General features: G+C 65.4%; 52 protein-coding genes (1 of these 52 running past the window's edge). 25 read left to right on the forward strand and 27 right to left on the reverse strand.

All coding sequences use genetic code 11. The annotated features are described in order from the left end of the window. Positions 1–481: 481 nt before the first annotated feature. On the forward strand, positions 482–1,033 hold the full coding sequence (locus tag NF876_RS18505; RefSeq protein ID WP_262270132.1) for a hypothetical protein: 552 nt from the start codon (positions 482–484) through the stop codon (positions 1,031–1,033). 469 nt (positions 1,034–1,502) lie between these two features. Here NF876_RS18505 and NF876_RS18510 read toward each other — a convergent pair whose 3' ends face one another. After that, positions 1,503–1,847, reverse strand: coding sequence for a sigma factor (locus NF876_RS18510; protein ID WP_262270133.1), 345 nt, complete (start codon positions 1,845–1,847; stop codon positions 1,503–1,505). Positions 1,848–2,306: 459 nt separating this feature from the next. Between NF876_RS18510 and NF876_RS18515 the strand changes: the two genes are divergently transcribed. The 5 genes from NF876_RS18515 (at position 2,307) to NF876_RS18535 (ending at position 6,492) form a co-directional block, all read left to right on the forward strand. Continuing rightward, positions 2,307–2,924 carry a hypothetical protein gene (locus NF876_RS18515; protein WP_262270134.1) on the forward strand — a complete coding sequence of 206 codons (618 nt, stop codon included), beginning with the start codon at positions 2,307–2,309 and terminating at the stop codon, positions 2,922–2,924. An 89-nt stretch (positions 2,925–3,013) separates the two neighbouring features. Continuing rightward, positions 3,014–3,247 carry a hypothetical protein gene (locus NF876_RS18520; protein WP_262270135.1) on the forward strand — a complete coding sequence of 78 codons (234 nt, stop codon included), beginning with the start codon at positions 3,014–3,016 and terminating at the stop codon, positions 3,245–3,247. Positions 3,248–3,439: 192 nt separating this feature from the next. Continuing rightward, the gene (locus NF876_RS18525; protein WP_262270136.1) at positions 3,440–4,228 is read left to right on the forward strand and encodes an alpha/beta fold hydrolase; all 789 of its coding nucleotides are present in this window, start codon (positions 3,440–3,442) and stop codon (positions 4,226–4,228) included. Between the two features lie 148 nt (positions 4,229–4,376). Beyond that, positions 4,377–5,693 (forward strand): family 1 glycosylhydrolase, encoded by a 1,317-nt coding sequence (locus NF876_RS18530; protein WP_262270137.1) that lies wholly within the window; start codon positions 4,377–4,379, stop codon positions 5,691–5,693. Then, positions 5,683–6,492: an MIP/aquaporin family protein gene (locus NF876_RS18535; protein WP_262270138.1), complete on the forward strand. Its 810-nt coding sequence runs from the start codon at positions 5,683–5,685 to the stop codon at positions 6,490–6,492. The genes NF876_RS18530 and NF876_RS18535 overlap by 11 nt, the downstream gene beginning before the upstream one ends. 404 nt (positions 6,493–6,896) lie before the next feature. Here the strand turns inward: NF876_RS18535 and NF876_RS18540 are convergent, their stop codons facing one another. Next, positions 6,897–7,481 (reverse strand): isochorismatase family protein, encoded by a 585-nt coding sequence (locus NF876_RS18540; protein ID WP_262270139.1) that lies wholly within the window; start codon positions 7,479–7,481, stop codon positions 6,897–6,899. Between the two features lie 90 nt (positions 7,482–7,571). On the opposite strand from NF876_RS18540, the gene NF876_RS18545 reads away from it, so the two are divergent. Further along, a complete protein-coding gene (locus NF876_RS18545) occupies positions 7,572–8,174 on the forward strand; it encodes a TetR/AcrR family transcriptional regulator (protein WP_262270140.1) in 603 nt (200 codons plus the stop codon). A 168-nt stretch (positions 8,175–8,342) separates the two neighbouring features. Here NF876_RS18545 and NF876_RS18550 read toward each other — a convergent pair whose 3' ends face one another. From NF876_RS18550 to NF876_RS18580, 7 genes are all read right to left on the reverse strand, one after another. Next, on the reverse strand, positions 8,343–8,636 hold the full coding sequence (locus tag NF876_RS18550) for a hypothetical protein (RefSeq protein ID WP_262270141.1): 294 nt from the start codon (positions 8,634–8,636) through the stop codon (positions 8,343–8,345). A gap of 416 nt (positions 8,637–9,052) precedes the next feature. Continuing rightward, positions 9,053–9,391 (reverse strand): cupin domain-containing protein, encoded by a 339-nt coding sequence (locus NF876_RS18555; RefSeq protein ID WP_262270142.1) that lies wholly within the window; start codon positions 9,389–9,391, stop codon positions 9,053–9,055. An 18-nt stretch (positions 9,392–9,409) separates the two neighbouring features. Continuing rightward, on the reverse strand, positions 9,410–10,168 hold the full coding sequence (gene kduD / locus NF876_RS18560) for a 2-dehydro-3-deoxy-D-gluconate 5-dehydrogenase KduD (protein WP_262270143.1): 759 nt from the start codon (positions 10,166–10,168) through the stop codon (positions 9,410–9,412). Further along, positions 10,165–11,001: a 5-dehydro-4-deoxy-D-glucuronate isomerase gene (gene kduI / locus NF876_RS18565; protein ID WP_262270144.1), complete on the reverse strand. Its 837-nt coding sequence runs from the start codon at positions 10,999–11,001 to the stop codon at positions 10,165–10,167. The genes kduD and kduI overlap by 4 nt, the downstream gene beginning before the upstream one ends. A 115-nt stretch (positions 11,002–11,116) precedes the next feature. Continuing rightward, on the reverse strand, positions 11,117–12,397 hold the full coding sequence (locus tag NF876_RS18570; RefSeq protein WP_262270145.1) for a TRAP transporter large permease: 1,281 nt from the start codon (positions 12,395–12,397) through the stop codon (positions 11,117–11,119). Positions 12,398–12,401: 4 nt separating this feature from the next. Further along, positions 12,402–12,941: a TRAP transporter small permease gene (locus tag NF876_RS18575; RefSeq protein WP_262270146.1), complete on the reverse strand. Its 540-nt coding sequence runs from the start codon at positions 12,939–12,941 to the stop codon at positions 12,402–12,404. 205 nt (positions 12,942–13,146) lie between these two features. Beyond that, positions 13,147–14,127, reverse strand: coding sequence for a TRAP transporter substrate-binding protein (locus NF876_RS18580; protein WP_262270147.1), 981 nt, complete (start codon positions 14,125–14,127; stop codon positions 13,147–13,149). A gap of 192 nt (positions 14,128–14,319) precedes the next feature. On the opposite strand from NF876_RS18580, the gene NF876_RS18585 reads away from it, so the two are divergent. Further along, complete coding sequence (locus NF876_RS18585; protein ID WP_262270148.1) at positions 14,320–15,000, forward strand: GntR family transcriptional regulator; 681 nt, start codon at positions 14,320–14,322, stop codon at positions 14,998–15,000. A 124-nt stretch (positions 15,001–15,124) separates the two neighbouring features. Next, the gene (locus NF876_RS18590; RefSeq protein WP_262270149.1) at positions 15,125–16,126 is read left to right on the forward strand and encodes a Bug family tripartite tricarboxylate transporter substrate binding protein; all 1,002 of its coding nucleotides are present in this window, start codon (positions 15,125–15,127) and stop codon (positions 16,124–16,126) included. Between the two features lie 44 nt (positions 16,127–16,170). Here NF876_RS18590 and NF876_RS18595 read toward each other — a convergent pair whose 3' ends face one another. Both NF876_RS18595 and NF876_RS18600 read right to left on the reverse strand, forming a co-directional pair. Next, positions 16,171–20,472, reverse strand: coding sequence for a translocation/assembly module TamB domain-containing protein (locus tag NF876_RS18595; RefSeq protein WP_262270150.1), 4,302 nt, complete (start codon positions 20,470–20,472; stop codon positions 16,171–16,173). After that, entirely contained in the window at positions 20,472–22,466 is a 1,995-nt protein-coding gene (locus NF876_RS18600; protein ID WP_262270151.1) for an autotransporter assembly complex protein TamA, read from the reverse strand. Before NF876_RS18600 ends, NF876_RS18595 begins: the two co-directional genes overlap by 1 nt. A 602-nt stretch (positions 22,467–23,068) precedes the next feature. On the opposite strand from NF876_RS18600, the gene coxB (NF876_RS18605) reads away from it, so the two are divergent. From coxB (NF876_RS18605) to NF876_RS18625, 5 genes are read left to right on the forward strand one after another with little or no spacing between them, the layout of a single operon-like run. After that, positions 23,069–23,875: a cytochrome c oxidase subunit II gene (gene coxB, locus NF876_RS18605; RefSeq protein WP_262270152.1), complete on the forward strand. Its 807-nt coding sequence runs from the start codon at positions 23,069–23,071 to the stop codon at positions 23,873–23,875. Positions 23,876–23,935: 60 nt separating this feature from the next. After that, positions 23,936–25,717, forward strand: coding sequence for a cytochrome c oxidase subunit I (gene ctaD, locus NF876_RS18610; protein WP_262270153.1), 1,782 nt, complete (start codon positions 23,936–23,938; stop codon positions 25,715–25,717). Then, entirely contained in the window at positions 25,710–26,408 is a 699-nt protein-coding gene (locus NF876_RS18615) for a cytochrome c oxidase subunit 3 (protein WP_262270154.1), read from the forward strand. Before ctaD ends, NF876_RS18615 begins: the two co-directional genes overlap by 8 nt. A 14-nt stretch (positions 26,409–26,422) precedes the next feature. After that, complete coding sequence (locus NF876_RS18620) at positions 26,423–27,145, forward strand: heme-copper oxidase subunit III family protein (protein WP_262270155.1); 723 nt, start codon at positions 26,423–26,425, stop codon at positions 27,143–27,145. A gap of 9 nt (positions 27,146–27,154) precedes the next feature. After that, positions 27,155–27,490: a cytochrome C oxidase subunit IV family protein gene (locus tag NF876_RS18625; protein WP_262270156.1), complete on the forward strand. Its 336-nt coding sequence runs from the start codon at positions 27,155–27,157 to the stop codon at positions 27,488–27,490. Positions 27,491–27,543: 53 nt separating this feature from the next. Here NF876_RS18625 and NF876_RS18630 read toward each other — a convergent pair whose 3' ends face one another. After that, positions 27,544–28,368 carry a DUF2189 domain-containing protein gene (locus NF876_RS18630; protein ID WP_262270157.1) on the reverse strand — a complete coding sequence of 275 codons (825 nt, stop codon included), beginning with the start codon at positions 28,366–28,368 and terminating at the stop codon, positions 27,544–27,546. Between the two features lie 184 nt (positions 28,369–28,552). After that, complete coding sequence (locus NF876_RS18635) at positions 28,553–29,941, reverse strand: dipeptidase (protein WP_262270158.1); 1,389 nt, start codon at positions 29,939–29,941, stop codon at positions 28,553–28,555. A gap of 36 nt (positions 29,942–29,977) precedes the next feature. On the opposite strand from NF876_RS18635, the gene NF876_RS18640 reads away from it, so the two are divergent. The 6 genes from NF876_RS18640 to NF876_RS18665 all read left to right on the forward strand — a co-directional run bounded on the left by NF876_RS18640 (position 29,978) and on the right by NF876_RS18665 (position 36,272). After that, the gene (locus NF876_RS18640) at positions 29,978–30,133 is read left to right on the forward strand and encodes a hypothetical protein (protein WP_262270159.1); all 156 of its coding nucleotides are present in this window, start codon (positions 29,978–29,980) and stop codon (positions 30,131–30,133) included. Then, positions 30,130–31,299 (forward strand): adenylate/guanylate cyclase domain-containing protein, encoded by a 1,170-nt coding sequence (locus tag NF876_RS18645; RefSeq protein WP_262270160.1) that lies wholly within the window; start codon positions 30,130–30,132, stop codon positions 31,297–31,299. The genes NF876_RS18640 and NF876_RS18645 overlap by 4 nt, the downstream gene beginning before the upstream one ends. A 66-nt stretch (positions 31,300–31,365) precedes the next feature. Next, entirely contained in the window at positions 31,366–32,139 is a 774-nt protein-coding gene (tam, locus tag NF876_RS18650; protein ID WP_262270161.1) for a trans-aconitate 2-methyltransferase, read from the forward strand. A gap of 161 nt (positions 32,140–32,300) precedes the next feature. Next, the gene (locus NF876_RS18655; protein WP_262270162.1) at positions 32,301–32,858 is read left to right on the forward strand and encodes a FecR domain-containing protein; all 558 of its coding nucleotides are present in this window, start codon (positions 32,301–32,303) and stop codon (positions 32,856–32,858) included. A 7-nt stretch (positions 32,859–32,865) separates the two neighbouring features. Beyond that, complete coding sequence (locus NF876_RS18660; RefSeq protein WP_262270163.1) at positions 32,866–34,740, forward strand: CHASE2 domain-containing protein; 1,875 nt, start codon at positions 32,866–32,868, stop codon at positions 34,738–34,740. 257 nt (positions 34,741–34,997) lie between these two features. Further along, a complete protein-coding gene (locus tag NF876_RS18665) occupies positions 34,998–36,272 on the forward strand; it encodes an IS701 family transposase (RefSeq protein WP_262270164.1) in 1,275 nt (424 codons plus the stop codon). A 107-nt stretch (positions 36,273–36,379) separates the two neighbouring features. Here the strand turns inward: NF876_RS18665 and NF876_RS18670 are convergent, their stop codons facing one another. Continuing rightward, on the reverse strand, positions 36,380–38,245 hold the full coding sequence (locus NF876_RS18670; protein WP_262270165.1) for a tetratricopeptide repeat protein: 1,866 nt from the start codon (positions 38,243–38,245) through the stop codon (positions 36,380–36,382). Positions 38,246–38,407: 162 nt separating this feature from the next. Here NF876_RS18670 and NF876_RS18675 point away from each other — a divergent pair, with 162 nt between their 5' ends. Beyond that, entirely contained in the window at positions 38,408–39,478 is a 1,071-nt protein-coding gene (locus NF876_RS18675; RefSeq protein WP_262270166.1) for a GlxA family transcriptional regulator, read from the forward strand. A gap of 51 nt (positions 39,479–39,529) precedes the next feature. Here the strand turns inward: NF876_RS18675 and NF876_RS18680 are convergent, their stop codons facing one another. From NF876_RS18680 to NF876_RS18715, 8 genes are all read right to left on the reverse strand, one after another. Next, entirely contained in the window at positions 39,530–39,742 is a 213-nt protein-coding gene (locus NF876_RS18680; protein ID WP_262270167.1) for a hypothetical protein, read from the reverse strand. Positions 39,743–39,944: 202 nt separating this feature from the next. Next, positions 39,945–41,318: an FGGY-family carbohydrate kinase gene (locus tag NF876_RS18685; RefSeq protein WP_262270168.1), complete on the reverse strand. Its 1,374-nt coding sequence runs from the start codon at positions 41,316–41,318 to the stop codon at positions 39,945–39,947. Positions 41,319–41,322: 4 nt separating this feature from the next. Then, positions 41,323–41,646 carry an L-rhamnose mutarotase gene (rhaM, locus tag NF876_RS18690; protein ID WP_262270169.1) on the reverse strand — a complete coding sequence of 108 codons (324 nt, stop codon included), beginning with the start codon at positions 41,644–41,646 and terminating at the stop codon, positions 41,323–41,325. After that, positions 41,643–42,689 (reverse strand): ABC transporter permease, encoded by a 1,047-nt coding sequence (locus tag NF876_RS18695; RefSeq protein WP_262270170.1) that lies wholly within the window; start codon positions 42,687–42,689, stop codon positions 41,643–41,645. The genes rhaM and NF876_RS18695 overlap by 4 nt, the downstream gene beginning before the upstream one ends. Further along, on the reverse strand, positions 42,686–43,705 hold the full coding sequence (locus NF876_RS18700) for an ABC transporter permease (protein ID WP_262270171.1): 1,020 nt from the start codon (positions 43,703–43,705) through the stop codon (positions 42,686–42,688). Before NF876_RS18700 ends, NF876_RS18695 begins: the two co-directional genes overlap by 4 nt. Positions 43,706–43,730: 25 nt before the next feature. Beyond that, positions 43,731–45,248 (reverse strand): sugar ABC transporter ATP-binding protein, encoded by a 1,518-nt coding sequence (locus tag NF876_RS18705; RefSeq protein WP_262270172.1) that lies wholly within the window; start codon positions 45,246–45,248, stop codon positions 43,731–43,733. A 76-nt stretch (positions 45,249–45,324) separates the two neighbouring features. Continuing rightward, positions 45,325–46,320, reverse strand: a complete 996-nt coding sequence (gene rhaS, locus NF876_RS18710; RefSeq protein WP_262270173.1) for a rhamnose ABC transporter substrate-binding protein — start codon at positions 46,318–46,320, stop codon at positions 45,325–45,327. 36 nt (positions 46,321–46,356) lie between these two features. Beyond that, positions 46,357–47,175, reverse strand: coding sequence for a DeoR/GlpR family DNA-binding transcription regulator (locus NF876_RS18715; protein WP_262270174.1), 819 nt, complete (start codon positions 47,173–47,175; stop codon positions 46,357–46,359). A 244-nt stretch (positions 47,176–47,419) separates the two neighbouring features. Here NF876_RS18715 and NF876_RS18720 point away from each other — a divergent pair, with 244 nt between their 5' ends. Next, positions 47,420–49,525, forward strand: a complete 2,106-nt coding sequence (locus NF876_RS18720) for a bifunctional rhamnulose-1-phosphate aldolase/short-chain dehydrogenase (protein WP_262270175.1) — start codon at positions 47,420–47,422, stop codon at positions 49,523–49,525. A gap of 21 nt (positions 49,526–49,546) precedes the next feature. After that, positions 49,547–50,842, forward strand: a complete 1,296-nt coding sequence (gene rhaI, locus NF876_RS18725; protein WP_262270176.1) for an L-rhamnose catabolism isomerase — start codon at positions 49,547–49,549, stop codon at positions 50,840–50,842. A 119-nt stretch (positions 50,843–50,961) separates the two neighbouring features. Here the strand turns inward: rhaI and NF876_RS18730 are convergent, their stop codons facing one another. Genes NF876_RS18730 through coxB (NF876_RS18745) form a run of 4 tightly spaced genes read right to left on the reverse strand, consistent with a single transcriptional unit; the run spans position 50,962 to position 55,465 of the window. Then, positions 50,962–51,489, reverse strand: coding sequence for a DUF421 domain-containing protein (locus tag NF876_RS18730; protein WP_262270177.1), 528 nt, complete (start codon positions 51,487–51,489; stop codon positions 50,962–50,964). 25 nt (positions 51,490–51,514) lie between these two features. Beyond that, on the reverse strand, positions 51,515–51,871 hold the full coding sequence (locus NF876_RS18735; protein WP_262270178.1) for a hypothetical protein: 357 nt from the start codon (positions 51,869–51,871) through the stop codon (positions 51,515–51,517). Between the two features lies 1 nt (position 51,872). Continuing rightward, positions 51,873–54,440, reverse strand: a complete 2,568-nt coding sequence (locus tag NF876_RS18740) for a cbb3-type cytochrome c oxidase subunit I (protein ID WP_262270179.1) — start codon at positions 54,438–54,440, stop codon at positions 51,873–51,875. Next, on the reverse strand, positions 54,437–55,465 hold the full coding sequence (gene coxB, locus NF876_RS18745; protein WP_262270180.1) for a cytochrome c oxidase subunit II: 1,029 nt from the start codon (positions 55,463–55,465) through the stop codon (positions 54,437–54,439). Before coxB (NF876_RS18745) ends, NF876_RS18740 begins: the two co-directional genes overlap by 4 nt. Positions 55,466–55,510: 45 nt before the next feature. Here coxB (NF876_RS18745) and NF876_RS18750 point away from each other — a divergent pair, with 45 nt between their 5' ends. Both NF876_RS18750 and NF876_RS18755 read left to right on the forward strand, forming a co-directional pair. Then, on the forward strand, positions 55,511–56,494 hold the full coding sequence (locus NF876_RS18750; protein ID WP_262270181.1) for a cytochrome c oxidase assembly protein: 984 nt from the start codon (positions 55,511–55,513) through the stop codon (positions 56,492–56,494). Then, positions 56,491–57,033, forward strand: a complete 543-nt coding sequence (locus tag NF876_RS18755; RefSeq protein WP_262270182.1) for a c-type cytochrome — start codon at positions 56,491–56,493, stop codon at positions 57,031–57,033. Before NF876_RS18750 ends, NF876_RS18755 begins: the two co-directional genes overlap by 4 nt. 423 nt (positions 57,034–57,456) lie before the next feature. Here NF876_RS18755 and NF876_RS18760 read toward each other — a convergent pair whose 3' ends face one another. After that, positions 57,457–57,671: the end of a hypothetical protein gene (locus tag NF876_RS18760; RefSeq protein ID WP_262270183.1), read on the reverse strand. 736 nt of this gene lie beyond the right edge of the window; the window shows 215 of its 951 coding nt (coding positions 737–951); the start codon falls outside the window, past its right edge — the gene reads right to left on this strand; it ends in the stop codon at positions 57,457–57,459.

Consider the following 57,671-nt stretch of genomic DNA (forward strand, 5'->3'; position numbering starts at 1 on the left):
CCAGGCGACGCTCCTCCATCTGCTCCGCCGTCAAATGCGTCGGTCGCCAAACGTTGCCTTCCATCGCGAACCTCCTCACGATGATTGACACTGCCCTATGTTACACCCGGCGCGTGAAGATCAATAGTTGCGGCCGAGGAGAAGCTGCTGCCGACAGACTGATACGAGCATTGAGGGGAGAACGGGCTTCTCGTTCTCCGTGCTATGGCCGAACTCAGCCATTGGTGCTCGATCAGCCTCATAGCCTGAGGAGATTGTGAACCGGACCGCGCGGCTCCTTGGCTCCAGGGCAACCTCGCGGCAGGTGTCATCCTTCAGAGCGGCATCCAGGATTGCCGTGTCAGGCGTGGCCATACGACGTCAGTCGAGGGCGGCGGCAAAGGACGTGGAGGGTCCGGCAACCCCATAGCCCGCTTCCTGTAACTCATCTTGGATGTTGAGTGCGGTCAGAGCTTCGTCCTCCAAAAGGAGAACAAGCGGTTTGCTGCCTGTGAGCCTAGCGCATCGTGCGGAAAAGTGGACCCGGTTTTCCGCTCCGAACGATGCGCCGCTTAAGGATGTGAGCATCGGAATCGATCCCAAAAGTGGGTCCACTTTTGGGATCGATGCTCTAGCGCATCGTGCGGAAAAGTGGACCCGGCTTTTCGTCTCGAAAGGTGCGCCCTTCAAGGGGTTGAGCATCGGAATCGAAAGTGGGTTCACTTTTGGGTCCGATGTTCTAGCCATTATCCACAGGCTCTCTAAAATATGGTTAACGCTTCCTCAACGACCCGTTAACATCTACTGGTGCGGTGATTTGGAGGCGGCAATGGGAAGCAGCGTCGAGGGTGGAAGACGGGTTTCCATGATGTCGGATGAGGAGCTTCTGCGAACCATTGGTGAGGATCTGCGTAGCCTCTACACCGATATCATCCGCCAGCCACTCCCCGCGAAGATCGAAGCTGCTTTGACCCGCATTGATCGTGCACAGCGCTTGGCCGGGAACTTGGGCCGACCGGCAGCACGTTGGGCCAAGGCTCCCCTCACGTTCTAAGCCGTTGCCAAAACAGTGATAGCCGCGACGAGTGAGGCAGCAAGGACGCTGTACTCAGCCCATGTGCGCCATTGTGGTCTGCTGTGAAAATTCACTTCACCGAGCATTTCGCATCTCCGGACGTGCGACTCACTTCAACGATCTTTGTTCTTGTCTTGTTCTCATACAACGCCTTGGTATCCCGGATCAAGTGATCAGGAACATTTTCCATCTCGACACTGCGCTTCAGATTTTTGTGAGGGCCAGAGCATCGGATCCAAAAGTGGACCCACGTTTGGATCCGATTCCGATGCTCATCCCCTTGAGTGACGCACCGTCGACTGCGAAAAACCGGGTCCACTTTTTCGCACGGCGCGCTATTCGTTTGACTGCCGGAGCCGCTTTGGTCCCATCATCAGGACACAGGTCGGCCTCACCCGTGAGGCCCAGAGCGCAAGCCAGCTTTGATCTTGCCCTGGCAACCCGATCTTTAACCGGGCCGACCACCACTTGGCACATTGCCCCAGCTTCCTCGTGGCTCAGACCCTGTGCTGCAACCCATCGCGTCGCCAAGGCTGAGTGAAGGTCCTCGACGTCGCGCTGGCTCTGTTGGTCCGGATGCTTTTTGGGGCGCGCGGCGAGGGCTCCGTCTGGGTCTTACCAGCTCCCGCTTGTATTTGCGGCACTCGGAGCGGAAGAGATTGCGCAGGATCGTGAACAGCCATGCATTGAGGTCCGCGCCGCGCTTGAATGTGTCGGCATTGGCCCAAGGGCGCGGGATGGTGTCCTGAACCAGATCATCCGCACGATCTCGGTCATTCGTGAGAGGTGGCAAAGGTGCGTGGGCTCAGCATGGCGGCGAGGAGTTCGTCCCGCAGCGGTTCCTCAACACTCATACAGGAGCGTCTCCGGCCGTGCCTCGATCCGGTGGACCAGCCTCTCCAAACCTGGAGGAAGGGGCCGTTGGAGCACTTCGGCATACATCTCGCGCAAGGTCGCGCCGATCCGCTCCTGCGCCTCCGACTGTATGTCGGTCCAGAGGCCATCGCCTCGCCATGCATGAGGGATAATGATGAGGTGGCCTTCCGGCCAGTCCTCGGACTCTGCAAGGCTCATGGACATTCCGAACCTGATCCCTCTCCTTCATTGAGGTGGGAAATCAACCAACAATTGGCTCTTCCGTTCCAGCCGACTCCTTGGGATTCGTTAACTTATGCTTATTTTTCGGTTGCAACAAAGTAGTAGGAACGGGAATAGCTTGGCCACGTTGCTTCCTGCATCATAGGAGGTGGACATGCCAAAGCTCGGAATGCTGCTTGTAACCCCCGTAAAGCCTTGCAGCGCTCTGGCGGTGGCTCTGATCCTTCCGGTCATCATCGGCAGCGTCCCCGCGCAAGCTCAAGGTCTCTTCGGCTTCCTGCGAGCCCTGACCCAACCCGCTGCCCCGGCCCCGGCACCGCAGCCCTTCGAGTACCAGTCTGATCCCGCCCTTGAGCAGCCCCGGCGCAAAGCTCGACCGCGTCTGAAGCCTGTTGCTGTCGAGCAGCCAGAGATCAAAAAGCCAGTCGAGCCAAAACCGGTGGGAGAAATTCCCAATCCTGTTCCGATGCTGCTGGCCGACAGCACCTTGCGCGCCGGTGACATGGTGATGTTTCCAGATGGGCTGCGCGTCTTCACCGGTAAACCTGGTGGCTCCCACAATCTCACGGACTTCAAACCCTTAGCCCAGGCAGGCAAGCACCTTTCCCGTGCAACCCGCAAGCTTGTCGCCCATTTGCTTCCAGCAGAAAACATCGCATGGAACACGGATGCGGTCAGGTCTGGCAGCAAGCTCGCGGCCAACACGGATGATGTCACGATCACCGGAAGCGTGAACAGGCCCCCTCATCGCAAGGGATCAGGCTCGCGATAATGCGACCTATCAGCTGATCGACAAACGGTTGCAGCCTGGGTCGAGAGGATGCTCGCAGCATATGTATGCTCATTGCAGGAGTCGTTGCTATGTTGCTCGAACTGGAGAAGGAGCAATTGGGCGTCCTGAGGAGGGCCCTTGAAGCAAGGATGCGTGACATGCAACTGCGGCTGGGGGGCGACCCTGGCGATGAAGGCTTTCGGCGCGAAGCGACACTCACGACGCAGTTGCTTCGACGGGTCGAAGGGCTGGAACGACAGGCTGGCCACCGCGCTTGGAATATTGCGAGAATCGAGTCCGTGCCGGAAGAAGACGAGACCTGAGGATGAGGAGCCCACAGGTTCAGTCGTATCCTCTTATAGGAGGGGGAGAGGCGGAAATCGTCTTCCAGCAGCTCGATGAGCGTCGTAGGATAGTCAATCCTCGGCATTAAATGGGACCCGATCGCCAACCTATCAGACCGCCGCGCAGGCATGGTCTGCTCTGGATCGCTTCGAGCGACTGACGGTGACAATATGAGCGCGCCCATCCTTCATGAGAAAGACCAGGGCACCGGATCGCCGGTCTTGGTGTTTCTGCACTATTTCGCCGGCTCCCTACGGTCCTGGGCTCATGTGGCCGAGGATTTGTCGCGCGCATACAGGTGCCTGGAGATCGATCTTCCCGGCTTCGGCCGCTCGCCGCCGCTGCCTGCTTTCAGTGTGGATGCGGTCGGTGGAATGATCATGCAGCACATCGCAGGCCGCCGTCTTGGCTCCTATGTTATCGTCGGCCATTCCATGGGCGGCAAGCTGGCGCTCGCCTGCGCGGCCGATCCACCTCCGGGTCTCGCCGGCGTGGTCCTTGTGGCTCCTTCACCACCCTCGCCTGAGCCGATGGCCGAAAGCGAGCGTGCGCGACTGCTGGCGACCCATGGCGACCGAGCCTCCGCGGAGCAAACCCTGCGCACGATCACGCGGCGGCCGATCTCTGCGGCCTCGGCCGATATCTGCATAGCGGACAATCTGATGACCTCGGCCGAGGCTTGGCACTGGTGGCTCGCGCAGGGCAGTCGCGAGACCATCACGGCTCAGGCTGAGCGGGTGGCCTGCCCGGTTCTGGTTATGGGCGGGAGCGAGGATCCCGTCATCTCGCCTGCCGTCATCACCGCCGAGGTCATGCCGCGGCTTGCCGGTGCCTCTCGGGTCGAAATTGCAGGCGCCGGGCATCTTCTTCCATTCGAGGCTGCAAAGGAAGTCGCAGACAACATCCGCATTTTCGTCAAAGAACGGTGCCCTGCCGCGACGATGAGAGGCACGTCGTAGGAAAATAGGCCGGCAGACGCTCCGCATCTTTTCTGCGGCTGGTCGGCGCCCTATGCTTCCCTCAAAGGCCAGTTGATTTGTGTAGGCCGGGCCATCAGCCCGACCGCCTTGCTCAAGGGTGCCTGGTGGGCCCCGTTGGAGGCCCGATATGGCAGCGCCCTGGTTTATGTTCGCAACCGGCATCGAGAACAGCTATCCGACGATCAAGAACGGCACCGTCCGTGTCGATGAGATGGACAAATGCGGCCATTACAAGCACTGGCGCAGGGATTTCGAACTCCTTCAGGAACTCGACATCCGCTATCTGCGCTACGGCCCGCCGATCCACCGCGTCTGGTTGAGCCAGGGCCGGTACGATTGGAGCTTCCCGGATCAGACCTTCGGCCTCTTGAAGACGATGGACATCGTTCCGATCGTCGATCTCTGCCACTTCGGGGTTCCGGACTGGATCGGCAACTTCCAGAATCCTGATTTCCCGACGCTGTTCGCGGATTATGCACGCGCCTTTGCGCAGCGCTTTCCCTGGGTGCAACTCTACACGCCCGTGAACGAGATGTTCATCTGCGCGACCTTCTCGGCCGCCTATGGCTGGTGGAACGAGCAGATGAGCAGCGACACGGCCTTCGTGACGGCGCTCAAGCACATCGTGAAGGCGAATATTCTGGCGATGGCGGCCATTCTCGAGATCCGCCCTGACGCGATCTTCATTCAGAGCGAGTCATCGGAATATTTCCATGCCGACGAGCCTGATGCGATCGGCAACGCAGAGATCATGAATGCGCGTCGGTTCCTGTCGTTGGATCTCAATTACGGCCGCCGTGTCGATTCCGAGATGTACCAGTTTCTCCTCGACAACGGCATGGCCCGCGACGAGTACCAGTTCTTCATGACGCATCGCCTGCGGCAGCACTGCATCATGGGCAACGACTACTACGTGACGAACGAACACCGCGTCGCTCCCGACGGACGCACATGGGCTGCGGGCGAGATCTTCGGCTATGCGGAGATCACCCGGCAATATTACGAGCGCTATCGTCTTCCCGTCATGCATACGGAGACGAACCTGGCTCAAGGCGCCAACGGCGACGAAGCCGTGACCTGGCTCAGGAAGGAATGGGCGAATGTCATTCGGGTGCGCAACAGCGGCGTTCCGATCGTCGGATTCACTTGGTACTCGCTGACGGATCAGGTCGACTGGGATACGGCCCTGCGGGAGGAGAACGGCCGGGTGAACGCTCTCGGCCTTTACGATCTGGATCGGAACATCCGGCCGGTCGGCAAAGCCTACCAGCTCCTGATTCAGAGATGGCGTAGAGTTCTGCCGACACAGAGCGTCTGCCTTACCGTTCCGATCATCCAACCGAGCCAGTTTGAGAGCGCGCATGCGGTTTTCCAGCAGGAAGCGGCCCGGAGCCTGAGTCGTGCGGCCCCAGCGTCGCCGACCATGACGGACCATGCCGGCTGAAGGGGCCTTTTCGCCTCTGGCCGGGGACAGGCCTCTGCACGGCCGTCCTCTGCCGCCAGCGCGGCTGCACCCTGCCCTGTACGTGGCAGAGTTCATCGGAACGGCCCTGCTGGTTCTGGTCGGCGTGTCGGTGGTCATTCTCATGTTTGGGCAAGGCAGTCCGGGGGCAAGGATGATCCCGAGCGAAGGCTGGCGCCTGTTTCTGACCGGCGGCTTGTTCGGTTCGGTCGGCGCGCTGATCGCTGTTTCGCCGGTCGGACGCATCAGCGGCGCACATATCAATCCTGCCGTAACGGTCGCGTTCTGGTTGGAGGGCAAGCTGGCGTGGCGCGATGCCGTGTTTTACATCTTGGCTCAGTTCGCCGGCAGCGCTGCCGGAGCTTGGCCTCTTCTGGGCTGGGGTCACATGGGACGAAGCGTGGCGTTTGGTGCGACGCAGCCGGGGACTGACGTTCCCATCTGGGCCGCGACCCTCGGAGAGACAGGAGTGACGTTTCTGCTCATCCTGGCGATTTTCACCATGGCGGCCCATCCTCGTACCCGTCGTTTCACGCCGTTGGCGCTCCCGGTCGTGCTCTCGGTGTTGGTGTGGCTGGAGGCTCCCCTCTCCGGGGCCAGTGCAAACCCGGCGCGGTCATTCGGACCTGCCCTGATCGCCAGAGTCCCGATGGACCCATGGATCTACATCGTTGGGCCCTCGCTTGGGGCGGTCCTATATGCCGGCTTCGTGCGCCTTGAGGCTGTGCGTCTTCCCCGCGTCATGGTCGCGCGATTGTGCCACTTCAACATCGAGGTTTGACAGCGTTCCGGCAGGAACAGACCGCTCCGGGTCATCGTCTGCCTATCCCCTGACTTTCGGGAACGTCCGGTGTTCCTCTCGCGACCAGACTGGTCCCCTTCCGAGAGGCGCCATGAGCTGACCTTCCTGGTTTCTGTTCAATTTCTCGTCGGGTCGTTCATGGAGCACGCGCCAGGGAGGATTTTAGGGGTGTCGATCTGGTCCCCCTTGCAACGCTCTTGGCCCTTGATCTCGGTGGTCCAGGACCCGAAAGCCGTGCGGCGCGTCAGCCACGATCTCAATAGCGTGCATCCGCTCATCCCACCGGCGTGGAAGAACATCTGAGGTCGGTCCCGCGCCAGGAAGCGACCTTCCAATGGTGCTACCGGTGCCCAACCGGCGCTAGGGGCACCAATCCAAAACGTTTACGCGGTTTGTAGGTTCGCCAGCACGGTGTTGAGCGAACGTACGCGTGCCACGCGCGGCAGGATCTTCTCGACCGAGAAGCGGTGCATATCGTCAGCAAGGCTCGAGCAAAGATCTTCGACCACGATGGTGCTGTAGTTGTGCTGCCAGGCATCTCGCGCCGTGGACTCGACCCCGAAGTTCGTCATCACACCTCCGATCAGCACCGTCGCGATGTTCCGCCGTCTCAGTTGCAGGTCGAGTTCGGTGCCATAGAAGGCGCTCCACTGGCGCTTGGTGATTGCCACATCGTAGCCAGCCGTCTCGACCGCATCATCGAATGCGAGCGATGCTGCCGGGATCCCACCTTCAGGCACCCTCAGCTCGACATCGACGGGCGTGCGAACCATGTCCGCATAGCCGTCTGAGAACGCAGCCCGCGTCAGGATGACAGTGCCGCCGGCACGTCTTAACGCCTTCGCAAGTGCAACTGCCCGCTGCACGAGCTCGTGACGGGGGTGCGGCTGGATGGGCATGCCCAGGGTCCAGTTCTGCGGATCGATCAGCAGGAGAGCAGTGGCGCGGGGATCGAGGCCAAGTGCCATCGGGTCAGCCCTTTCAAGGCTTGCGGTTGACGATGAAGATGATGAATATGAGGCATCCTTCACATTATGGATATGAGGACATCCTCACATATGTCAACAGGATCGAGAGCCGATGTGGGGCGCACACCTCGCTTCGCCCGCGGCAAGGCGCGGGCTGCCGCCCTGCGAGCAGCCGCTGGACAGGTGATTGCTGAGCGCGGGTATGAGGCTGCTACGATGACGGAGATCGCTGCGCGGGCCGGTGCCTCGATCGGCTCGCTGTACCAGTATTATCCGACGAAGAAGCTGATCGCAGCCGAGGTTCATGCCGAGTACCTCGACCAACTGGATCAAGCCTTAGTTGGCCTCAGCACGGAAGCTCACACGCCAGCTGCCATGTCAGATGCTCTGTTCGACACACTGACGGGCTTCCTGGCCCGTTACCCAGCGTTTCCAACGCTTGCCGCCAGACGTGACATTGAGACATCGCGCAAGCTCGCTTCACGGACCAGGCTGGAGGAGAGCCTTGAACAGTCGCTTGCATCGACGAGGCCACCGTTGCCGCCAGAGGCGATGCCTGGGCTGGCTGTCATGCTGCTGCAACAAATGAAGGTGGTGGTTGCGCTCGAAGCGAGTGGTCGCGAGGCGGACCGACAGGCAATCGAACATATCCGCAGGGTGCTGCGAAGGTACCTGGAGCATCTTGTGGGCTGAATGACGGATCTTTCCTGAATGATTGTTTGCACCTGGCCCTGTAGGCCCCTCCAGTTCACAGATCAGGTGTGAGACATGAAGACGTCGTCGATGAAGGTCGGCTTCGGGTCACCCGGGAATATTTCCTACATCACAGAAGCGTCGGGTGTTCGCGCCTCGAGCGGACGTTCAGTCTCCTTCCGCGATGTGCCGCTTTAGAACCAAGAATGCGATGATCTGAACATCCGCTATGCCCAGGCTTTCAGACAATCGGCCTCTGAGCCCGCGGTCGTTGAGATCTTGTTCCCGGTTCGATGGCGCCGCAGGATATATGAGGATTGCGACCTGCTCATCAGTGCTCGGACCCCACGCCTTTGCAATGCCGAAGAAGGTCCGCAATCCCGCTCCACCAATCGTGGGCTTGTTCTGAAGCATGTGCAGCGCCAGCATGCACTCTTCGCGCAGCGGGAGCTCTGCTGTCACCTCTGCCTCCGCACCGAGGTTGTTGAAGGCGGAATGACGCCCACGTCTCGATGACCCGCCGGGCGTCTCTGCGCCATGGAATCCATGGGCTGCGGAAAGAGTGTCCGGCTTTTGCTCAACAGCTGCGCCGGAAGCGATGGAAACCCTTCACACTCCGATAGAAACTGGTTGGTTCAAGTGAAGCTAGGCCTTCGCGATGACTGATGTCAGTTTCGCCGCATCTGGTGATTGGTCCACGCCGGGCCGAGGCCTAGAGCATCGGGCGCAAAAGTGGGAACCGGCTTTGCGTGAAGAGATGCTCCAGGGCAAAGGCTTGAAGCATCGGGCGCAAAAGTGGGAACCGGTTTTGCGCGAAAAGATGCTTTAATCCAAAAGCTTGAAGCATTGGGCGTTGGTTTGATGACACGTCCGATGCTTCAGACGAAGTCCTCGCGCATGGGGGTGAAGACGTCGAGAAGCACGCCGGCCTCGATGGAAACCGCCCCGTGGACGGCGTTCGGCGGCACGAGGAAGCTGTCGCCCTGCTTCAGACGTTCGGTCCGGCCCGCGATGGTGACATCGAAGACGCCCGCCTCGACGAGGCTGCACTGGATGTGCGGATGCGCGTGGGGCGTGCCGACGGCCCCGGCCTGGAAGGCCACGCGGACCATCATGACCTCCGCATTGTAGGTGAGGACTTTACGGCGGATGCCCTCGCCTGCGGGCTCCCAGTCGATCGTGCTGTCGAAGGCGAAAGGCTCGTTGATACGGTTCATGGTTCCTCCAGTATGGTGTCAGCGCGCCAGCCAGCCGCCGTCCACCGGCAGGACGATGCCGTGGACATAGTCCGATGCGGGCGATGCCAGGAAGACAGCGGCGCCGGCGAGGTCCGTCGGATCCCCCCACCGTCCGGCCGGGATCCGTCCGAGGATGTCGGCGCTTCGCTTCGGATCGTGGCGGAGTGCCTCGGTGTTGTTGGTGACGAAATAGCCCGGCGCGATGGCGTTCACGTTGATGCCCTTGGCGGCCCACTCGCAGGCAAGAAGCCGCGTGAGGCCGGCCAGGCCGCTCTTGCTCGCCGTATAGGACGGGATGCGGATGCCGCCCTGGAAGGACAGGAGCGACGCGATGTTGATGATCTTGCCGCCGCGCCCGTCCGCCAGCATGGTGCGGGCGGCCGCCTGCGACAGGAAGAACGCGGACTTGAGGTTGACGTTCATCACGTCGTCCCAGTCCTTCTCCGTGAAGTCGATGGCATCGGCCCGGCGGATGATGCCGGCATTGTTGACCAGGATATCGATCCGGCTGCCGAGCGAGGCAGCCTCACCGACGATCTGCTCGATGGGGTCCAGGCTCGACAGGTCCGCCTGGACGGCACGGAAGCCGGCGCCGGTGTCGCGGCACAGGCGCTCGGTCTCGTCCATGGCCGAGCGGCCGACCGCCACGATGGAGGCCCCGGCCTGCGCCAGCGCCACGGCGATCGCCTGCCCCAGCCCGGTATTGGCTCCGGTCACGACCGCCGTCCGGCCGGTCAGATCGAACGAGGCCGTCACCGCAGCGCCTCCATGGGCACCATATCCATATCGGTGAAGTCCTGGTTGTCGCCGCCCATGGCCCAAACAAAGGTGTAGTTGCTGGTGCCGACGCCGGAATGGATCGACCAGCCCGGCGACAGGATCGCCTGCTCGTTGGCCACCACGAGATGCTTCGTCTCGTGGGGCTCGCCCATGAAGTGGAACACGCGCGTGTCGGGCTGCATGTCGAAATAGACGTAGACCTCCGAGCGGCGGTCATGACAATGAGCCGGCATGGTGTTCCACATGCTGCCGGGCTTCAGCTGGGTCATGCCGAGGACGAGCTGGGCCGAGCGGCACACCTCCGGATGGATCATCTGGAAGATCGTCCGGACATTGCCGTTCGCGGCGTCGCCCAGATCGACCCGGCGGGCCCGGTCGAGACCGATCTTCACCGTCTCGAAACGGGAATGGGCCGGCGTGCTGACGAGATAGAACTTCGCCGGCGCGCCCTCGTCGAGGCTCTCGAAGACGACGTCCTTCGTCCCCATGGCGACATAGAGCGCGTCGCGGGGAGCGAGATCGTGCGTCTCGCCGTCGGTATGAACGCGCCCGGCGCCGCCGAGATTGACGATTCCGAGTTCGCGCCGATCCAGGAAGTTGGGCGAGCCGATCTGCTTGTGCGATCCGAGCCGGATCGCTCCGGCGGTGGGCGTCGCGCCGCCGACCACGAGCCGGTCGATATGGCTGTAGGTCAGCGTCACCGCGCCGGGGACGAACAGGGTCTCGATGAGGAAATGTCGGCGCAGCTCGGCCGAGCTGAAGTGGCGTACGGCCTCGGGATGGCATACCTGCCGGACTTCGATGGTCATCATTACCTCTTTGGTGCATTTTCGGCGAAGTGGATCCGGTTCGCCGTTGAACGATGCGGCGAACCAAAGAAGAGAGCTGATGTCACACAAGGGGAACCAGCTCTCGTGCGTGAGATCAGCGGAACAGGGCCGGGAGCCAGAGCGACAGGCCGGGGATGTAGGTGACGAGCAGCAGCACGACGATGCTGGCGCCCAGGAAGGGCCAGATCGTCTTCATGGCCTCGCCGATGGTGATCTTGCCGACCGCGCATCCGACGAAGAGCACCGAGCCGACCGGCGGCGTGTTGAGACCGATGCCGGCGTTAAGGATCAGGATCACGCCGAAATGCACCGGATCGATGCCGAAGGCCTTGATCACCGGCAGGAAGATCGGCGTGCAGATGATGATCATCGGGGCCATGTCCATGAAGGTGCCGAGCACCAGCAGGATCACGTTGATGAGAAGCAGCACCACGATGGGGTTGTCCGACACCGTCTTCATGAGCGCGATGGTCGCCTGCGGCACCTGCAGGAAGGCCATGAGCCAGCCGAAGGCGCTCGCCGTCCCGATGACGAGCAGCACCATGGCGGTGGTGCGCACGGCCCCGAGCGTAGCCTCGACGAAACTCTCCCAGTTCATCTCGCGATAGACGAAGACCGTGACGAGCACGGCATAGACGACCGCGATGCACGAGCTCTCCGTCGCCGTGAAGATCCCTGAGCGGACGCCGCCGAAGATGATGAAGATCAGAAGGATGCCCGGCACGGCGGAAACCAGGAAATAGGCCAGCATCCTGAAGCCCGGGAACGGGTCGGCCGGATAGCCGCGGCGCACGGCCACCACGTAGGCGGTGATCATCAGGGCGGCGGCCAGAAGGAAGCCCGGCACCACGCCGGCCGTGAACAGATCCGCCACCGAGATCGTGCCGCCGGCCGCGATCGAATAGATGATCATGTTGTGCGACGGCGGGATGAGCAGCGCGATGATGGCGGCGTTCACTGTCACGTTGACGCTGTAATCCTTCGCGTAACCGCGCTTCTCCATCTGCGGGATCATGATGCCGCCGATCGCGGAGGCATCCGCGATGGCCGAACCCGAGATGCCGCCGAACATGGTCGAGGCCACCACGTTCACCTGTCCGAGGCCGCCACGCAGATGGCCTACGAAGCCCGCCGCCAGACGGATCAGGCGGTCGGCGATGCCGCCGCGCATCATGAGATCGCCCGCATAGATGAAGAACGGGATCGCCATCATGGCGAAGGCGTTCATGCCGGAATTGAGCTGCTGGAACACCACGACAGGCGGGAGCTGCATGTAGAGCACGGTGGCCAGCGACGCGATGCCGAGGCAGAACGCCACCGGGGTGCCGACGATGAGCAGGAGCGTGAAGACGCCGAAGAGAACCCAGATCTCCATTGACTCAATCCTTCACGGCGACGAGATGGGTTTCGTCCACGCGCACCAGGGGAACTTCTTCCCCGACGAGCAGGAGACGGACGAGCTTTTCCAGGGAAAAGAGCGCGATCAGAACGCCGCCGACCGCAAGCGGCACATAGTCGAACCCTTGCGGAATGGGCAGGCCCGGCATGAGTGCCGACCAGGTCTCGACCGCCAGCAGCGTGCCGTACCAGGCCATGGCGCCGCCGAAGATCATCACGAGCACCTCGGTGACGGCGAGCATGATGGGGCGCAGGCCATGAGGGGCGTAGTGCAACGCGATCTCGAAGCCGAGATGGTTGCCCTCGCGTACGCCTACGGCGGAGCCGAGAAGGATGAACCAGCTCATGAGGAGCAGGGAGGCGGGCTCGGTCCAGCTCGGCGATTCGTTCAGCACGTAGCGGCCGAACACCTGCCAGGCGACGAAGGCGGTCATGAGGATGAGGCCGATCCCGGCAATCCAGAGCGCCGCCCGGTTCACGGCGGCGAGGATGCGGGACAGCGCGGCAAGTTCAGCGCGCATCGGGTGAAGTCTCCATGGAGGCGAAGACGGACCGGCTCGAGCCTCTGACCCAGAAGCGGAGCTGCCCTTCTGGGATGAGACCGATGCTCATTCCTGACGGGCGCATCGTTCTGGGCGGAAAAACGGATCCACTTTTCACTCCCGTGGTCCGCTTTCGTCCGCACGATGCGCCAGCCGGTCCGAGGCGACAGAGGTGCAGGCCGGGTCAGTTCATCGCCTGGATGCGGGAGACGAGCTCCTTCACCTTCGCGTCCTTGGCGTATTTCTCGTAGACGGGCTTCATGGCGTCGATGAAGGGCTGCTTGTCCACGTTGTTGATCTGGCTGCCGCTGGCCCGGATCTTCTTCTCGGCCTCCTTCTCGCGGGCCTCCCACAGTTCGCGCATCTTCACGACGGATTCCTTGGCCGTCTCGCGCACCGCCTTCTGGTCCTCGGGCGACATCTTGTCGAAGCTCTTCTTCGACATCACCAGCACCTCCGGCGACATGGAGTGCTCGGTGAGCGAGTAGAATTTCGCCACCTCGAAGTGACGGAAGGAATCGTAGCTCGGCCAGTTGTTCTCGGCCCCGTCCACAACGCCGGTCTGGAGCGCCGAATAGACCTCTCCCGGAGGCATCGGGGTCGCGTTGGCGCCGAGGGCGTTCACCATGTCGAGGAAGAGGTCCGACTGAATCACCCGCACCTTCATGCCCTTGAGGTCGGCGGGCGTGTTGATGGCGCGCTTGGAATTGTAGAAGGACCGGGCGCCCGAATCGTAGAAGGCCAGCGCCACCAGCCCATGGGGCTCGAAGGCTTTCAGGATCTGGTCGCCGACGGGGCCGTCCATGGTCTTGCGCATATGGTCGACCGACCGGAAGATGAAGGGCAGCGACGGCACCAGCGTCTCGGGGATGAGGTTGTTGAACGGGCCCATGTTGATCCGGTTCAGATCGATCACGCCGAAGCGGGTCTGCTCGATCGTGTCCTTTTCCTGGCCCAGCTGCGCGGAGTGGAACACCTGCACCTTGTACCGGCCGCCGGTCTTCTTCTCGAGCAGGGAGCCGAAATACTTCACGGCTTCGACCGTGGGGTATCCGTCCGGGTGGATGTCGGCCGACCGAAGCGTCGTCTGGGCACCGGCCGCGCCGCTCATGAGGGCCGCCCACACGCCGAGGGCGGTTGCGGCGAGAGTTCTTCTGGTGAACATCATCTTCTCCTTAGGCTTCCTCAGATGCTTTATGGTTTCGGACCGAGCATTCGGACGGCTTGTCCTCCGCCCCGGGCCCATGCGACCCATCGGGACGAGACCAGACGCCGCTTGCCGCGGCTTACCTGGTCGACGATTGTATGGTAGTATGCACTTATATGTTACGCAACCCGCCAAAAGAATGAGAGTGCCGTGAACACGACTTTTCCCGTCGGCCAGGGCTCAGCGGCCCAGCGCATCGAGAGCGAGTTGCGCCGCCTGATCATCGCCCTGGAGCTGCCCCCCGGAAGCCGTCTTTCCGAGCAGGACATCGCGGAGCGCCATGGGGTGTCGCGCCAGCCGGTGCGGGAGGCGCTGATCGGCCTGGCGCGCACCCGGCTGGTGGAGATCCAGCCGCAGCGCGGCACCACGGTCGTCAAGATTTCGGTGCGCAAGATGATGGAGGCCCGGTTCGTCCGGGAGGCGATCGAGACGGCCGTCGTGCGCCGCGCCTGCTCGTCCTTCGACCCGCAGAGCCGGGAGCGGATCGAGAACCTTCTCGAGATGCAGGAGCAGGCGGCCCGGCGGAACGACCACGACGCCTTCCAGCGTTACGACGAGCTGTTCCACATCGCCCTGGCCGAGGGCGCCGGCTGCCCGCTGGCCTGGGAGGCCGTTCAGGACATCAAGGCCCATATGGACCGGGTGTGCCAGCTGACGCTGCCGAGCCCGGAGGCCATGCTGCCCCTGATCGACCAGCACCGCGCCATCGTGACGGCCATCGACGGCCGCGACGAGGATGCCGCCGCCGAGGCCATGCGCCGGCATCTCACCGAGATCCTGCGCGCCCTGCCCCGGGTCGAAGCCGAGAACCCGGAGCTCTTCAGCGCCTGAGCCTCCTCGCCGGCGCCACGGAGGCGCGAAAGCCGTTGCCTCTCCCGGGACCTTGCGCTCTCATGGCGGGTGCCGCACCGGCATGTCCATGCGGCCAACGACATTCGATCTCCAGGGAGCCGCAATGCCATTCCCCTCCAGCCCCACGCGCCGGGTTCTGCTCGGCCTTGCCCTGAGTGCCTCCGCCTGTCTGGCCGCCGGATCCGCGCCCGCCCAGCCGGCCGCCTATCCGTCCCGGCCCGTGCGCCTGATCGTGCCGTTCACGCCAGGCGGCACCACGGACATCTTCGCCCGGATCGTCGGTGAAAAGCTGTCCCAGTCCCTCGGGCAGCAATTCGTCATCGAGAACCGGGGCGGCGCGGGCGGCAATATCGGGACCGATGCGGTCGCCAAGGCCGATCCCGACGGCTACACGCTGGTGATGGGAACCGTCGGCACCCACGCCATCAATCCGAGCCTCTACGCCAAGATGCCCTATGACGCCCTCACGGATTTCGCCCCGGTCGCCTATGTGGCGGGCGTGCCGAACCTGATGGTGGTCAGCCCCAAGACCGTGAAGGCGACGAATGTCCAGGAATTCATCGCCGAGGCCAAGGCGGCGCCACGCAAGCTGACCATGGCGTCCTCGGGCAACGGCACCTCCATCCACCTGTCGGGCGAGCTCTTCAAGCAGATGACCGGGGTCGAGATGCCCCACGTTCCCTATCGCGGCAGCGGCCCGGCGGTGAACGACCTGATCGGCGGCCAGGTGGACGTGATGTTCGACAACCTGCCCTCCTCCATCGAGCAAGTCCGCGGCGGCAACCTGCGGGCGCTGGCGGTCACCTCGTCCAAGCGGTCGCCCGCCATACCGGACAAGCCGACCCTCGCCGAGGCGGGGCTGCCGGGCTTCGAGGCCTCGAGCTGGTTCGCCCTGTTCGCCCCGAAGGGCACGCCGCCCGAGATCACATCGAAGCTGAACCAGGAGGTCCGCAAGGCCCTGGAGACGCCGGAGCTGCAGAAGCGCTTCGCCGATCTCGGCGGCGAGATCCGGCCGATGAGCCCGGACGAGCTCATGGCCTATGTGAGGTCCGAGCACGAGAAATGGGCCAAGGTGGTGAAAACCTCGGGCGCCAAGGTCGACTGATCCTCGCGAACGGGAGGCGCCGGCGGCGCCTCTCCCTCACGGGCTCAATATTCCATCTCGAAGCCCAGCCCGACGGAGCTGCCGCCTTCGGCGTTGACCTCGCCCTGGGCCTTCAGGCGCCGCGTCAGGTCGATGTCGACCGTCACGCCGCTCTCGTTCGGCTGCGCGCCCGCTCTGACGCCGACCCGCACGTTGTCGCTGATGTAGCGCGAGACGCCCACGCCCGGGCCACCGCCCGCCCCGACCGTGATGTCGAGGCTGTCGACCCCGAGCGACCGGCGCAGCTGCTCGAACGCGTCGTTGCCGGACCCGCCGGAGAGCTGCGCGACCGCCTGTGCGAGCTGCAGGGCCTGTCCGGCCGAGAGCCCGCCCGAGGGCCGCTGGAACAGGATGCGCGAGAGCACCTCGTCCTGCGGCAGATCGGGCTCGGAGCTGAAGGTGAATTGGGGGCTCGAGGCCGGTCCCGTGACGCCGATGCGCGCGGTGACGTCGCCGGCCTGCGTCTCGGCCAGGAAATCGAGCGACGGCGTGAGATCGCCGGTGAAGTCCAGCCGCCCGCGGGTGAAATCGAGCCGCTGGCCCAGAAGGTCGAAGCGGCCGCGCCGGAGCTCGAAGGCCCCGATGGCGATGGGATCCTGGGTCGTGCCCTGGAGCCGCAGGTCGCCGCCGAGTTCGGCATTGATGCCGCGTCCGCGCACGAAGATGCGGTTCTGCGCCGTCAGCGTCAGGTCGAGCTCCGCCCGGAACGGCGTGCCGCGCGCGGACGCCGATTGCCGCCGCTTGGCGAGGGCCAGCCGGGCCGCGGCGGTCGGGGTCGGGCGCACGTGCCGGGTGCCGGGCAGCGGTCGCAGGGTGGTGGGCAGCCGATCGGGCACGGAGACGTTCATGGAGATGATGTTGATCCGTCCCGCGGCCCGCGGCCGGCTCAGGAGCGGCCCCGAAAGCGTCAGGTCCAGGTCGGCGCTCGCCTCTACGGTCTCGTTGGAGACGAGCTGGGCCTGGTTGCCGGTGATGCGGATGTCGCCCGGCAGCCCCGCGGCGGGATCCATGGTCACCTGGCCGCGGGCCGCCAGGGATCCGCCGGCCGGCGTCTGGGCCGTGAGGTTCTCGATGGAGAGCACCTTCCCGCGAGCGACGAAGCGCCCGGCGATGCCGTTGAGCTGGATGCCCTGGAGGGCGTCGACGAAGCTGCCGTTGGCCAGCGTGACGCTGCCCTCGATCCGCGGGTTCGAGAGCGCGCCGGCAATCGACAGGTCGAGATTGGCAGCTCCCGTCAGCCGCTGACCGGATGCGGACAGGAAGGAGTTCGCGATGGCGAGATCGGTGCGTCCCGACACCCTCAGCGCAAGCTCCTCGGACGGGCTCAGGGGCACGCTGCCCGAGACCTGCAGGGTTCCGCCTCGGCCGATGGCGATCCTCGCGTCGAGACCGGCGCGCTGGTCGGCGAGCCGCCCCTGTGCGTCGATGGTGAGCGCCGGCAGGCCGGCCCGGCGGGTCTCGGCCGTGGCGAGACCTGACACATTGACCCGGTAGGTTCCGGTCGGACTTGCCACCGTCCCGCCAATGGACGCATTGCCGTTGACCGTGCCGGCGAGGCCGAGATTGGGCACCACGATATCGGCGACCTGAAGCGGCAGGCTGCGGACGTCGACCGTCAGATCCAGCCTGTCCGCCACCGTGCCGTTCACGGTGACCCGGCCCTGATCCGCCGCGATCACCAGGTTGGACAGGGTGACGGCGCCGTTCTGAAGCGTGATGGCGGCCGGCTGCGCCAGGGCCAGGCGCCGGCCGCCGCGACGGGCGCTGAAGCTCGCCAGCTCGATCCGTGTCGCGTCGCCGGGGACGAGACGGCCCTGCGTGTCGAGATCGAACCCTTGGCCCACGGCCGATGCCGTGAACTGCGAGGCCTGCGGCGTGCCGTTCGCCACGAAGCGCACGGTCCGGTAGGTCTGTCCGCCCGCCGTCAGAGCCTCGGCGGACACCGTCCCGTCGATCACCGGACGGCGATAGAGATCCTGGAGGGTGAGCCTGGCATCGAAGTCCCGCACCGATACGTCCGCCACGGCGAAGCGCGCGCCCCGCGCGGTCACTTGAGCGTTCTGACCGCCGTTGCCGACGTTGAGCGAGACCACGGCATCGAGGGCGCCATCGAGCTTGGTCAGCACGAGCGGCGAGAGATCGTCGAAGTTGCTTCCGGACAGCCTGATTTCGCCCTGCGCCAGATTGCCGGCACTCAGGGTGAGATTTCCGTTCAGCGCCACGGAGCCGATGTCGATGTCGAGCCGGTCGAGAAGCCATCCGCCGGCCTGTGGCCTTGTGAGATGCAGGGAGCCCGTCGCGGGCTTTCCGTCCACCTGTCCATCCAGCGTGAGCGCCGCGTCCAGGGCGCCCGTCACATCCTTGGCGTCGAGGCTGACGGCGAGGCTCGGCACGGACCGGTTGAGGGCCCGTATGTCAGTGAAGGTCGCGACCCCTTTCACGTCTGGCCGCTCAAGGGAGCCTGCGAGACGAGCCATGACGTTGGCCCGGCCGGCGGTGATCCGCGGATCCACCTGCTTGAGCTCGTCGATGGTCACGTCCAAACCCAGGTCGGCCGCCGACTGGGTGGCGCGCCCATCGATCCTGGCGTCGAGATGCGCCCCGTCGAGCCGGAGGTTCTCGAAGCCGAAGCCGTTGGGGATGCGCCGCACCGTGCCGGCAGCCGTGACTGTCCGCCCGAGAAGACCGTCGACCGACGGAACGCCAGTCGAAAGCTCCCGTAAACGCGCATCGACGACGGCTGCCATGTCGTAGCGGCGCGGGTTGCCGGACAACTGCGCGGTCAGCGTGGCCGATCCCTGGAGGGGCCGGCCCGCGAGGCCCGAGAAGGAAGACAGGGCCGGAATTCGGGCATCGACCTTGCCGTCGAGAACCGTGCTCCCGACCCGTCCGGAGAATCCGGCCTGGGCCGTGGATGTCTCGATGCGCGCCGTCTCCACATCGGCAACCCCGTCCAGACCGAAGGAACCGCGCGAGGTGACCGAAAGCGTCGGCCCCACCGCGCGGGCGAGCGCCCGGTCGACCGGCCGGATCCCCGCCGCGTTGGCGTCGATGGCGAAGGAGAACCGGTCGGGCGGCGAGACGCCTTCCACCGGGTTCATCGCGATACGGGCGGTCAGCGTGTCGAGCGCGCCTTCCGGCAGGCGGATCTCGGCGGCGTCGAGCGAGCCGTTGATGCGGGGAGCCGTCAACGGCCCCTGCACCGTGCCGTCGAAGTTGAGCCGGGCGATTTCCGCCTCTCCGGCGCGGGTCTTCGTGCCGTCGGTCGGCAGGGCACGGGCGTTGAGGGTCAGATCGAGAACCTGACCGGAGCTGACCGTTCCGGTCATGTCGAACCGGGCGACATTCGACGTGATGCGGACCGGCTGGAACCGCACGCTGCCGTCGTCACCGACCGTGACGTTGCCGACCACCTGGGTGGTGCCGCTGAAGACCGGAGCGGCCGGTGCCGGCAGCAAGCCCTCGATGCGGGCCGCGAGATCCAGGTTCGCGTCGTAAGCCGCGTTTGTCCGTCTGACGGTCGCGGTCCCGGCGGCACCGATCGTCGGCCCGGCGGAGAAATCGAGCCGGGCGGCGAAGTCGCTCAAGGGCCCCTGCCCGGCGAGCTTCAGATCGACGGGTGGCAGTCCCGGCAGATCCATCAGCCGGGCGGCGATACCGCCGGCCGGTTCCTGATGCATGAGATTCAGAGCCAGTCGATTCGTCTGCGGCACGTAGGTGAGATCGATCGACAGGCGACCGGGCGCATCGAGGCGCTGCGCCTCGAAGGTCAGGTCGAGTCCCTCGGAAGGGTTTCCGAGCTGGGCGGAGCCCGCCGCCGAGAGCCTCGCCTGCGTGCCGAGCACCGGCTGGCCGAGGCTGAGTTCCTGGAGAGCGAAACGATCCACGATCACCCGCACGGGCAAGTCGGGCAGGATCGGCTCGTCGGAAACGGGAGCATCCTCCTCGGCCGGCAGCGGTCTGCGCGCGATCTGAAGACGGTCGATGCTCAGCTCGTCGACCTGGAGGCGCCCGGTCAGGAGGGCCGTGCGGCTCCAGACGAGGCGGGCACGATCGAGGTTCAGCCACACGCCATCCCGATCGGCAATGCGCACGTCGCGGATGACCGCGTTCGACGAGAGCGCGCCCTCGATGCTGCCGATGGTGACCCGTGTGGTCGGCGTCGACAGAAGACGTGAAATCAGGTTGGCCAGAACGCCCTGGTCGCTCTGAGCCTGGCTGGGGCGTCCTCCGATCAGCCAGAAGGCCACGAAGGTGAGCGCGGCGACGATCGACAGGAGAGCGAGGGAGCGGATTGGCTTGATCATCAGAAGGCCTGCCCGATTCCGACATAGATGGCATAGGACGGATCGCCAGGCCCCGGATTGACCGGGATCGCGACATCCAGGCGGATGGGGCCGATGGCCGTATAGTAGCGCAGGCCCAGGCCCGCCGCGACACGGATGGTCTCGTCGAAGTCCGGGAAGCTCGACTCGAAGGCCGTGCCGGCATCCACGAAAGGAACGATGCCGATGGTATCGGTGATCTTGATGCGGGCCTCGAGCGAGGCCTCGAGGAGGCTGCGGCCGCCGATCGGCTCCCCGAGATAGGTCGGACCGAGAGTGCGGTAGCGGTAGCCACGCACCGAACCGCCGCCGCCGGCGTAGAAGCGCCGGTTGGCCGGGATCTCGTCGAGATCCGCGCCGACGATCGAGCCCAGGCCGATCCGGCCGGCGAGGATGTAGCGGGCCTCTTCGTCGAGAGAGAAATACGCCGAGGCCGTTCCCTTCGCGATGGTGATCGGCACCGTGGAGCCGAGGAATTCCGGGTACGGCGCGACCGAGGCGAGCACCCGCATGCCCCGGGTGGGATTGAGGAGGTTGTCGGTCGAATCGTAGCTGACGGACAACGGAAAGCCGACCAGGGTGTAGTCGATCTGTCCGAGGACGTCGGTGGCCTGCCCCTTCTCGTATTCGATTCCGCCCTGGATCGAGAAGGTGTCGCTGAAGCGGTGGCGGATGCCGGTGCTCGCATTCACGAGGCGGCTCGTATAGCCCTCCGTCCTGTCCCGCTCGACGAGGCCGTCGACCAGCCAGTCGTTGCGTGTCCCCCAGAGGGCGGGCTTGAGGAAGCTCGCGCGGAACCGTCCCCCGAGGTTGTCCCAGGTGAAATCCTGGTTCCGGTTCGGATCGCCCCCGTCCTCGGTGAGATAGAAGATGCTGCCCTCCAGCCGCAACCGCTCGGCGCCGCCGAACAGGTTGCGATGCGCCCAATAGGCCCGGACCGCAGGTCCGTCCGTGGTCGAATACTGAACCGATGCCCCGATGACCCGCAGCGGGCGCTCGGTCAGTTCCACGAAGAGAGGCAGGTTGCCATAGGCGTCGAGGGTCGTGCCCTCGCGGATGCGCACCGACGACAGGGCCTCGATCTGGGAGATCGACTTGCGCATGGATGCGAGTTCCGCGGGCGAGTACGGATCACCGGGCTCCGTGTAGATAAAGGAGCGAACCACCGCGGGATCGACATTCTCCGCTCCGCTGATCGAAATTTCCCCGATCCCGGCGCGGGGACCGGGCTCGACCGCGAGGGTCACATCCATGGCCGCGGCCGGATGGATCACCACGGGATCCTGCCGCTGGATCTTGGCGAAGGGACGCGACTGGGCGCGGAAATGATCGACGATCCGTGCTTCGGCGGCAACGATGTCGGCGGAGCGCGCCGGGTCTCCCGGCTTGATCTGCACGACCCTGGGCGGAAGCTCGCTCGGCGGGAAGGGACGTCCCGTCCTTGCGTCCACGACAGCGACTTCCCTCAGGGCGAATTGCGGCCCCGGATCGGCCACGATATGGACCGGCACGAGCGCACGCGCGAGATAGCCCGAAGCCGCCCGGGTCGCCGCATCCGTCCGGGAAGCCTGCAGCATCAGCGGAACCCCGGCCACGTTGATCGTAACGCGGGCATTGTAATACCCGGCCCCCCAGAGCGCATCGATCAGTCGGGGCAGATCGGCCTCGGCGCGGCTGACCAGCGCAGCGGCATCGGGCGGGGGATCCGATTGCAGGCTCTGAAGGGTCGAGGCGTCCTTCAGCGTCTGCTTCAGGTCGCTGTTGTCGCCGCCCACGACGATATCGAGGGAGTAAGGCAGGGCCTGTGGGCTCGGCGGGGGCGGCGCGTCGCTCGTTCCGCGGAACCATCCGAAGAGATCAAGAGCGAAGGCAGGCGCGATCGGCAGGCTGCTGGACAGGACGCCTACGAGAACGGGGACTACGATCCGTCGTTTGTTACTCAGCCACCGCAATTGAGGCACGATCTCCCTGGCCAACTCGGATCTCTTCCCGGTCCACCAGCCCATCGCGCCCAGTTCGGCGTACGGTCCCGATCTGCCTAGTTGACCGGGAGGCACCTAATCACAGTTTCCCCAACGGCAAAACCCTGACGTTCCGATTTTGGAATGATAGTTGAGGAAAGGTCACAGGCGCCATCGAGGAAAATATACTTTCAATAGAAGATGCGGGTTATCCGAGATGGCTCGGGCTCGAATGGTCCTTCGCCTGTCGGCCGACAACATTCGTGGCTGACCGGAAGCCGGTTCACCTTCGCATCGTGCGATTGCGCCGAATGTGGCAAAAATGAGAACTGTTCGTCGACCACCGGGAAAATCGCGTAATTCTATCCTGTACTGTGGAGCGATAGCCAAGGCTCATTGACCCGGCGGATGACCCGGTGTAACTTTTTGACGGAGCTGCTGGCTAACATCAAGTTGCTCAGATGTAGAGCAGCTCGCCTACAGCCGGCTTTGCTTACGGTTTTGTTTCGGTTGAATTCTCTTGTGGAGTTTTCCGACCAAAATCCATGTAATCGCGTCGCGAAGTTATTGCCTTCTGCTTCAGATCCGAGGCCTCTTACGGCAAGGATGGGTGAAGAATGGCCGTAGCGCTCATACTGGTTCTGGTAGCCATCGGGTCGGTTGTATTCCACCTCGTCAGCCCCTGGTGGTGGACGCCGATCGCTTCGAACTGGCGCTACATCGACAGCACGATCATCATCACCTTCTGGATCACCGGAGCGGTCTTCGTCGCCGTTGTCCTGTTCATGGCCTATTGCATCTACCGGTTTCGCCATCAGAGCGACCGGCAGGCGCATTACGAGCCCGAGAACAAGCGTCTCGAATGGTGGCTGACCATTGTGACCGGGCTCGGCGTGGCCGCCATGCTGGCGCCGGGCCTGTTCGTCTGGAGGCAGTTCATCACCGTTCCGGACGACGCGACCGACATCGAGGTCTTCGGCCAGCAATGGCAGTGGAGCTTCCGCCTGCCGGGTGCGGATGGCCGCCTCGGCACCTCGGACACGCGCCTCATCAGCCCGGACAACCCGCTGGGGCTGAACAAGGACGATCCCAAATCGCACGACGACGTCGTCATCGAAGGCGGCGAGCTGCATCTGCCGGTGGGCAAGCCGGTGAAGGCGCTTCTGCGCTCCGCGGACGTCCTTCACGACTTCTATGTGCCGGAGTTCCGCGCGAAGATGGATATGGTGCCGGGCCAGATTTCCTACATCTGGTTCACGCCGACGCGAACCGGGGAATACGAGATCCTCTGCGCGGAACTCTGCGGCGTCGGACACCCGCAGATGCGCGGAAAGGTGATCGTTCAGGAAGCAAGCGATTATCAGGCATGGTTGCAGGATCAGGCGTCGCGAAACTTCGCGCGCCTCGTTCCCGCGGCCAACTGACGAGGCGGCCGCGCCTCGTCACGGGGAGAAGGAACGGTACTGATCGAGGAGAGCCTCCCGATGGTCGACGTGCCACTTGGTCCTGCCGGAGTCGGCGTCCCGGCGGATGTCGAAGATGTCGAACTCTATCATCCCCATAGCTGGGTGACGAAATACGTCTTCAGCCAGGATGCGAAGGTCATCGCCATCCAGTATTCGTTCGTCGCGCTCTCGGTCGGGCTGATCGCGCTCGTGCTGTCGTGGCTGATGCGGTTGCAGCTCGGCTTCCCGGGCGTGTTCTCCTTCATCGATGCCAACGCCTATTACCAGTTCATCACCATGCACGGCATGATGATGGTGGTCTATGTGCTCACGGCCCTGTTCCTGGGCGGCTTCGGCAACTACCTCATCCCCCTGATGGTCGGCGCGCGCGACATGGTCTTTCCCTATGTCAACATGCTGAGCTTCTGGGTCTATCTGCTCGCCGTCCTGGTCCTGGTGGGGAGCTTCTTCGCGCCCGGCGGCCCGACCGGCGCGGGCTGGACGCTCTATCCTCCGCAGGCCATCCTCTCCGGCACGCCGGGCGGCCAGGAATGGGGCATCATCATGATGCTCGTCTCCCTGATGATCTTCATCATCGGATTCACCATGGGCGGTCTGAACTACGTGGTGACGGTTCTGCAGGCGCGGGCGCGCGGCATGACCCTGATGCGCATGCCTCTCACGGTGTGGGGGATCTTCACCGCGAGCTTCATGGCTCTTCTCGCCTTCCCGGCCCTTTTCGTCGGCGCCGTGATGATGCTCTTCGACAGGATCTTCGGGACCAGCTTCTTCATGCCGGCCATCGTCGAGATGGGTCAGCCCCTGGAACGCAACGGCGGCTCCCCCCTGCTCTTCCAGCACCTGTTCTGGTTCTTCGGCCATCCCGAAGTCTACATCGTCGCCCTGCCGGCCTTCGGCATCGTGTCGGACCTGATCAGCACCCATGCGCGGCGCAACATCTTCGGCTACCGCATGATGGTCTGGGCGCTGCTCGCCATCGGGGCGTTGAGCTTCGTGGTCTGGGCCCACCACATGTACGTGAGCGGCATGAACCCCTATTTCGGCTTCTTCTTCGCCACCACGACCCTGATCATCGCGGTGCCCACGGCGATCAAGGTCTACAACTGGATCCTCACGCTCTGGCGGGGCAACATCCACCTGACCGTCCCGATGCTGTTCGCCCTCGCGTTCATCGTCACCTTCGTGAACGGAGGCCTTACGGGCCTGTTTCTCGGCAACGTGGTGGTGGACGTCCCCCTGTCGGACACGATGTTCGTGGTCGCGCATTTCCACATGGTCATGGGCGTTGCCCCCATCCTGGTGATCTTCGGAGCGATCTATCACTGGTACCCGAAGGTGACCGGGCGCATGCTCGACGACACGCTCGGCAAGATCCACTTCTGGGTCACGTTCCTGGGAGCCTACGCGATCTTCTTTCCCATGCACTATCTCGGCCTGATGGGAATCCCGCGCCGGTATTACGAGCTGGGCGAGATGGCCTTCGTCCCGCCATCGGCCCATACCCTCAACGCCTTCATCACCATCGTGGCCCTGATCGTCGGCGCGACCCAGCTGGTCTTCGTGTTCAACCTGTTCTGGAGCCTGCGCCACGGACGGCCGTCCGGCGGCAACCCCTGGCGGGCCACCACCCTGGAATGGCAGACTCCCGAGACCCCGCCGCCCCACGGCAATTGGGGCAAGGACCTGCCCGTCGTGTATCGCTGGGCCTACGATTACAGCGTCCCTGGTGCCGATCAGGACTTCCTGCCGCAGAACCAGCCCGGGATCACCCGGGCAGCGCCGGGATCGCTCCATGGCTAGCATCCTGCTGTTCCTGGGCCTGCTCGCCGTCGTTGCCGCCTGGTGGCTCGCCCGCCAGGGCCTGGCTTCGAAGCCCTGGCTGGAACACGGAGCGACCGGCGCCTTGCCGGAAGCGGATCCGATCCCGCCGTCCAAGATCGGGCTCGGAATCTTCCTGGCGGTCGTCGGCTCCCTGTTCGCATTGTTCATCAGCGCCTATGCGATGCGCATGCAGCTGCCGGACTGGCGCGACGTGCCGATCCCAGGAATTCTGTGGCTCAACACGGCGATGCTCGCCCTGAGCAGCCTTGCGCTGCATGGGGCCGGGACGGCTGCCGGGCGGGACGACCTGCCCGGGCTCAGGGCCGGTCTGCTCGCCGCGGGCATTTCCGCCCTGGCGTTTCTCTCGGGCCAGCTCCTGGCCTGGCGGCAGCTGACCGGCGAAGGCTACCTTCTGGCCGCCAATCCGGCCAACGCCTTCTTCTATGTCCTGACCGGCGTCCACGGTCTTCATCTGCTCGGCGGACTGGTCGCTCTGGGAAGGACCATCGAGAGATCATGGCGCGAGACCGCCACCCGCTCCCTTCGGCTCTCCGTGGAGCTCTGCGCCACCTACTGGCACTTTCTGTTCCTCGCCTGGCTCGTCTTCCTGAGCGTGCTGACCGGCTGGGCGGGAGACTTTGTGGACATCTGTCGGCAATTGCTGACCTGAGAGGGGTTCTGCACATGGCGGAACAGGTTCTGACGGAGTTGAGGACGACCCACGCGGAGGCGACGGGGTTGCGCAGCATCGCGACCGACTTTTCCTCCGACCGGCAGGCCTTCCGGAACGTGTCCTGGGGCAAGGCCATGATGTGGATCTTCCTGCTCAGCGACACCTTCGTCTTCAGCTGCTTCCTGATCTCCTACATGACGGCCCGGATGTCGACGACCGTGCCCTGGCCCAATCCGAGCGAAGTGTTCGCCCTGACCATCGCAGGCAGGTCCCTTCCCCTGATCCTGATCGCCATCATGACCTTCGTGCTGATCAGCAGCAGCGGAACCATGGCGATGGCCGTGAACTTCGGCTACCGGCGCGATCGCAGAAAGACGGCGGTCCTGATGCTGGTCACGGCTCTGCTCGGCGCGACCTTCGTGGGCATGCAGGCGTTCGAATGGACCAAGCTGATCCACGAAGGCGTCCGCCCCTGGGGCAACCCTTGGGGCGCGGCGCAGTTCGGCTCGTCGTTCTTCATGATCACCGGGTTCCACGGGACCCATGTGAGCATCGGCGTGCTGTTCCTGCTCGTCATCGCCCGGAAGGTCTGGCGCGGCGATTACGATCATGAGCGGCGGGGCTTCTTCACCAGCCGGAAGGGGCGCTACGAATCCGTCGAGATCATGGGACTCTACTGGCACTTCGTCGATCTGGTCTGGGTCTTCATCTTCGCCTTCTTCTATCTCTGGTGAGAATGCACCATGGCACATTCAGCAACCCACGCGCAGGGCCAGCAGCATCCGATCAAGCTCTACCTGGTGGTCTGGGCCTGGCTGTTCATCCTGAGCGCCTGCTCCTATTTCGTGGACTATTTCCAGCTCCAGGGGCTGCTCAGGTATTCCCTCATCATCCTGTTCATGCTGCTGAAGGCGGGCCTGATCGTCGCCGTCTTCATGCACATGGCATGGGAGCGCCTGTCCCTCGTCTACGCCATCCTGGTGCCGATCAGCGCCGTCCTGGTATTCGTGGCCATCATGGTGCTCGAATCCGACTACACGCTCCTGTCCAGGATCGCATTCTTCGGACCAGGGCCCTGAACGGCGAAGGCGGCCCGCCGAGGGCCGCCTTCGGGACTCTCCCGAGAAGTTCCTCACCTCACCGGGTGAGCATCGTCAGGATGCGGCGGCTCCACGACCCGGCGGTAGAGGTGCCACGTGGCGTGTCCCAGCACGGGCATCACGATGGCGAGTCCGACGAAGAGCGGGATCGACCCGATGAGGAGCGCGGCCGCCACGATGAGGCCCCACAAGGCCATGGTGAGCGGGTTCATCACCACCGCTTTGACCGACGTGTAGACGGCGACGGCAGCGCCGACGTCCCGGTCGAGGAGGAGCGGAAACGAGATCACACTGATGCTGAGCACGGCCACGGCGAAGACGAACCCGACGATGTTGCCCAGGACGATCAGGCGCATGCCCTCGGATGTCGTGAGCACCTGGCTGATGAGCTGCCCGAAGGATGCCGGCACCTCGTAGCCGAAGATCGATTGATAGAGGAGGCGCGCCGTCGTCAGCCACGTCAGGAAGATCGCCAGCAGCAGGACGCCGAGCGCGATGATCGACGGGATCGAGGGTGACTTCAGGACGTTGAACGCATCCTGCCAGGAGGTCGACAGGCCGAGTTCCCGCCTGCGGCTGATCTCGTAGAGGCCGATGCCGGCAATAGGGCCGATCAGCGCGAAGCCGGAGGCCAGGGGATAGAGGAGCGGCAGCGCATTGTTGCTGAAGGTGAGAGCGGCGAGGCAGACGCCGACGACAGGATAGATCAGCCCGAGAAACACCAGGTGTGACGGCATGGCCCAGAAGTCGTCGAACCCCTTCGCCAGGGCTTCCTTCAGATCGGCAGGCGTGATCCTTCTGACGACCGGATGTGCCGGAACCTCGCTTGCTCCGGCGACAATGTGAAAGTTGGCCATAATCGCTCCTCCAGGGCTGAAACCTTGGCAGTTGAGATCACGGCCGTGCGTGCGGCATCCGGTGGGTCACGCGAAACCGTAACCTATGCTTTGAGTATACGCCCGAACAATCCGCCTGTCGCCCCGGATCGGGACCGGAAACCTCGCGGCTCCGATCCGAAGGCGGCAAGCCAGTCACGCATGACTAACGTGCGAATGCGGCCAGAATCCGAGCCCATGAGCGGATGCCGTGATGGAAGCTCGACAGATCGTACTTCTCGTTCGGCGAGTGCACGCGGTTGTCGAATCGTGCGAAGCCCACCATGAGCGCATCCATGTTGAGCATCCGCTTGAAGTCGCCGACGATCGGGATGGACCCGCCGGTGCCGGCCAGAGCCGCCTCGCGGCCCCATTCCTCCGTGAGCGCATCCAGGGTCGGCTTGAGCCAGGGCCCGTCGAGCGGCAGGCTGAGAGCCGGGCTGCCGCCGTGCTCCTTGAACGTCACGGAGCAATCCGTCGGAACCCGGGCGCGCACGTGCGCACGGAAGGCCTCGCGAACCTGGGCGGGGTCCTGACCCGTCACGAGCCGGAAGGACACCTTGGCCGAAGCCGTCGACGGAATGACCGTCTTGAAGCCCTCGCCCGTGTAGCCGCCGACGATCCCGTTGACCTCGCAGGTCGGCCGGGCCCAGATCTGCTCCAGGATGCTGCGCCCCTGCTCGCCCGCCGGAACGCTCAGTCCCACCTGTCCGAGGAACCCGGCCTCGTCGAAGGGGAGACGGCTCCACTGCTCCTTCACGGCGGCAGGGAGTTCCTGCACCCCGTCGTAGAACCCCGGCAGGGTGATCCGGCCCTCGCCGTCCCGCAGCGTGGCGAGGATCTCGGCCAGCACATGGATCGGGTTGCGCGCGGCCGAGCCGAACATGCCGGAATGGAGGTCCCGGCTGGCGCAGGTGATCTCCACCTCCTCGCCGACCAGGCCGCGCAGCATGGTGGTGACGGCCGGCGTGTCGTTGTCCCACATGTCGGTGTCGCAGACGAGGGCGACGTCCGCCGACAGTTCCTCCCGATGGGCTTCGAGGAACGGCTTGAGGCTCGGGCTGCCGGATTCCTCTTCCCCCTCCAGCAGGATCGAGACCCGGACCGGCAACGTGCCGGAAACCGCCTTCCAGGCCCGGCAGGCCTCGATGAACGTCATCAGGGCGCCCTTGTCGTCGGAGGCTCCCCGCGCGACGATCCAGGTGTCGCCGTTGGGGGCCGCCACGAGGGTCGGCTCGAAGGGAGGCGTGGTCCACAGCTCGATGGGATCGACGGGCTGCACGTCGTAATGGCCGTAGAACAGCACATGCGGCCCCCTCGCCGCCTGGACCTGATGGCCGACAACCATGGGATGGCCCTGGGTCATGCGCGCCGAGGCATCGAAGCCCAGGTCACGCAGTTCGGCCGCGAGCCATTCCGCCGCCCGACGGCACTCCGCCTTGTAGGCCGGATCCGTCGAGATGCTGGGGATGCGGATGAACGCGAAGAGACGCTCGAGGCTCTTGTCCAGGTCGGCATTGATCCGATCGAGGACGGCGGGAAGATGATCTGTCACGGGAGGTTCCTCTTTGCTCGCCCCGATGACACGGCCATGGCGCAGAATATCCGGGCGGGGCGTGTGTTCTACCGGCTCCGCCGCATCCGTAAAAGGAGAATCGTCGCTTCCGAGGGCAAGGCCCCGCTCCTGCCGGTTTGCCAGACCGTCGCCGGAATGGTCAGATGGGGCATCATGGCGAGTCAGACATGAACGCTCCGGAGCGCATCGACGGGATCTCGCGCTGGCTGATCGAACGGGCACCGCACGAGACTGTGAGGGACTTGTTCGCCGGCTTCTGCCGCGAGCTCGTCCGGGCGGGCGAGCCGATCTGGCGCGCATCCCTCGGGTTGGAGGTCCTGCATCCGGAAGTCAGCGGCTGGCAGCATGTCTGGATGGACGAGAGCGTCTCCGTGCGGGAATCCGACAGGGCCACCGCAGCGACATCGCCGTCCTATCTCAACAGTCCGACCCGCATCGTGGATGAAACGAGCGCACCTTTCCGCCGCAGGCTCGATGCACCCTGCCCTGGGATGCCGCTGCTCGAGGAGCTGAGAGCGTCGGGCGCGACGGATTACGTGATGTACCCGCTTCCGTTCCTGGATCAGACCCGTACCGCGGCGATCTCCTTCGCCACGCGCGATCCCCGGGGCTTCGATCCGTCCGAGATCGACCGGCTGGGATACGCCGCGAAGCTGCTGAGCCCCTACCTGGAGCGCCATGTGCTGCGGCGGATCGCCATCGACCTGCTCGACACCTATGTCGGACCTCGCACCGGACAGCGCATCATCGAGGGCCGGGTCGATCGCGGCGCGGTGGAGCTCATCGAAGCCGCGATCTGGTTCACGGATCTGCGCGGCTTCACGTCCCTGTCGGAGCACTCGCCGATTCCGGACGTGCTCGCCGACCTGAACGCGTGGTTCGGGATCATCGGCGAGGTGGTCGAATCCCATGGCGGCGAAGTGCTCAAATTCATCGGCGATTCCGTCCTGGCCATCTTCCCGACGTCACCGGAGCAGACCAGCGCGTCCGCATGCCGGAGCGCCCTCGCGGCCGCCCGGGAGTTCTGTTCGAGGACGGAGACCGAGAACGGCGTCCGCAGGTCCGCGGGCCGAGCGCCGCTGACGCACAGCCTCGCCCTGCATGTCGGCGAGGTCGCCTATGGCAACGTGGGCGCGTCTCACCGGCTCGACTTCACGGTCATCGGCCCGGCCGTGAACCGCGCCAGCCGGCTCCTCGATCTGGCCAAACAGCTCGATCGACCGGTAGTCATGTCCCGGGTCTTCGCCCGGGAGCTCGGTCAGCCGCTCGTCGATCTCGGCCGCCATCGCCTGCGGGGCGTCGACCGTCCCCAGCAGGTTTTCGCTCCTCCTGATTGAGCTTCTGCTGTAGATAGCGACCTCATCCGCTGCGACTTCGCGCGAAGCGATGAGGAGGATCCGCCATTGGCAGACTGGAACGCTGGGCAGTACCTGAAATTCGAGGACGAGCGCACCCGCCCCTCCGTCGATCTCCTCGGGCGTGTTCCGCTGGAGGCCGCGACGCACTGCGTCGATATCGGCTGCGGCCCGGGAAACAGCACGGAGCTGATCGCCAGGCGCTATCCGGGAGCGCGGATCCTCGGTCTCGACAATTCACCGGACATGCTCGCCAAGGCGCGCCAGCGCTTGCCGGATCTGCAGTTCGAGGAGCGCGATATCGCAAGCTGGCAACCGGACGAGCGCTTCGACCTGATCTTCGCCAATGCCGTCCTCCAATGGCTTCCCGATCACGCCCGGCTCCTCGCCCGCCTGATCTCGTTCCTGAAGGAGGGCGGATGCCTGGCCGTTCAGATGCCCGACAACCTGGACGAGCCCTCCCATCGGCTCATGACCAGGGTCGCGCAGGAAGGACCGTGGACCGATCGGCTCGCGCCGGCTGCCGATGCCCGGGAGGCGATCGGATCCTTCGCCGAGTATTACGGCTGGCTGCGGCAGGCCGGATGCACGGTCGATCTCTGGCAGACGACCTATGTTCATCCGCTCGACGGCCCCGAGGCCATCGTCGCGTGGTTCAAGAGCACCGGATTGAAGCCCTATCTGGATGTCCTCTCCGATGAGGACCGTCCGGAATTTCTGCGCCGCTACGAGGCCGAGATCGCGCAGGCCTATCCGGTGCAGCGCGATGGAAAGGTCCTGCTGCGATTCCCGCGCCTCTTCTTCGTCGCACGCAGGCTGTGAAGACATCGCGCCATCGCATCGATGGTTCGAGGCGGCACGGATTGCCCGGAGCGGAACGTGCTATCCAGCACATCCCTGGCCCGGCTTCGGCTTCCATAGTATAAGCGGCGAAATTTGTCCTCCCGCAAGAACCTGCCTGTCGCCGGCGCCGGAATTGAAGCATGGCATCGTGTCAGATCGGACCCTCCGCACCGCGTGCGGCCGTCACGCGGCTCCTCCTGCCCGGTCTCGTCCTGTGTCTTGCCGGGATCGGGCGCGCCGACGCACAGGGCATCGGCTGCGTCATGCAGCCGACGGCAGCGCCGCAGAGGCAGGTTCTGCGCTGCCATGACGGCCTCACGATCGAGGCGGAGACGGGAGCCGAATTCGGTCTCGTCGACCAGAACCGCGACGCCCGTCCGGACGCGGTCGATTTGAGAAGCCGCGCGGTGTTGGTCGACGCGCCGGCAACAACCGGCAGGCGGAGTTTCCAGGTGCGCACGCCGCAAGCCATCGCGGCCGTGCGCGGCACGCAATGGGCCGTCGATGTCGCGGGAGGCAGGACCTCGGTTTTCGTGGTGGCCGGCCGCGTCGCCGTGCGGCGGACGAGCGGCGGGCCCGGAAGCGTCACGCTCAGCCCCGGCGAAGGCGTCGACGTGGAGGCCGGGACGGCGCCTCTTGTGGTCAGGCGATGGCCCGCCGCGCGCGCGGCCGCGCTCCTGGCGCGGTTCGGGCGATAATCTCCTCATGAGGCTGCGCCATGCCTCGACCCTGATCGCCGCAGCACTGGCCGGGCTCTGGGGGGCCTGCCTTGCCCTGCCGCATTGGCGAGGCGGCTCCGATCTCCTCGACCGCGTGGAAGCGCCGCTGGCCGATCTCCGGTTCGTGATCCAGGGGCCACGTCCCGCTCCGGACGCGATCACCATCGTGGCCATCGACGACCGGACGATCCAGACGACCGGGTCCTATCCATTGCCGAGAGCCACCATGGCGCGGCTGGTTTCGTCCCTGGCGCTTATGAAGCCCAACGTGATCGCGCTCGACATTCTGTTCATCGACCCCGGCCCACCGGAGGGCGATCTCGCGCTCGCCGAGGCGCTGCGAAAAGCGCCGAGCGTTGTGGCCGCCGCAGGTGTCTTCAAGCCGGGCGAGCACGCTTCGCGCGATCCGGGCGACCGCGGCCTGGACGCCCGCCTCCCTGAGGCGGCCAACGTCCTCCTGCCGCTCGGCTCCCTGGCCGGCGCAGCGGCCCTTGGCGTGGTCAACATCGCGATCGACGCCTCAGGCGTTCCGCGCCACGTCCCCCTCCTGCTCCGGTCGGGCGACCGGATCGTTCCGTCCTTCCCGCTGCGGGCCGCCTCCGTGGCCGCGAAGCAGGATCCCGTTCTGCGTCCGGACGGCATCGACCTCGGCGGCGCATCGATCCGAACCGAGGCGGGATACGCCCTGCCGCTCCGCTTCTACGGCCCGGGCGGAACCATCCGCACGGTCAGCGCCTCCGAGGTTCTGAACGGCACCCTCGCGGAGGACGCCGTTCGCGGCAGAACCGTCGTGATCGGCGCGACGGTCACGGGCGGCGGCGACACCTTTTCGACCCCCTTCGACCCAGTGCTTCCGGGCGTCGAGGTTCTGGCCACGGCGATCGCCCATCTGACGGAAGGCGACGGCCTCGTGAGGGACGGGAGCGTGCGCTCGGTCGATGCCGCCATGGCGGTGATCCTTCCTGTCCTGTTCGTTCTCCTGCTCTCGTGGCAGCGCAGCGTCTGGGGCTTTGCGCTGATCGCCGGCATCGCCCTCGGGTGGATCGGCGTCACCGCCGCGGCCTTCACGCGCGGAATCTGGCTCAGCGCATCCCTGCCTCTCCTGGCCGCCGGACCGGCGGTCGCATTCTTCGGGGCAGCGCAGCTCTGGCTCGACCGCCGCCGGGCGGATCGCCTGAGCGCGCAGAGCAGGACCCTGCGGAGATTCCAGCCTCCGAGCCTGACCGAGCGACTGACGAAGGACCCGACGTTCCTCATGCAGCCGATCCGCCAGCAGGCGGCGGTGATCTTCATCGACCTGTCGGGGTTCACCGGCATGACCGAAATCATCCCCCTCGACGAAACACGGGAAGTGCTTCGAGGCTTCCACACCCTCGTCGACGAGGAAGCGGTCGCTCATCACGGGATCGTCGCATCCTTCATGGGCGACGGCGCCATGATCCTGTTCGGCCTGCCGGACCCCTCGCCCCAGGATGCCGGCAATGCCCTGGCGGCCTGCCTCGCGCTTTGCGCCCGCATGGAGATCTGGCTCGCCGCCCTGCCGGTGCGGATCGCGACGCGCCTCGGCTTCAAGATCGGCGCCCACTACGGCGGCATCCTCGCGTCGCGCCTCGGGGGCGACAGCCACCAGCACATCACGGCGACAGGCGACACGGTCAACGTCGCGAGCCGCCTGATGGAAGTGGCGGCCGCACGCGGTGCCGACGTCGCCTTGAGCGACGCCCTCCTGCAGGCGGCCGGACCCATTCGCTCCGTCCTTCGATCGGGAAGCCTCGACGGCCCGCAGGCGACCCCGATCCGCGGTCGCGCAGGCTCGATCCCGGCGTGGTTCTGGCGAAGAGAGCCGCCCCCGGCGAGGTGATGGAGACGGCTCGGATGGCCCGTTGGAGCCGTCTTAAAGCATCGGACGTGAAAAGTGGACTTGCACTTTTGGGATCCATCCGATGCTTTCTTCTTGCATGAGAGCATCGGTCAGAACGGACCCAGCGGGCCGCGCCAGCGAAAACCGGATCCACTTTTCACTGGCGTGGCCCTCTGGGTCCGTCCGATGCTCTAGCATTACAGTTGCAGATGCCGCTCATAAGCTCATAATCTCCTGATCTGACCCAGGAGGCTGCCATGACGGGTGTGGCCATCGAGCAGATGCTCGAGCTCTGGTGTGTGGAGTTGCGTCAGGTCAAAACCGATCTCAAGTCGCTGTTTGCTCATCCCAGTGTCGGCGCCTCGGCGGCGGCTTTCCTCGATGGGGTGCTCGGCCCCGAGCGGCGCAAGACCGGCTGGATGCGGGCCGAGGCCGCAGGCGACTCAGGCCCCTGGCGCCAGCAGGCGGTGCTCGGCCGCAGCCACTGGGACGCCGATGTTTTGAGAGACATGGTGCGCGAGTATGCGCTCGAGACGCTCGCCTCACCTGGGGCGGTACTGGTGATCGATGAAACCGGCTTTCTCAAGCAGGGCCAGCACTCGTGTGGCGTGGGCCGGCAGTACACCGGCTCGGCGGGCAAGATCGCAAATTGCCAGATCGGCGTGTTTGCCGCTTACGTATCGGACAAGGGCTGCGCCTTCATCGATCGTCAGCTGTATCTGCCGCAGGACTGGACGAACAAGCCCGAGCGCCTTGCGGCGGCTCAGGTACCTGACAGCATCCGCTTCGTGACCAAACCTGAGATCGCCGCGCAGATGATCGAGCGCACTCTTGCGGCCAGCGTGCCGTTCGACTGGGTGGCCACCGACACGATCTATGGTGTGGGCCGGTTCGAGATGCAGCTGCGCCGGGCCGGCAAGGGCTATGTGCTGGGCGCGCATGCCAGCGATCAGTTCTCGTCCTGGATCGAAAAGCCCGAAGTGGCCGGCACGGCCGAGCAGATTGCCAAGGCTCTTTCTCCCGAGGCTTGGACGCGCTTGTCAGCCGGCGATGGTACGAAGGGAGCGCGCCTGTATGACTGGGCTTATCTCGAACTCGCCGATCTCGCGGCGGAGGAATACAACGAGCATCTCACCGGCTTATGGACACGGGGGCTGCTGATCCGACGCCGCCTCTCTGATGGGGATCTGGCGTTCTTCTCGACCTGGTGTCCAGCCGGCACGCCGATGGAGACCCTGGTGCGGGTGGAAGGCCAGCGCTGGGCGATTGAAGATGCCTTTGAGACGGCGAAGACCGAGTTGGGGCTCACCCACAACGAGACGCGCTCGTGGCATGGCTGGCATCGGCATGTGTCGCTGGTGATGCTGGCGTTTGCCATGATGGCAGTGGTGCGCCAGCGCGCCAATACTCTCACCTCACCCCAAAAAAGAAGCGACGAAGCCAAGCTGAAGCGTTGGTCCGCTGGTCTGTCCAGGAAATCCGCCGCGTGGCCACACGTCTTAAGCAGCGACGCATCGAGCCCGCCTTCGTGATTGCCTGGTCCGCCTGGCGCCGCGCCCATCAGGCGATGGCACAAACCTCACATCGCAAGCGGAGGGCGCAACTGTAATGCTAGGGCCTTCCGTCCGAGGCGAACGGTTCAGAGCCGATCCGGCGCCGGCATGTCCGTGCCGAACCAGTTCTTCCGCATCAGGGCCTCGGCTTCCTCGACCGTTGTCCGATCGTTCAGCGCTTGCGCGGCGCGGAGCAGCCCCGCGGCCGCCCATCCGTTGTTCGGCGAACGCTGGAGCGCGGCGCGGAACGCCGCCTCGGCCTCCGCCGGCTTTCCCTGGGCCATGAGCGCCGCGCCGAGGGATTGCTGCACCGGGTAGTACCAGTAGGGCGGTTCCATGTAGGGCAGCCGGTCCTGGATGGCGGCCGCCTCCGCGAACAAAGACGCCGCCTTCGCCTGATCCCCCGCGGCCTGCGCGATCCGGGCCTCGATCTCATGGGCCGCGATGGTCATCACATCCGGCCCCGGCACGCCGGCATCCGGCAGTGCGGTAATCTCCGGCCTCTTCGCCAGGTTCTCGATCGCGGCCGCTTCGGCCCGGGCTTCGTCCGCCCGCCCGAGACGGGCGAGGGCCACGCCGCGGGCGTAGTGCCAGGCCGCCTCGACGAAGGGGAAGTCTCCCTCCGGCTTCGGGAGAGCCAACACATCCTCAGGCATCGAGAAGAGCGCATGCGCGTTGTAGGGCGCGGCGGCGATCGGCTGCGTCCAGGGTACCTCGCGCTTGGCCCGATCCGACACGATGCCGGAGAGCTTCTGCGCGGCTGCGACCGCGGTGCGTCCATCGCCTCCGGTCAGAGCAGACACCATGACGAAATGGACGTTGTGGGCGTAATAGGCCTCGGAATAGAGAAGGCTCGCGCTTCCCTGCTTCAGGAACGCCTCGTCGGCCGCCTCCGCACGCACATTGGCGTCGAGACTGTCGCGCCAGCGGCCGAGCCGGTACCAGAGATGGCTCGGCATATGCACAAGATGACCGGCGCCCGGGATCAGCTTCTCCAGCCGCTCCGCGTGCGGGACAGCCCGCTCCAGATTGTCCGACGCTTCGACCGCATGGATGTAGAGATGGATCGCGCCGGGATGATCCGGATACGCCTCGAGCGACCCGACCTGTCGCGCTCCGAGAACGCCTTCGATCAGTTCGACGATCCTGGCCGTCTTTCCCTTCGGCGTCTTGCCGCCATCCGTCCAGTAGTCCCAAGGCGTGAGGTTCATGAGGGCGTCGGCCGTGAGCAGCGCCACATGGGCGTTCTGCGGGAAGCGGGCCTGCACCTCCTCCATGGCGTCCGCATAGGCCTGATCCAATGCTTTGCGATCCGCCTTGGGATCGGCCGAGTGGCGTTTCGAGAGCGCCGCCACCAGGGCGACCTGGAGGTCTCCGTTGTCCGCCGCGAGGCTGCGCGCCTTCTCCAGCACGACGAGGGCGCGCGCATTCGCGTCCGCATCCATCGGATAGTTGATATGCGGGCCGAGAACCCAGGCCTCGCCCCACAGGCACATGGCGCAGTTCGGGTCGAGTTCCTGCGCGGCCCGGAAGGAACGCGCCGCCTCCGCGTGATTGAAGCCCCAGCCCAGACGGTAACCCTGATCGAAATAGGCCTGCGCCTGACCGGTCCGGTCCTTGGTCACGGCCCAGGACAGCTGGCCCAGATTGCCGTAGAGGGGCGGCCGTCCGTCCGCGCGCGGGGCCGCGGCGCCCTTCGGCAGGTCGCGGCTGTAGGTGCCGAGTTCCGTGCGCTTCGGCTGCCCTTGAAGCTGGGCGACATCCCGATGATGCGCCGCGCCGGACGAGCCCGACATCTGCAGGGCGTGGAGCATGCGAACCCGCGGGCTGTCGTGAGATCCCAGCGGGCATGCGACGGCGGAACCTGCCGTGGCGATCACCGTTGCGGCGCTTGCGGAGAACAGCAGGGCTCGCGCCGAGAGGCGGCTGCGCTGGAAGATGAGGGGCGTCATGAGCACAAATTCCCGTTGTGATGGAAGGGAATGGCGTCGGCGCGCGCGTCCGGCACCAGCCGCAAACGCGGCGAACTCCGCTCGACTGTGCCTGGAAGTTCGCTTGCCCGGGAGAGGCGATCATGACAACGTGAGGGGGCAAGACTGCCAGGGAGACGCGCGATGCTCCATGTGGTCGTTCTGTTCCTGAATGGCGGATGCGCCTCGACGGCCCTTCTCCCGATGGAAATCTTCCGCAATGCCGGAACCCTCTGGAACCTTCTCAGCGGCACGGCACCGGAACCGCGATTTCGCGTGACGACGGCCTCCCTGGGAGGTGGCCCGGCCGTGACGGACCATCTGGTGTCGCTTCTTCCCTCCAGCGCCGTCGAGGCCGTGGAGCGACCGGACCTCGTTTTCGTGCCGGCAGGCGGGCTGCCGCTCGAGACGCTGATGCAGACGGGCTATTCCATCGACGCGGTCATCGAGCGCAATGCCGGCGTCATCCCCTGGCTGCGGACATGGTCCGAGGCAGGAGCGAAGATCGCAGGTGTCTGTTCGGGCGTCGCCCTGCTCGCCGAGGCTGGACTGCTCGACGGGGAGCGTGCAACGACCCATTGGGCCTTGGCGGATGTGTATCGCGAGCGCTTCCCTGACGTGGACTGGCAGCCGGATTACCTGATCACCGATGCCGGAAACGTCGCCTGCAGCGGGGGCATCAACTCGGCCGCCGACCTGAGCCTTTATCTGGTCGAGCGGCTTGCAGGCCGCGACATCGCCCTGCAATGCGCCAAGGCCCTGCTCATCGAGATGCCGCGGACGTGGCAGGCGACCTTTGCCGATGTCGTCCTGCGCAGGGACCACAGGGACGAGAATATCCAGCGCGCGCAGGATTGGGTGCACCAGCATTTTCGCCAGTCCATCGGCGTGGATGCCATTGCCGCGAGAGTCGGGATGAGCCCGCGCAATTTCATCCGCCGCTTCAAGGATGCGACCGGGCACACGCCGATGAGCTACATTCACATCGTCCGGGTGACCATGGCGAAGCGATTGCTGGAGGACGGGCGGCAGACGATCCAGGAGGTGAGCCGGGCTGTCGGCTACGACGACGTGATTTTCTTCCGGGATCTGTTCAAGCGCCACACGGGCATTTGTCCGACGGATTATCGAAGCCGCTTCGGAGCGTCGTCCATTGCGAGTCCCGTCGATCGGCGCGGCTCACGCATCGAGGTTCCTGCAGGACCCCCATGGTGAAAGGCAAAGAGCCGCGCCGCCGTTTTCAAGACTGCGTCGAACGCGCGTCTGTCACGCGCTCTGCTCTTCGCCCGAGCGCTCGACCCGGACCGAACGCCTTCTCTCACGCCGCAGGCGTTTCATCAGAGCGATCGATGCGACCATCGTGCGTTCCAGTTCAGACAGAATAGTGCTCGTGTCTGCGGGAAGCGTTAGGTTCTTTCGTTCCAATTTCATCAGCAGCCTGTTTCGCTTTTCCAATGTTTCAACGTCATTGTGCTTCAAGCTAAGCGTCGCAGTGCGGCTGGAATATGGCAGATTAAGGATAGGGTTAATCGCTGTTCTTACTATAACGAGTTAATGCGTATGGAACGATCTAACGATACATATGAACTTCTTATCGAACACGAGATGGCCCGACGCTGGGTGATCCCTGTCGGGCATCCGTCGGCTTGCGTCCAGCAGCCCGACGGTGCTCCAGGGGCTTTCAGGCTGCATCCTTCTGCACAAGGAGATGCCATTCGGCACCATACTCCGGAAATGCGGCCGGGAGCCGGCTGAAGGCGAGTGCGTGCTCCTCCTTCGGCACGCGCGGATCTGACGATCCGAGCGCAAGGAGCGCCGCCCCGATGCTCGTTCCGGTCGAACCGGAAACGGGAATGACCGTGCGCCCGACCGCCTTCGACAGGGCTTCCGCATAGAGGGCGTTGCGCGCGAAAGGGCCCTCGAGGATGACCGGGCCTGCCGCGCGGGTGAGATCGAGACAGACCTTCGTCATGAGAGCCGCGTAAAGCGAAGCCGCCACATAGGTCTCATCGGGGTTCAGATCGTTCGAAGCGTTGACGATCCGATGGCGTGCAGCGGGAAACGGCCCGCATCCGGGCACGACGCCGGGCGTCAGGAGGATGCGCTCCTCCACGATACGGCGGACGGCGTCCGGCGTCGCCGTCCCCTGGCCTTTTGTCAGCAGCTCGAATTCACGCCCTCCCATGAAGCGGGCCGATGGCACCGCGCGCCCGAGGGCGTCCACGTTCGCGAGCGTATCGCGCTTGGGGTCCAGGTGATCGAGGTCGCCGCCGACCGCGAAGATCACCACCCATGTGCCGGTCGAGACCACGGCGAACGGCGCCCGGTGCTGGCCGAGATGAGGCAGCAGCGACGCATTGGAATCGTGAATGCCGCAATAGACCGGCACGGGACGGGCAAGACCGATCATTGCGGCGATGTCCTGCGCCACGAAGCCGAGACGATCGGACGGCTTTTGGACGGGGGACAGCCTGTCACCGATCTCCAGCCTCTCGACGAGCGAGGAGAACGTCCCCTGCCTCGGCCGCCAGAGATCGGTGTGGCAGCCGAGGGACGTCACCTCCGTCGCGGCGATGCCGGTGAGCCGCCAAGCCCAATATTGCGGATACGTGACGATGGACTGCACATCTGCGAAAGCCCGCGGGAAGGCGGTCTTCTGATAGTGGAGCTGCGCTCCGAGATTGAGGCCGCCGGGCAGGCGCGGCGAGAACGTCTCCGAGAAGGGCGGCCTGATCGCGTCATACGCGGCGTCGATCTCCGGCGCGTAGCGGAACTCGTAGTCGAGGACCGGCAGCGCGAGCCCGTCGGTCCCGAGAAGCGCGCCGCTCGCGCCGTGGGCGGTGATCGAGACGGCATCGAACCCGTGCTCGGCGTTGAGCTCCTTCAGGGACTGCACGAAGAACGCGAAGATCCCGTCCACGTCGAAATGCGGATAGGGCCCGTCGGTCAGCACCCGGTTGGGGCGCGTGCGGGCGGCAAGCTCACGCCTCGCGCCGGCATCGACGATGACGGCCTTCACGTTGGTCTTGCCGACGTCGAGCACGGCGACTTTCATGGGATCACGCCATGTGGAAGACGGTGACGAGCGGCTTGTCGACCGGCGAATGGTCGGGGTTCGTCGCCATGATGTCGGCCATGTGGGCCCACCAGCGCTTCATCACCGGATGGCTCGGCAGATCCCCCATGCGGTGGTCCGTCCGCCGCCACAGAACGCCGAACAGGATGCCGGTCTCCCGGTCGAGGTGGATGGAATAGTCCTCGACGCCGGCATCCTTCAGGAGCTCGACCAGTTCCGGCCAGATCTCGTCGTGGCGGCGACGATACTCCTCCTCCATGCCGGGATTGAGCTGCATCTTGAACGCGACTTTTTCTCGGGCACTCATGCGGCGCTCCTCGAGCGGATGCGGCGGACGACGATGGGCAGCGCGATCACGAGGATCAGCAGCAGGCCGATGAAGATCGACATGACGATGCCGGGAACGTTGAGGAGGCCGAGCCCGAAGGTGACGAGCCCCATCACGATGGCGGCCAGCACCACCCCCGGGATCGTGCCGGAGCCGCCGAGGATGCTCACCCCTCCGAGCACCGCCATGGTGACCACCTCGAGTTCCCAGCCGGCCGCGATGGTGTGGCGCGTCGAGCCCAGACGGGACGTGAGGCAGACGGCCGCGAAGCCGCTCATGAGCCCGGTCATCAGGAACAGGGCGAACTTGGTGCGTCGGACCGGGATGCCGGAGAACTGCGCCGCGAAGGCGTTGTTGCCGATGGCGTAGATCCAGCGTCCGAAGACCGTCCAGTGGAGCAGGATGGCGAACGCGACGGCGAGGATCACGAACGCGACCATCTCGAAGGTCACCACCTCGAATCCGGGGAGCGTCGGCCACCAGGAGAAGTCCGACATGTAGCCCTGTCCGAACCACGCGAAGCTCGAAGGGTAGCCGCCATAGGCCCGGTCGCCGAGGACGATCTGGGCGATGCCGCGGAACAGGCTCATGGTGCCGATGGTCACGACGATGGAGGGCAGGCCGATTCGCGCGACCAGGAGCCCGTTGAAGGCTCCGCAGAGCAGCCCGACCCCGAGTCCGATGCCGACGAGCGCCGGCGTCTGGAAGCCTGCCTGCGCGGCTGCCCCCATGGCGGTCGAGGCCAGGGCGATGATGGCGGCGACCGAGAGATCGATCTCGCCCGAGATGATCAGCAGGGTCATGGCGAAGGCGATCATCGCCTTCTCGGTGAAGTTGTAGGTGGCGTCAGACAGGTTCCAGGGGTCGAGGAAGTGAGGCGACGCGAAGGAATTGGCGATGAAGATCACGATGGCGACGGCGGCCAGCAGGGCCTCCCAGCTGCCGAGGACGCGGCCGGCCGGCGTGGAGAGCTTGTCGGGAATGCGCCGAACCGGCTGCTTCTCCAGGGTGAGCGTGCTCATGCGGCGGCTCCTTCGGTCTGTGCCGGTGTCGGCACCGGACCGCGTTTCACGGCGTCGCGCAGGATGAGCCGGCCTTTCCGCTTCTCCTGCCGCGCATTGAACAGGACGGCCACGATGATCACGAAGCCGGAGATCGCCATCTGCCAGAACGGCGAGATGTTGATCACCGGAAGCGCGTTCTTGATCACGCCGAGGAACAGGGCGCCGAGGACGGCGCCGCCGACGGACCCGATGCCGCCGAGGGTCGAGATCCCGCCGATCACGCAGGCCGCCACCGTGTCGAGCTCGAACCCGGCCGCGATGTCCACATAGGCGACCGCGTAGCGGGACACCCAGAGATAGCCGCACAGGCCCGCCAGGGCGCCCGACAGGACGAAGGCGTAGAAGCGGGTGCGGCCCACGTCGATGCCCGCATAGAGCGCCGCCGTCGGATTGCCGCCGGCGGCGTAGAGGGCACGCCCGAATACCGTGCGGGTGAACACGATGCTGATGACGGCGATCACCAGGATGGCCGTCCAGCCGAGCAGCGGAAGCCCGAGCAGGGACGCGCGCGGCGTGTTGAGGAAGGACGGCGTCATCTGGGTCTGGTTGACCCAGGCGCCGCCCGAGAGCACGAACGCCATTCCGCGATAGATCGTCAGGGTGCCGAGCGTCGCCACGATGGACGGAATGCCGATCCTCCAGACCATGAGACCGTTGATCGCTCCGAGCAGCGCACCGAGGCTCATGGCGGCCACGACGAGGAGCGGCAGCGGGATCTGCGGAAAGGCCGCGTTCGTCATGGCGATGGCCATGCCCGTGAAGGACAGGTTCGCGGCCACCGACAGGTCGATGGACCGGGTGAGGATCACGGCCATCTGGCCGAGCGCCAGGATCATCAGGATGGACGTGTCGTTGAAGATGTTGGCGAGGCTCTCCGGCGCGGCGAAGCCCGGCGCCCGAACGGAGAACACCGCGATCAGGACCGCGATGATCGCGACCAGCAGGAGTTCACGGTATTTCAGGATTCGGCTCATCGGTCCCTTCCAGCTTCCCTGTCCGTCAGACGTTGCCCGTAGCCGCGCGCACCAGCGTCTCGGCATCGAGGCCGCCGCGCTCCCAGAGGCCCGCCATCCGGCCTTCCCGCATCACCATCACGCGGTCGGACATGCCGAGGATCTCCGGCAGTTCGGACGACACCATGATCACGCTCAGCCCCTCGCCGGCGAGTTCGCTCATGAAGGCGTGCACGGCGGCCTTCGACCCGATGTCGATGCCTTTGGTCGGCTCGTCCAGGATGATGACCTTCGGCTTCGTGGCGAGCCATTTCCCGATCACCACCTTCTGCTGGTTCCCGCCCGACAGGGTGCCGACGGGAACCGAGAGCGCGGCGGCGCGAAGATCGAGCCGCTCGGCGTAGCGCCGGGCCAGGGCGAACTCCTCCGCCTGCCGGAGGAAGCCGGCCCGGGTGGTCCGGTCGAGCGTCGCCATGGAGATGTTCTGGACAATCGGCATCTGCAGCACGGCGCCGTGGCGGCCGCGCTCCTCGGGCACGTAGACGATGCCGGCCGCGATGGCGTCCGCCGGCGACCGGATGGCGATGGGACGCCCCTCGAGCTCGACCGACCCGGCGCTCGGCCTGGTGATGCCGAACAGGGCCTGGCAGAACTCCGACCGCCCTGCCCCGACGAGGCCGTACAGGCCCAGGATCTCGCCCCGCCGCAGGTCGAACGAGAGGTCGTCGAACTCGGTCGGATGGGAATAGCCCGAGACCCTCAGGACGGTCGCGCCGATCGCCACGTCGGCTTTCGGGAACACATGGTCGACGGACCGGCCGACCATCATGCGCACGATCTCGTCCTGCCCGGTCTGTGCCAGCAAGCCCGACCCGATGGACCGGCCGTCGCGGAACACCACGAAGCGCTCGGCGATCTGGTAGACCTCCTCGAACTTGTGGCTGATGAACAGGATGGCCTTGCCCTGCTTCTTCAGCCGCTCGATGATCCGGAAGAGGTCCTCGACCTCCTTGTAGGAGAGCGCGGCGGTCGGCTCGTCCATGATGACCACACGGGCTTCCACCGACAGGGCTCGCGCGATGGCCACGAGATGGCGATGGGCGATCGAGAGATCCTTCAGCCGCGCGTAGGGGCTGATCGGCGCGTCGATGGAGGAGAGCAGCGCCGCCGCGCGGGCGTTCATGGCCGCCCAGTTGACGAAGCCCAGACGGTTTCTGGGCGCGTGCCCGAGGAAGATGTTTTCGGCGACGGAGAGCTCGTCGAACAGCACGGTCTCCTGATGGATCGCCGTGATGCCGCTCCGGATCGCCGCCTCGGCATTGGCGAAATGCACCGGAACGCCGTCGACGACGATCTCGCCTTCGTCCGGCTGATAGATCCCGGTGAGGATCTTCACGAGGGTCGACTTGCCGGCCCCGTTCTCGCCGATGAGCGCCGTGACCGTTCCCGGATGGAGCGCGACGTCCACGTGATCGAGCGCCTTCACCCCCGGGAAGGACTTGGAGATGCCACGCATCTCCAGAAGCGGGACCTGGATCTCGGGAAGCGCCTGAACCACGGACATGGAAAAGCCTGTCAATCGCCGATGAGTGCAGGGAGGGCGCGGCTCTCCGCGCCCTCCCCTATGGCTTGGAGCGATCTCAGAAGATCTTGGCGAACTCGTCGACGTTGCTCTTGTCGTAGACGAAGGGGTCGGCCATGGCGGCCTCGCCGTTGTCGCCGATCTTGATCTTGCCCATGCGGCCGGCATTGATCTCGGAACCGGGCTTGCCGTCGGTCTCCCCCTTCACGAGGCGATAGGCGATCTGCGCGGCCGAGTAACCGAGATCGATCGGGTTCCAGATCGCGAATTCCTTAGTAGCGCCGGAATGGACGGCGCCGGCCATCTCGGACGGAAGCCCGAGGCCCGTCACGTAGACCTGACCGATCTTGCCGGCATCCTTCACCACCTGCGAGGCGGCGAGCACTCCCACCGTGGTCGGGGCGACGATCACCTTCACGTTCGGATGCGACTTCAGCAGGCCCTGCGCCTCGCGATAGCTCTTGTCGGCCAGATCGTCGCCGTACACGGTGGTGACGAGGTTCAGGCCGGGATATTTCGGAAGCTGCTTCTTCATCTCGGCGATCCAGGTGTTCTGGTTGGTCGAGGTGGAGGTGGCCGACAGGATGGCGAAATCGCCCTTGCCGTCCGGCAGATGGGAGGCCGCGAGCTTCAGGCACATGTTGCCGATCAGCTCGTTCGACGACGGGTTGAGGTGTACGATGCGCCCGTCCTTGCCGACGGCGGAATCCCAGGAGATCACCTTGATGCCGCGCTGCGCGGCCCGCTTCAGCGCCGGGACGACCGCGTCCGGATCGTTGGCCGAGATCGCGATCGCATCGACGCGCTGGGCGATGAGCGCGTTGATCACCTCGATCTGCCCTTCGGCGGTCGTGGTGGTCGGCCCGGTATAGATCACCTCGACGCCGCCGAGCTCCTTGGCGGCTTCCTGGGCGCCCTTGTTGGCCGCCTCGAAGAAGCCGTTGCCGAGGGATTTCGCCACGAAGCCGATCTTCATGGTCTGGGCGCTGGCCTGGCCGGCGAACAGGGCGAGACCCAGCGCCGTGCCGAGGGCGAGCTTTGCAAATGCCTTCATGTTCTTCCTCCCTTTCAAAGCACCTCCCGCCGGCTCTCAGGCCGCCGATGAGGATTCCACGGACTGATCGCCCGCCGTCGTTCCGGCGATGATCAGCTTGATTCCCGCATTCTCGATCATGGTCCTGGCCGAATCCGGGATGGCGTCGTCGGTGATCAGCGTGGAGACCCGGTCGAGGGGACAGAGTATGAGGCTCGAGCGGCGCTGGAACTTGGTGGAATCCACCATCAGGACCAGCTCGTCCGCCTGATTGATGAGCTTCTGCTCCGCCTGGATGATCAGGGCGTCCTGCTCCATGACGCCCAGCGTGCCGACGCCCTGAGCGCCCATGAACATGCGGCGGGCATAGAAGTTGCGCGTCACGTCGTTCTCGAACGGCGACAGGATGATGCTCTGGTCGCGATAGATCGAGCCGCCCGGCAGCATCACCTGGTTCTTCGAATGCTTGACGAGATGCTCGGCGATGGCGAACGAGTTCGTGAAGACCTGGAGCCGTCGGCCGGTCAGATAATGCACCATCTGGAACGTGGTCGTGCCGCCGTTGATGATGATGGCGTCGCCCTCGGTGCACAGGGCTACGGCCTCGCGGGCGATGGCGCGCTTCTTGGCGATGTTCTCGGCCTCCGAGACGCGGAACGGCTTGGCCGCGAGGCTGCCGATCTGGGCCTGGGCCGGGTGAAGGGCCTCCGCGCCGCCGCGCACGCGCCGCAGCCGCCCCTGAACGTGCAGGGCCGCGATGTCGCGGCGGATCGTGGCCTCCGAGGCGGAGGTCAGCTCCACGAGATCCTGGACTGTCGCGACCGGCTTCTCCTGGACGGCGCTCAGGATGATCCGGTGCCTTTCACGTTCGTGCATGGTTCCTCGACAGTGCGGCGCGACGGTGATCGGAAGGATCCAAGACCTTTCAGATTCACGCAAGTTCCGGCTGAGACTGAGCCGTAAACCGATCACAGTCAATCAATCTTGTGATCGTACCTTCGTATAATGATCACAATTGATCATATTTGATCGTTTCTGGTTGACATCGTCGGAGCGTCCCGCCACCTTTCGCCTCAAATCCGGGGCCGATTGCGCCCTTGCGAGCGATCAGGAGGACACCGTGGACACCGCCACCCAAGCCGTCAGACTCCTCGAGAATCACTGGGACGACGCCAAGGCGGCCACCCTCGACGAGCCGGGCCTCCTGCTCTACCGCTCCAACCTGCTCGGCGCCGACAAGCGGATCACCAATTACGGCGGGGGCAACACCTCGGCCAAGGTGACCGAAACCGATCCGCTCACGGGCGAGACGGTGGAGGTGCTCTGGGTCAAGGGGTCGGGCGGCGACGTGGGCACGATCAAGCTCGACGGCTTCGCGACCCTCTACATGGACAAGCTGCGCTCCCTGAAGACCCTCTACAAGGGCGTCGAGGACGAGGACCGCATGGTGGGCTTCCTGCCCCACGCCACCTTCAATCTCAACACCCGGGCGGCGTCCATCGACACGCCGCTCCACGGCTTTCTGCCCTACAGGCATGTGGACCACGTGCATCCGGACGCGATCATCGCGATCGCCGCGTCCAGGGACTCCCGCGAGCTGACCCGCGAGATCTTCGGCGACGAGATCGGCTGGCTCCCCTGGCGCCGCCCCGGGTTCCAGCTCGGCCTCGATCTGGAGGCCTTCGCCAGGGCTCATCCGGACGCCAAGGGCGTGGTGCTCGAGAGCCATGGACTCTTCACTTGGGCGGACGACGCCAAGGAATGCTACGAGCTGACTCTGCGCATCATCAATCAGGCCATCCAGTGGTTCGCCGAGAAGACGGCGGGCAAGCCGGCCTTCGGCGGAGCGGTGACGTCCAGCCTGTCGCGGGACGAGCGCCGCAGGATCGCCGCGCGCCTGATGCCGGAAATCCGCGGCAGGATCGGCCAGGCGGAGCGCAAGCTCGGTCATTTCGACGACCAGGACGCGGTGCTCGAATTCGTCAATTCCGCCGATCTGAAGCCCCTGGCCCAGCTCGGCACCAGCTGCCCCGATCACTTCCTGCGCACGAAGATCCGCCCGCTCGTGCTCGACTTCGACCCGAAGGCGCCGGACGTCGACGCGGTTCTCGCCGGCCTCGATGTGGCGCTCGAGGCCTACCGGGCCGACTACTCCCGCTATTACGAGCAGTCGAAGCACCCGAACAGCCCCAAGATGCGCGATCCCAACCCGGTGATCTTCCTGATCCCCGGCGTCGGCATGCTGTCCTTCGCCCGCGACAAGGCGACGGCGCGCATCGCGAGCGAGTTCTACGTCAATGCCATCAACGTGATGCGCGGCGCCTCCTCGGTGTCCGAGTACCAGGGCCTTCCCGAGCAGGAAGCCTTCGACATCGAGTACTGGCTGCTCGAGGAAGCCAAGCTCCAGCGCATGCCCAAGCCCAAGAGCCTGGCGGGCCGCGTCGCCTTCATCACGGGCGGGGCCGGCGGCATCGGCCGCGCCACGGCCGAACGCCTGGTAACTGAGGGCGCCTGCGTGGTGCTGGCCGACATCGACCAGGATTCTCTCACCGCGACGGTCGAGGATTTCTCCAAGCGCTTCGGTCAGGATTCGGTGCGCGGCGTGACGCTCAACGTTACGAGCGAGCCGGACGTCCTGTCCTCGTTCATCGAGGCCAGCGTCGAGTTCGGCGGCATCGACATCCTCGTGTCCAATGCCGGCATCGCCTCCTCGGCTCCCGTGGAGGACACCGATCTGGCGATGTGGAACCGCAACATCGACATCCTGGCGACCGGCTATTTCCTCGTGTCGCGGGAGGCGTTCCGCCTGTTCCGGCGCCAGAAGCTCGGCGGCAACGTGGTCTTCGTCTCGTCGAAGAACGGCCTCGCCTCCTCACCCAACGCCTCGGCCTATTGCACCGCCAAGGCGGCGGAGATCCACCTCGCCCGCTGCCTGGCGCTCGAGGGCGCAGACGCCGGCGTCCGCGTCAACACGGTCAATCCCGACGCGGTGCTGCGCGGCTCCAAGATCTGGACCGGCGAGTGGCGCGAGCAGCGCGCCGCCTCGTCGAAGCTCGCGGTTGACGAGCTTGAGGAGCACTACCGCAAGCGCTCGCTGCTGAAGCTGAACGTCTTCCCGGAGGACATTGCCGAGGCGATCTACTTCCTCGCATCGGACCTGTCCGCCAAATCGACCGGCAACATCATCAACGTGGATGCGGGCAACGCGACGTCGTTCACGCGATAAGACCCGCCCAGGGAGAACGCCATGACCGAATACAGGATCGCCGGCGAGATCGTCGCCGCCGACAACGACAAGCGCGCGAGCGCCCTGAAGGCGGATTACGAGGCGCTGGGCGCAAGGCTCGCCCGCGACGGCCTCGACATCGATTCCGTCACCGGCAAGGTCGCGCAGTTCTTCGTGGCGGTTCCCTCCTGGGGCGTCGGCACCGGCGGCACGCGGTTCGCGCGCTTTCCCGGCAGCGGCGAGCCGCGCAACATCTTCGACAAGCTCGATGATTGCGCGGTGATCCAGCAGCTCACCCGCGCGACGCCCACCGTGTCGCTCCACATCCCCTGGGACAAGGTCGACGATCCGCGGCGGCTCAAGGCTCATGGCGACGCCCTGGGGCTCGGCTTCGACGCCATGAACTCCAACACCTTCTCCGATGCTCCCGGCCAGGAGAAGAGCTACAAGTTCGGGTCCTTAAGCCACACGGATGCCGCGACGCGCCGGCAGGCCATCGAGCACAACATCGAGTGCATCGAGATCGGCCGGGCGATCGGCTCCAAGGCGCTGACCGTCTGGATCGGCGACGGCTCGAACTTTCCGGGACAGACGAGCTTCACCCGGAGCTTCGAGCGCTATCTCGACTCGATGAAGACGATCTATCAGCAGCTGCCGGAGGACTGGCGCATCTTCTCCGAGCACAAGATGTACGAGCCGGCCTTCTATTCCACCGTCGTGCAGGATTGGGGCACCAACTACCTGATCGCGACGGAGCTCGGCGAGAAGGCCTTCTGCCTCGTCGATCTCGGCCATCATGCGCCGAACGTCAACATCGAGATGATCGTGGCGCGCCTGATTCAGTTCAGGAAGCTCGGCGGCTTCCACTTCAACGACTCGAAATACGGCGATGACGACCTCGATGCGGGCGCCATCGACCCCCACCGCCTGTTCCTGGTCTTCAACGAGCTGGTCGATGCCGAGCACCGGGGGGCCGAGAACTTCCACCCGGCCCACATGATCGACCAGTCGCACAACGTGACCGATCCGATCGAGAGCCTGATCCGCAGCGCCAACGAGATCCGCCGCGCCTATGCCCAGGCGCTTCTCGTGAACCGCAAGGCCCTCGAGGGCTATCAGGAGGACAACGACGCCCTCATGGCGTCCGAGACCCTGAAGGCGGCCTACCGGACCGACGTGGAGCCGATCCTCGCCATGGCGCGCCTGCAGGCCGGCGGTGCCATCGACCCGATCGCCGCCTACCGGGCGAGCGGCTATCGCCAGAATGTCGCCAGGGAACGCCCGGCCGTCGCCGGCGGCAGCGGCGGCATCGTCTGACGGGTCTGGAGCTGTTTCACTGGCGTGGAAACACCTCTCTTCTTTGCCGAGCGCATCGTTCGGGCCGGACCCGAAGGGCCACGCAAGTGAAAACCGAGTCCACTTTTCCGCACGATGCGCTAGACGATGCCCTTCAGGGACTCGTCGTTGCGGCCGGTCTCGCCCTTGTCCTTCCGGATGACGCTGATCGTCCCGTCGCCCTCGATATAGGCCTTCTTCACCTCGGAGCAGTGCTCGATGCCCTGCTCCCGCAACTGGCTGGTGAGCTCCTCCGTGGTGATCATCTCCTGCCGCATGTTCTTCGGCAGCATCTTGCCGTTCTCGATCAGCAGCAGCGGCGACGGCCGCACGAAACGCTGGAAGGCCGGGAAGTGGAAGCCGAGCCAGTCGATGGCGTAGTTCCAGAACACGATGGTGAGGACGAGAAGACCGCCCTCGGTGATCGACTTGTACTCGTTCGCCATCGCGTTCTGGGCCGCATCGGCGATGAGGACGATCACGAGAAGATCCGCGACCCCGATCACGCCGGTCTGCCGCTTGAGCAGGAAGCGCAGGATCAGGAACAGCATGATGTAGGTCATCGTCCCGCGCAGGATGATCTCGGGGATCGAGTGAACCGGAATGAACATCTCCTGCCAGTTGATCATGGTCGGACCTCGCGTGTCGGGCGCCTCAGGCGCAGGCCGGAAGGATGAGGGCGGGAAGCCCCTGCCACAGGATGGCGATCAGCGAGAGCCCGCCGATCAGCGCTCCCGCCTGGGTCATGAACCGGTCCGCCGGAGCCGCCTGCCCGCTCATTCGCCTCTGAGTCCGCAGTGACCAGGAGAGCGCGGCGGCGGCGGCCAGGAAGGCCGCGAATGTCGTGATAAGGATGACGGCCTGCACGGCTCCGGTCCCGAGGAGCGTCGCGTCGGCCCGGTCGAGGCCGCAGAGGGTCGACGTCGCCCCGTAGATGACGGTGAACTGGACCGCCCATGCGAGGAGCCCGGCCAGCATCAGCGCAACCTGTCCCGTCCGCCGCCGGGTCATGCTACAGCCCTCCGATCAGGCGCGGGAAGCCGTGGACGACCGCCAGGCCGACCAAGCCCTGGCCGACCGTGTAGGACCAGAACAGCATCGTGTTGTCGAAGGTGGTGCGGCGGATGCTGTCGAGCCGGCCGGCGAGCCAGCGGGCGATGGTGTAGAGCCCCATGACGAGCATCGTCAGGACGAAGAAGATCTGCAGGGACACGATGGCGTAGACCGCCGCCCCGTAGGCATGGGTCGAGGGGCTCAGGTCCGTCCGCCATTGCGCCCACAGGTCCGTCGCCGACGCGCCGGACACGAGCAGGAGCGCCGCCGCGATCAGGATCGGCACGGATTGCGGGCTGCGGCGGTCGTCGCCCCTCAGGGTGCGGCTGGCCACGGCGATCAGCGCGGCGCTGGCGAGATAGAGCATGGCCGAGGCGACGGGCCAGAGCCGTTCCGGCAGGTCGACGCCGCGCGGAGGCCACGCCCCGGGATTCACGAGCCACAGGAACAGGTAGGAGAAGATCAGGCAGGTGAACACCATGCCGGACACCACCATGAGGACGATCATCGCCCACCAGGAATGGTTCATCGGGCCGGTGACATAGACCGGCACCACGATGCCGCCGCCGATGTGGGCGGGCGGGCGGACGGGGCCGGGGTCGGTCTCCCACAGCCACCAGATCACGCAACCCACCGCGAGCACGCCGCAGACCACGGACAGCATGACCAACTTCACGGTCAGCAGCAGGAAGAACGCCGCCGTGAACAATGCGGCGAGGACCGGCTGCCAGCCGGGGCCCGGGATCTGCAGGATGTATTGCGGCGTCGCATCGAACGGGCTCGTGACCAGCGCCTCGCGCCCGCCGGTCGCGGTGCCCGGCAGGTAGTAGCGTCCGTCTTCCACGTCCTTCGGCAGGTTCGGCTGATCCCACAACGGATCGCGGCTGACGACCGCCGGGATGCTGCGCGTCGCGTAATTGCCGTTCGGAAGCCATTCGAGCGTCCCGGCGTTCCAGACGTTGCCCGCATTGTCCTCGCTGGCGAAGCGGAAGTTGCGCGCCAGATCGACGAGGAAGACCGCGACGCCCGCGGCGATCATGAAGGCCCCGACGGTGGAGACCAGGTTGAGCGCGTCCCATCCCATGCCGACCGGATAGGTATAGACGCGCCGGGGCATGCCGATGAGGCCGGTGACGTGCATCGGCAGGAACGTCACGTTCACGCCGAGGAACATGAGGCCGAACACCCAGCGCCCGAGCCGTTCGGACAAGGCGCGTTTGCTCGCCACCGGCACCCAGTAATAGAAGGCGGCGAAGAGCGGGAACACCATGCCGCCGATGAGCACGTAGTGCAGATGCGCCACGACGAAATAGCTGTCGTGGGCTTGCCAGTCGAACGGCGCCATGGCGACCATCACGCCCGTGAGACCGCCAAGCGTGAAGATGAACAGGAACCCGATGACGAAAAGCGACGGCGTGGTGAGCTTCATGCGCCCGGACGCGATGGTGGCGATCCAGGCGAAGACCTGGATGCCGCTCGGCACCGCCACGGCCGTGCTGGCCGCCGAGAAGAAGCTCAAGGACATCTTCGGCAGGCCGGTGGCGAACATGTGGTGCACCCACAGGCCGAAGGAGAGGAAGCCCGTGGCGATGAGCGCCAGCACGACCAGCCGGTAGCCGACGAGGGGCGTCTGCGCCATGGCGGGCACGATCATCGACACCATGCCGGTCGCCGGCAGGAAGATGATGTAGACCTCCGGGTGGCCGAAGAACCAGAACAGGTGCTGCCACAACAGCGGATCCCCGCCCCGCTCGGCGATGAAGAACGGCCAGTCGAAGGCGCGCTCCATCTCGAGCAGCAGCGTGCCCAGGATGATCGCCGGAAAGCCGATGACGATCATCACGGCGAAGACGAGCATGGCCCAGGAATAGACCGGCAGCTTGTCGAGGCTCATGCCGACCGCCCGGGTCTTCATCACGCCCACGATGATCTCGATGGCGCCCGCGATGGCCGAGATCTCGATGAAGCCGATGCCCAGAAGCCACCAGTCGGCGTTCTCGGCGGGCGAGTACTTGCTGCCGGTGAGCGGCGGATACATGAACCAGCCGCCGTCGGGCGACAACCCGAAGAAGATCGTGCCGAAGAACACGAGGCCGCCGACGAAATAGGCCCAGAAGGCATAGGCCGACAGGCGCGGGAACGGCAGGTCGCGGGCCGCCTGCATGTTGGGCAGAAGATAGACGCTCGCGGCCTCCACGGCCGGCACCGCGAAGAGGAACATCATCACCGTGCCATGCATGGTGAAGAGCTGGTTGTAGAGATCGTGCCCGACAAGATCGCTTTCCGGAGCCGCGAGCTGCGCCCGCATGATCAGCGCGAGGATGCCGGCCAGGATGAAGAACAGGAACGCCGTCGCGACATACCACAGGCCCACATAGGTGTTGTTGACCGCCGTGATGAAGCTGAGGCCGCGGGGAGCCTTCCAGGCCTTCTCCAGCGCCTCGAACTCGCCGTCCGGGCGCGGCAGCGGATTGGGACGGTCGGGCTCCTGCGGGGAGAAGGCGCCGGGGCGCTCGGGCAGGTTCATTTCAGGCTCTCCAGATACCCGGCCAGCGCCCTGAGGTCCTCGCCCGTGAACGCGCCATAGGACGGCATCCTGACGCCCGGCTTGATGTGCTGCGTGTTGGCGATCCAGCCGGCGAGGGTCCCGACATTGTTCGGGAACTGGCCCGCCCCGATGGTGCGGCGGCTGCCCACATGGGTCAGGTCGGGCCCGAACGCCCCGTCGGCCTCCGTCCCGCGCACCTCATGGCAGGAGCCGCATCCACCGGCGCGGAACAGCTCCCGGCCCCGCGCCAGGTCCGGCAGGTCCGGTTCCCGGGCGGGCTTCGCCTGTCCGTCGCGCCAGTCCGCGAAGGCGTCGGGCTCCAGCGCCACCACGTCGAAGGCCATGCGGGCATGCTGGTCGCCGCAGAACTCGGCGCAGACGCCGCGATAGATTCCCGGCCGCTCGGCCGTGAAAGTGAGGCGGTTGACGCGCCCCGGAATCATGTCGATCTTGCCGCCGAAATTCGGGATCCAGAAGCTGTGGATCACGTCGGCGGCGGTGACCGACACCGTCACCGGGCGGCCGACGGGAACGACGAGCTCGTTCGCCGTGGCGAACGCGGCCCTCTCCTGATCGGCGGGATATGTCACCCGCCACCAGTACTGCTCGCCGATCACCTCGACGGGGAGCGCGCCCGGCCTCGGCATGTCCGTGTCGCGCATGACGATCAGCCCGTAGGGCAGAAGGCCGGACAGAACCACGATGGGAAAGGCGAGCCCGCCGATGACGACGGTCCTGCGGCTTCCGAGCCAGGCCCGCCGCTCGGGGGCGGCGAAGATCGCATAGAGCAGGAGCCCGGTGACGAGAAGAAAGATCAGGCAGCCGCCCGCCGTCATGACGAGGGCGAGCCGGTAGATCCGGAGCGCATCGCCGCCGGCCGGATCGAGCGCCGACTGGATCCCGTCGCAGCCCGTGAGGGCGAGTGCGCTCGCGACGAGAGCCGCACGCGCCGTCGCGGTGCGCAGCCGCCCCGCAGGGCCCTGCCGTGTCGCTTCGAGATCCATCCGCCCTACATGGGTGCTGCATGCCCTGAACGGATAAGCTTGGCCGTGAGACTTGGTTCCCGCGAAACGTCCTGCCGGAAATGGCCGAACACGGCCTCGAGCCTCCTTCCCGCTGCGGCCGCGCTCCTGCCCGGCGGCCCCGCCCTCGCCCATGGCACGGCGCCTCACGGCCCAGGCGATCTCTGGCATTCCTGGTCGGCCGACCCTCTCGTCACGATCCCCCTTGCCGCTTCGAGCCTGCTGTTCGTCCTCGGCGCACGGCGCCTGCGCTGCCGGTTCGGTCGGTTCCTGCCGGGATTCGGCTCGGCCCAGATCCTCTGCTTCGCCGCGGGCATGATCGTGCTGGCGGTCGCGCTCCTCTCTCCGCTGGAAGGGTTGTCCAAGCCGCTCCTGTCGGCCCACATGGTGCAGCACATCCTCCTGATCGCCGTGGCGCCGCCTCTGCTGGTGCTCGGCAAGCCGGAAGTGCCGTGGCTCTGGGCCCTGCCCGTGCCGTGGCGGCGCGGGCTGGCGCGCAGCGGGCCCATGAGATCGGTGCTCTCCGTGCTCGCGCCCTGCGCACGTCCGATCCCGGCCGCGACGATCCACATGGCGACCCTGTGGATCTGGCACAGCCCGGCGCTCTTCGACGCCGCCGTCGCGTCGGACCGGCTGCATTGGCTCGAGCACCTTCTCTTCTTCGGCACCGCGCTCCTGTTCTGGCGTGGAATCATCAAGGCCCGGTCGGGACGCCAGGGGGCGGCGGCCGCCCTGATCGCGTGCTTCGTCCCGCTGCTGCAGAGCGGCCTTCTGAGCGCCCTCCTCAGCTTCGCCCGCGAAGCGCTCTATCACGCGCCGGACACCGCCGCCTGGGGCCTGAGCGCACTGGAGGACCAGCAGCTCGCCGGCGCGATCATGTCCCTTCCCATGTGCGGCATCTATCTTATGGCCGGCCTGGTCATGGCCCTCCGGCTCGTGACGGCGCCCGGCCGGGAACGGAGACCGCGCCCGCCGGTTGCACCGTCGAATCTTCTCAAGCAGAGCCCATGACCCGGCGCGCCCTGACCGCTCTTTCGCTCCTCCCGATCCTGGCCGGAATCGCCGCCTGCGGCGAGCCGCAGCGCGGGGCCGTCATGACGATCGCAGGCGGCGAGCCCGAGCGGGGACGCGCTCTGATCCAGGCCTATGGCTGCGGCACGTGCCACGCGATCGACGGCGTCAGGGGCGCACGAGGCCGAGTGGGACCGGCGCTGAAGGATTATGCCCGACAGCACCTTCTCGCCGGCTTCCTGCCGAACACCCCGCCGAACCTGATCGCCTGGCTGGTCGACCCCGTCGCCCTGAAGCCCCGCACCGGCATGCCGGCTCAAGGGTTGACGGAGACGGAGGCGCGCCACATCGCGAGCTATCTCTACAGCCTCGGCGACGGCGGGGCGCCGGTCTATCCGCCCGATCCCCCGCTCCCGCTCGGTGGGCAAGGGAACACGGCGATCGATCTCCCGCGGCCGGCCGCCGATCCGGCCGAGACGCAGCCCCGCACGCGCCGCCTCGTGCCGGACCGACCCATCGGCCCCGACGCCAAGACCTAGATCATTTTTCGGTGAACCGGATCCGGTTCACCGGCAAACAATGCGGCGAGCGCATCGGACAATCGGGAGAGCCGTCGCTCCCTGCGACGTCATCACCGGGCTCGTCCTGGTGATCTCGATGCGGTGAGGCTAAGCGCTTGTCTTCATCGGGATGGCCGGCAAGAGGCGGATGATGACCGGCCGGCCATGACGTGGGGAGGTTGTCATCACGCGCTCACGCCACCCTCCACGTCATCACCGGGCTTGTCCCGGTGATCCCGATCCGGTGGAGCGCGGCGCCCCAAAAGATCGGGATGGCCGGCGAGAGCCGGGCGATGAACGGCCGGCCATGACGTGGGAGGGCGTCAGGAGGGCGTGAGTTCGATGACACGTCCGATGCTTGAGGCCAAGAAGAGAGATGAGCCCCCGTGAGCGGACGCAGTTCTAAGGATCCGCGGCGGCTTCCTCGGCATAAGTGGGGCGAAGGCGCATCACGCCCCAGAAAACGGCGAACCAAACGGCCGCCGCGCCGAGGATGATGGCCAGATCGGCCCATGACGGATCCTTCTCGGGCTGGAGGATCCAGAGCGTGTGCGTGCCGTGGTACAGGAGCGCCAGCGCGCTTCCGGCGATCATGCCGGCCCTGCTGACCCCCGACG

This window comes from Microvirga yunnanensis, from assembly GCF_025460875.1.

Coding starts and splice junctions, on each gene's coding strand:
- NF876_RS18515 (WP_262270134.1), top strand. CDS start 2,307: ATGCCAAAGCTCGGAATGCTGCTTGTAACCCCCGTAAAGCCTTGCAGC.
- NF876_RS18520 (WP_262270135.1), top strand. CDS start 3,014: ATGTTGCTCGAACTGGAGAAGGAGCAATTGGGCGTCCTGAGGAGGGCC.
- NF876_RS18525 (WP_262270136.1), top strand. CDS start 3,440: ATGAGCGCGCCCATCCTTCATGAGAAAGACCAGGGCACCGGATCGCCG.
- NF876_RS18530 (WP_262270137.1), top strand. CDS start 4,377: ATGGCAGCGCCCTGGTTTATGTTCGCAACCGGCATCGAGAACAGCTAT.
- NF876_RS18535 (WP_262270138.1), top strand. CDS start 5,683: ATGCCGGCTGAAGGGGCCTTTTCGCCTCTGGCCGGGGACAGGCCTCTG.
- NF876_RS18540 (WP_262270139.1), bottom strand. CDS start 7,481: ATGGCACTTGGCCTCGATCCCCGCGCCACTGCTCTCCTGCTGATCGAT.
- NF876_RS18545 (WP_262270140.1), top strand. CDS start 7,572: ATGTCAACAGGATCGAGAGCCGATGTGGGGCGCACACCTCGCTTCGCC.
- NF876_RS18555 (WP_262270142.1), bottom strand. CDS start 9,391: ATGAACCGTATCAACGAGCCTTTCGCCTTCGACAGCACGATCGACTGG.
- kduI (WP_262270144.1), bottom strand. CDS start 11,001: ATGACCATCGAAGTCCGGCAGGTATGCCATCCCGAGGCCGTACGCCAC.
- NF876_RS18570 (WP_262270145.1), bottom strand. CDS start 12,397: ATGGAGATCTGGGTTCTCTTCGGCGTCTTCACGCTCCTGCTCATCGTC.
- NF876_RS18575 (WP_262270146.1), bottom strand. CDS start 12,941: ATGCGCGCTGAACTTGCCGCGCTGTCCCGCATCCTCGCCGCCGTGAAC.
- NF876_RS18580 (WP_262270147.1), bottom strand. CDS start 14,127: ATGTTCACCAGAAGAACTCTCGCCGCAACCGCCCTCGGCGTGTGGGCG.
- NF876_RS18590 (WP_262270149.1), top strand. CDS start 15,125: ATGCCATTCCCCTCCAGCCCCACGCGCCGGGTTCTGCTCGGCCTTGCC.
- NF876_RS18595 (WP_262270150.1), bottom strand. CDS start 20,472: ATGATCAAGCCAATCCGCTCCCTCGCTCTCCTGTCGATCGTCGCCGCG.
- coxB (WP_262270152.1), top strand. CDS start 23,069: ATGGCCGTAGCGCTCATACTGGTTCTGGTAGCCATCGGGTCGGTTGTA.
- ctaD (WP_262270153.1), top strand. CDS start 23,936: ATGGTCGACGTGCCACTTGGTCCTGCCGGAGTCGGCGTCCCGGCGGAT.
- NF876_RS18615 (WP_262270154.1), top strand. CDS start 25,710: ATGGCTAGCATCCTGCTGTTCCTGGGCCTGCTCGCCGTCGTTGCCGCC.
- NF876_RS18620 (WP_262270155.1), top strand. CDS start 26,423: ATGGCGGAACAGGTTCTGACGGAGTTGAGGACGACCCACGCGGAGGCG.
- NF876_RS18625 (WP_262270156.1), top strand. CDS start 27,155: ATGGCACATTCAGCAACCCACGCGCAGGGCCAGCAGCATCCGATCAAG.
- NF876_RS18630 (WP_262270157.1), bottom strand. CDS start 28,368: ATGGCCAACTTTCACATTGTCGCCGGAGCAAGCGAGGTTCCGGCACAT.
- NF876_RS18640 (WP_262270159.1), top strand. CDS start 29,978: ATGGCGCAGAATATCCGGGCGGGGCGTGTGTTCTACCGGCTCCGCCGC.
- NF876_RS18645 (WP_262270160.1), top strand. CDS start 30,130: ATGAACGCTCCGGAGCGCATCGACGGGATCTCGCGCTGGCTGATCGAA.
- NF876_RS18655 (WP_262270162.1), top strand. CDS start 32,301: ATGGCATCGTGTCAGATCGGACCCTCCGCACCGCGTGCGGCCGTCACG.
- NF876_RS18660 (WP_262270163.1), top strand. CDS start 32,866: ATGAGGCTGCGCCATGCCTCGACCCTGATCGCCGCAGCACTGGCCGGG.
- NF876_RS18665 (WP_262270164.1), top strand. CDS start 34,998: ATGACGGGTGTGGCCATCGAGCAGATGCTCGAGCTCTGGTGTGTGGAG.
- NF876_RS18670 (WP_262270165.1), bottom strand. CDS start 38,245: ATGACGCCCCTCATCTTCCAGCGCAGCCGCCTCTCGGCGCGAGCCCTG.
- NF876_RS18675 (WP_262270166.1), top strand. CDS start 38,408: ATGCTCCATGTGGTCGTTCTGTTCCTGAATGGCGGATGCGCCTCGACG.
- NF876_RS18685 (WP_262270168.1), bottom strand. CDS start 41,318: ATGAAAGTCGCCGTGCTCGACGTCGGCAAGACCAACGTGAAGGCCGTC.
- rhaM (WP_262270169.1), bottom strand. CDS start 41,646: ATGAGTGCCCGAGAAAAAGTCGCGTTCAAGATGCAGCTCAATCCCGGC.
- NF876_RS18695 (WP_262270170.1), bottom strand. CDS start 42,689: ATGAGCACGCTCACCCTGGAGAAGCAGCCGGTTCGGCGCATTCCCGAC.
- NF876_RS18700 (WP_262270171.1), bottom strand. CDS start 43,705: ATGAGCCGAATCCTGAAATACCGTGAACTCCTGCTGGTCGCGATCATC.
- NF876_RS18705 (WP_262270172.1), bottom strand. CDS start 45,248: ATGTCCGTGGTTCAGGCGCTTCCCGAGATCCAGGTCCCGCTTCTGGAG.
- rhaS (WP_262270173.1), bottom strand. CDS start 46,320: ATGAAGGCATTTGCAAAGCTCGCCCTCGGCACGGCGCTGGGTCTCGCC.
- NF876_RS18715 (WP_262270174.1), bottom strand. CDS start 47,175: ATGCACGAACGTGAAAGGCACCGGATCATCCTGAGCGCCGTCCAGGAG.
- rhaI (WP_262270176.1), top strand. CDS start 49,547: ATGACCGAATACAGGATCGCCGGCGAGATCGTCGCCGCCGACAACGAC.
- NF876_RS18730 (WP_262270177.1), bottom strand. CDS start 51,489: ATGATCAACTGGCAGGAGATGTTCATTCCGGTTCACTCGATCCCCGAG.
- NF876_RS18735 (WP_262270178.1), bottom strand. CDS start 51,871: ATGACCCGGCGGCGGACGGGACAGGTTGCGCTGATGCTGGCCGGGCTC.
- NF876_RS18740 (WP_262270179.1), bottom strand. CDS start 54,440: ATGAACCTGCCCGAGCGCCCCGGCGCCTTCTCCCCGCAGGAGCCCGAC.
- coxB (WP_262270180.1), bottom strand. CDS start 55,465: ATGGATCTCGAAGCGACACGGCAGGGCCCTGCGGGGCGGCTGCGCACC.
- NF876_RS18755 (WP_262270182.1), top strand. CDS start 56,491: ATGACCCGGCGCGCCCTGACCGCTCTTTCGCTCCTCCCGATCCTGGCC.